Raw genomic sequence first — 57671 nt, forward strand, 5'->3', positions numbered from 1 at the left:
ACGCAGCTTTCAGCGCGATCCGCCGGCGGTGCAGGACAGGCTCGGTGTAGCCGTTGGGCTGATTGCGGCCTTCGAGCACCAGTTCAAGCGCCGCCTGGAACGCGATGGAGGCATCGTAGTCCTTTGCCATCGGCCGGTAGAGCGGATCGCCTGCATTCTGACGATCGACGACTTCAGCCATCCGCCGCATGGTCTCAATGATCTGGCTCTCGCTCACCACCTTGTGGTGCAGCCAGTTGGCCATGTGCTGGGCGGAGATGCGCAGCGTCGCGCGATCTTCCATCAGGCCGACATTGTTGATGTCGGGCACCTTCGAGCAGCCGATGCCCTGGTCGACCCAGCGCACGACATAGCCGAGGATGCCTTGAGCATTGTTGTCGAGCTCGTGCTGGATTTCCTCCGGCGTCCAGTTCGGCCTGACGGCGACCGGAACGGAAAGAATATCGGACAGCTTGGCGCGGGCGCGGTCCTTTAGCCCTTGCTGGACGGTTGCGACATTGACGCGATGGTAATGCGTGGCATGCAGGGTTGCGGCTGTCGGCGATGGCACCCAGGCTGTGTTGGCGCCGGCCTTGGGATGGGCGATCTTCTGCTCCAGCATCGCCGCCATCAGGTCCGGCATGGCCCACATGCCCTTGCCGATCTGCGCATGGCCGGACAGGCCGCAGGCAAGGCCGATATCGACATTCCAGTTCTCGTAAGCGGCGATCCAGGCGGCCTGCTTCATGTCGCCCTTGCGGATCATCGGGCCTACTTCCATCGAGGTGTGGATCTCGTCGCCGGTGCGGTCGAGGAAGCCTGTGTTGATGAACACCACGCGCTCCCGGGCAGCGCGAATACACTCCTTCAGATTGATGGTGGTGCGGCGCTCCTCGTCCATGATGCCCATTTTGATGGTGTTGCGGGGCATGCCGAGCACGTCCTCGACGCGCGAGAAGATCTCGGCTGCGAAGGCCACTTCTTCCGGCCCGTGCATCTTCGGCTTGACGACGTACATGGAATCCTCGCGCGAATTCTGGTGCCGACCGTTGGGGCCGATGTCGTGAAGGGCGATCAGCGCTGTGATGGCGGCATCCATGATGCCCTCCGGCACCTCGAGCCCGTCGCGGTCGAGAATAGCCGGATTGGTCATGAGGTGGCCGACATTGCGGATCAGCATCAGCGAGCGGGCGTGCACGAGGACGCCTGTTCCATCCGGCGCCGTGTAGGAGACATCCGGGTTGAGGTGCCGCGTGAAGGTCTTGCCGCCCTTTTCCACCTCTTCCGTGAGATCGCCCTTCATCAGCCCAAGCCAGTTGCGGTAGACAGCCGTCTTGTCCTCGGCGTCGACTGCGGCGATAGAATCTTCGCAATCCATGATCGTGGTGATCGCCGATTCCAGCCGGACATCGGAGATGTGGCCGGCGTCGCTCTTGCCGATCGCCGTCGTCGCATCGATGACTATCTCGATATGGATGCCGTTGTTCTTCAAAAGCAGATGGGTCGGCGCGGCGCTGTCGCCGAGATAGCCGGCAAACTGCGCAGCGCTGGTCAGCTCAACCGGCTTTCCAATAGCCGCAGTAACGTCGAGCTTTCCGTCGACGACGGCGAACCCCGTAACATCCTTCCAGCTGGCACCGGAGAGCGGCACGGCCGCATCGAGGAAGTCGCGGACCCAGGCGATCACCTTGGCACCGCGCGTTGGATTGTAGCCCTTACCCTTGTCAGCCCCGTCGCTCTCCGGGATGGCATCGGTGCCGTAGAGAGCATCGTAGAGCGAGCCCCAGCGGGCGTTGGCAGCATTCAGCGCATAGCGTGCGTTCATGACCGGCACGACTAGCTGCGGCCCGGCGATGGTGGCGATCTCAGCGTCGACGTGGGCGGTGGAGACGGTGAAATCCGGACCTTCCGGGAGCAAGTAGCCGATCTCGCGCAGGAAAGCCTGGTAGGCCTCCATATCAGTGGGCGCGCCGTTCTTGCGATACCAGTCATCGATCTGAAGCTGCAGTTCGTCGCGGCGGGCAAGCAGTGCCCGGTTCTTCGGGGCAAGGTCATGGACGATAGCGGAAAAGCCGGCAAAGAACGCATCGGCCGCAACGCTTGAGCCGGGCAAGGCCTCGTCGACCAGGAAATCGTGCAGCGCTGCATCGATCTGCAGTCCGTTCTTGTCAATACGCTTCATGTCGCTCGCTCCTGAAATTCGCATGGAGCGTAGTTAGCGGCGACGAACTCACCTAGTCAATTCGGCGATAGTGAATAACATTTATGCCATCTGAGAAATAACGGCCTGGGCTAAAGCTCCCAGTAGGGGACGGGGCCATAGAGGTCGGCGAGAAAGTCGATGAACAGGCGCACCTTGGACGGAAGATGCTGGCGGCTGGGGTAGACGGCTGAAAGCGCCACATTCTGCGATCCCTCGAACTGCTGCAGGACCTGCACGAGGCTGCCCTGCTTCAGCTCGGGACCGACATCCCATGTCGAGCGCAGGGCAATGCCCAGGCCGGCGATCACCGCCTCGCGGATCACCTCGCTGGAGTTTGTATTGAGCATGCCCTCGGGCCTCAGCGTCACATGCCCGCTCGGCCCCTCGAGCCGCCAGGCATCGTTGTTATGGGCGGGAATGCAGGTATGGCGGTCGAGATCGTCGATATTGGATGGCGCGCCGTGTTCGGCGATGTAGGCCGGCGAGGCGCACAGCACTCGCCGCACCGGTGCCAGCCGGCGTGCTACGAGGCTGGAATCGATCAGCTCCGCGATGCGGATGGCAACATCGAAACCGCCACCGACGATATCCGTCATCTCGTCGGTCAGGACGAGGTTGATCGCCAGATTGGGGTGTCGGGCCATGAAGACCTTCAGGTTCGGCGCGACATGCATGCGGCCGAAGGAGGTCGGCGCCGAAATCTTGAGGATGCCCTGTGTTTCCGCAGAACGACCGGCGATGTAGGACTCGGCATCCTCCAGCCCCGCCAGGATTGCGAGCCCCCGGTCGTAGAAGCCCTGGCCTATCTCCGTCAGCGACAGCTGCCGCGTTGTCCGCTGCAGCAGCCGCGTTCCAAGCTGGTCTTCCAGCCGTTTGATGCGTTTCGAAACCACTGCCGGCGAAAGCCCATGCGCGCGCCCGGCATCGGACATGCTGCCGCTCGAGACGACTGCAATGAAGATCTGAAGGTCATGGAAATTGATCATTCGGAGATCCCCGTCCTATCCTGTTCGTGCCCCGACGAGCCGGAATTTCCGGGCGTGCCAGGGCTTCTTCGATAGGACATTTGTTCCGGCTTTGCAAAAGTCCTTTGCACTATTCACCGCTTGGCAAGAATGCCGGATATGCTAGACATGAAGCTTCTGGGTGTCGCTGAGGAGGGCGCCATGACTGATGCGATCGAGTTCCTGACGCTGCGGCCGGATGTACTGGCCCGACGCGCGGAGATCGTTGCCGACCTCGTCGGTCTCCTGCCGCCGGAGTGCCTCATCCACGAGCCGCGCGAACTCATGCCGTTCGAGACGGACGCCTTCGTTTCCTACAGGCGCATGCCGCTGGCGGTGGCTTTGCCGCGCACGACTGACGATGTGGCCGTCGTGCTCGGCTACTGCCACCGAAACGGTATCCCGGTCGTGCCGCGCGGCGCGGGCACCTCGCTCTCCGGCGGGGCCATTCCGCAGGAAGACGCCGTCGTCATCGGCCTGTCGAAGATGAACACCATCCTCGATATCGATTTTGACAACCGCACCGCCACCGTTCAGGCCGGCGTCACCAATCTCAGCATTTCCGAACGCGTCTCCGGCGACGGCTTCTTCTACGCCCCGGACCCGAGCTCGCAACTCGCCTGCACCATCGGCGGCAATATCGCCATGAATTCCGGCGGCGCGCACTGTCTGAAATACGGCGTGACGACCAACAACCTGCTCGGCGTCACCATGGTGCTCGTCGATGGCACCGTCATCACACTCGGCGGCAAGGCGCTCGATGCGTCCGGCTACGATCTCCTCGGCCTCGTCTGCGGCTCTGAAGGCCAGCTCGGCATCGTCACCGAGGCGACGGTGCGGCTGATCGCCAAGCCTGAGGGAGCCCGCCCGGTGCTTTTCGGCTTCGACACGTCGGAGCATGCAGGCGCCTGCGTTTCCGAGGTCATCGCGTCAGGCATCATCCCCGTTGCCATGGAATTCATGGACAAACAGGCGATCGAGATCTGCGAGGCCTTTGCCCATGCCGGCTATCCGCTCGATGTCGGCGCGCTGCTGATCGTCGAGGTCGAGGGATCGGAGGCAGAGATGGACCTGATGCTGAAGAGCATCGTCGAGATCGCCGGCCGGCACCAGGTGAAGACCGTCCGCGAATGCCAGTCGGCCACAGAGGCGGCACTGATCTGGAAGGGCCGTAAATCGGCTTTCGGCGCCACCGGACGCATTGCCGACTATATCTGCATGGACGGCACGGTGCCACTCAGCCAGTTGTCCTACGTGCTGCAGAAGACCGGCGAGATCGTTGCGCGCTACGGCCTGCGGGTCGCCAACGTCTTCCATGCCGGAGATGGCAACATGCATCCGCTGATCCTGTTCAATGCCAACGACCCGAAGGAATCCGCCGACGCCGAGGCGGCCGGCATGGACATCCTGAGGCTCTGCGTCGATGCAGGCGGCTGTCTGACCGGCGAGCACGGGGTCGGCATCGAGAAACGCGACCTTATGCGGCATCAATATGCCGAGGTCGACCTCGCCCAGATGATGGCAGCCCGCAGCGCCTTCGACGAAGGCTGGCTTCTCAACCCCTCCAAGGTCTTCCCCCTCGATGGACGCGCCGCCCGATGACGCTTATCCCGACCACGGAAGAGGAAGCGGCCACTATCATCCGCGATCACGCCTCCAAAGGCCACGCGCTGTCGATCGTTGGCGGCAACAGTCGCGCCGGTTTCGGCAATGCAGTTTCCACCCATTCGGAGCTGACGTCGCGCGGAATGACGGGCATCGTCGCCTATAATCCCGGCGAGATGGTAATGACGGCGCGTGCAGGCACGCCAGTCGAGGAAATCGAGGCGGCGCTGGCGGCCAGCCACCAGATGATGGCCTTCGAGCCCATGAACCATTCTCCCCTGATGGCAACTTCCGGGGTTCCGACCATCGGCGGCATTTTCGCCGCCAATGCGTCCGGCCCGCGTCGCATCCTCGCAGGGGCTGCCCGCGACAGCCTGCTCGGCGTGCGTTTCGTCAACGGTCGCGGCGAGATCGTCAAGGCGGGCGGGCGGGTGATGAAGAATGTCACCGGGCTCGATCTTCCCAAACTGATGGCCGGGTCGCACGGCACGCTTGGCCTGCTCACCGAGGTCACTTTCCGCGTACCGCCGAGCCCCAAGACGGAGCAGACGCTCGTGATCTCCGATCTTACGGATGAAGCTGCGACCAAGGCGATGGCCGCCGCCATGGCGCTGTCGGTAGAGGTATCGGGTGCCGCGCACCTGCCGGTCACGGTCGCCTCGACATTCGCGCCCGCCGCCTGGTCCGCTCATTCCGCCATGGTCTTGCGCATCGAAGGTCTTGCCGCATCGGTTGACGTGCGGATGGAGAAACTCAGTCGCGCCATGGCAGGCATCGGCCCCGTCGGCCAGCTGCCGGATGCCGAAAGCAAAGCCGTGTGGCGCGCGATACGCGATGTCGTGCCCTTTGCCGACGGCACGATGCGGCCGGTCTGGCGTGTCTCCGTCGCCCCCGGCGCCGGCCATCGGCTGGTCGCCGCCCTTAGGCAGGAGGCCGGAGTCGATGCCTTCTACGACTGGCAGGGCGGCCTTGTATGGCTGCGGATGGAAGCCGAGCCGGATGGCGCCGTGCTGCGCCGTCACATCGCCAATGCCGGCGGCGGTCACGCGACATTGCTGCGCGCCACGCCGGACGCCCGCGCGCAAAACGACGCCTTCGAGCCGCAACAGCCAGCGGTGGCGCTTCTCTCGGCGCGTATCAAACAGAAATTCGATCCGGCAGGCATATTCAATCCAGGGAAGATGGGATGAGCGGTGACGTTCCCCATCAGCGAAAGATCCGATGCAGACCAATTTCACCGCCGAACAGCTGACCGATCCGAGCGTTGCTTTTTCGGAGCAGATCCTACGAAAATGCGTCCATTGCGGCTTCTGCACCGCCACCTGTCCGACCTATGTGACGCTCGGCAACGAGCTCGATAGCCCGCGCGGCAGGATCTACCTGATCAAGGACATGCTGGAAAACGGCCGGGCCGCCGACGCCGAAGTGGTGACCCACATCGACCGCTGCCTGTCGTGCCTTGCCTGCGTCACCACCTGTCCGTCCGGTGTCGACTATACCCACCTCATCGACCACGCCCGCGCCCATATCGAGGAAACCTACAAGCGGCCGCTGATGGACCGCATGATCCGCAATCTGCTGGCATCGGTCCTGCCTTACCCCCGCCGCTTCCGGCTGGCGCTCGGTCTCGCCAGGCTGGGGCGGCCGTTTGCCTCGCTGCTTCGGCGCGTGCCGGCGCTGCTGCCTTTTGCAACGATGCTCGACCTCGCACCCCGCGCCATCCCGCCGTCCTCGCCATTCGCAAAACCCGGCACCCATGCCCCGAAGGCTGAAAAGCGCGGCCGCGTGGCGATCCTGACGGGATGTGCGCAACCGGTGCTCGATCCGGCGATCAACGCGGCGACGATCCGGCTGCTGACGCGGCTCGGCGTCGAGGTCGTGGTACCAGCCGGCGAGGTATGCTGCGGCTCGCTTGTCCACCATATGGGCCGCGAGCATCAGGCGCTGGTGCAGGCGCGCGCCAATGTCGACGTCTGGGTCGGCGAAATCGACCGGGGTGGCCTCGATGCCATCATCATCACCGCCTCCGGCTGCGGCACGACGATCAAGGACTACGGCCATATGCTGCGGCTCGACCCGGCCTACGCAGAAAAGGCGGCCCGGGTCTCGGCGCTGACCAAGGACATCACCGAATATCTGTCAGGGCTGGATCTCCCGCGACAGCAGCCAAAGGGCATCGCCGTCGCCTATCATTCCGCCTGCTCGATGCAGCATGGCCAGAAGATCACCACCGCGCCGAAGCTGCTGCTGAAAGCTGCTGGCTTTACCGTGAAGGATCCCGCCGAAGGTCATCTCTGCTGCGGCTCGGCCGGCACCTACAACATCATGCAGCCCGTCATTTCCGGCCAGCTCAAGGCCCGCAAGGTGCGCAATCTCGAAGCCACCCGCGCCGATATCATCGCCACCGGAAACATCGGCTGCATCACCCAGATCGCCACCGGCACCGCAACCCCGATCCTGCACACGATAGAACTGCTGGACTGGGCCTATGGCGGCGATGTCCCGCAAAAGCTGCGAGGGTTGGCTGGACTGGTAGATCAGGTTCAAGGGCCGCTTTCGTCATAGGTTTCTGGCGCAGTCGCGTGAAAGGTCACACGCGAGGACCGACAGCAGGGCCACTTTGGATCACATGGTAGATATTGGGCGCTTCTACGCGCGTCACTCGACCGTCTTAATCTCGGGATAATTCATCGGTTTCCCGTCGGTTGGCTAAAATGAGTAACTGCATGATCGAGATCCAAGGTCACTTTAGGAAGATTTCCGGACGCTTCTTCCGTTCTGTTTTGTTGGATCGTGTTGACCACGTGCTGGAACCTCCCATTGGGACGCATGCAGGTCGTTATCACCGGCACGGAGAGCCAACACTTTATACGAGCGCGACCTTCGAATGGGCCGTTATGGCGATAGCCGGATACATGCGTCAGGACAGTCGGCCACGCGTCGTTGTCCCGCTTCACGTCGGCGAAGCTCTTGTGCTCGATCAACATGACGAGAATGCTTGCAGTCAGCTTGGTATCGATCGAGAATTGTCAAATGAGTCCTGGCAAACTGCGTTGTCGGAGGGTCGGGAGCCACCCTCCTGGCACAACGCAGACATAGCCCGGCGCGCCGGAGCTGATGGAATTATCGACAGATCGCGCCTTATCCCGGGCGGGTGGCACCTGAACCTGTTCCGCTGGAATCAACTCGGCGGCCCCACTGTTGACGTCTGTGGTCCGCCCGTGCCTATTGAGCTCACTGCCGATGGACCCGTTTGGGGTCTTTGATCACAAGCGGATGCCCCGTTGATGTCCTCGACCCGCCGCTAGGGCCTGGGAGCGATCATTCGCCTGTCGGCAAAGATAAACTCAGTTTGCGCAAGGTTCTACGCCGGCTCTTCCGCCCTTGCCGGCAGCAGTACCTTTGCCGGCTTTCCCGTCCTTGCCATTTCGTCCGGAGACACCGCACCTGATACCGATGTGCGCCGACTGATCCCGGGACGCAGCGGCGGACGTGCTCGCGGCACCTTGCTTTGGCGGTCGTGGAATTACTTTGACCTCGTTAGCAGCGGCGATACCCCAACTTACGAGAAATAATGCCGAGACAGCTACGAACGTCATCCGGCGCGAATTGGAAGCAAACATGTCGCAAACTCCTCGCCATCGGTCGTGCACCGCGTGACGGCGGTCTGCGTTAGCAGGTCTTTCAGCTGCTAACGCCAGCAAATTCTCAGACCGGATCTGCGCCGATGGCGGCGAGCGCGGCGCGGGCGACTTCGAAATCCTGGTCGCCGCTGCCGGAACCGATGCCGATGGCGCCTGCAAGCTTGCCGGCGAAACGGATCGGCAGGCCGCCCGGCAGGTGGGTGACGCCGCCCTGGGAGGCGATGCCGGCGGCGGCCCCGAATTCAAAGGCCATGCCGCCCGTCGGCGCGTTGATCGACGCCGCGGTGCGGGCCTTGGCGCGGGCGGTGTGCATGCTGAGATATTTGGCGCCGTCCATGCGCAGGCTGGCGATCGTCTCGCCGCTGGCATCGACGATGTGGATGCACTGGGGCACGCCCATCGCGACGGCCTTGTCGACTGCGGCCGATACGGCCTGCAACGCGCCGGCATGGCTGAGGGTCAGGGTTTCGCGTGTGAATGTCATGTCTCTTACCTCGATTTCGAAGGAATGACCGATCGCATGGCGAGCGGTCCTTGTCAGTTCAACTTGGCGAGAGCCTTCCCGGCCTTGTCGAAGAGATGGCAGTTGTGCGGCTCTATGCCGAGCTTGATCGGGGCATGGAGGGCGGTTTTGTCAGCGCCATCCGTCTGTACCACAAGTGATATGTCAGGCGAGATGTCGACGTGAAAGACCGTCAATCCGCCAAGCCGTTCGGCAAGGATAGCCTTGCCGTCGAACTGACCGGTCTCGCCGATACGGATATGCTCCGGCCGGATCCCGAGCGTGATTTCATCGCCGACCTTGATCTCGCCAGGGGCGACAGCGACGGGTATCTCAACACCGTCCAAAGCAACCACCGTCACGCCAACCGGACCAATGGCATCGACGCGGACCGGGAGCAGGTTCATCTTCGGCGAGCCGATGAAGCCGGCAACAAAGATATTGGCCGGGTGATTGTAGAGATCGAGCGGCGATCCCACCTGCTCGATGCGGCCGGCATTCAGCACGACGATCTTGTCGGCCATGGTCATCGCCTCTATCTGGTCATGGGTGACATAGATCATCGTCGCTTCCAGCGTCTGGTGCAGACGCATCAGTTCGAGACGCATGTTGACGCGCAAGGCGGCGTCGAGATTGGACAGCGGCTCGTCGAACAGGAAGATCTTCGGGTTGCGGACGATGGCCCGGCCGATGGCAACGCGCTGGCGCTGCCCGCCGGACAGATCTTTGGGTCGCCGGTCGAGCAGGTGCGAGAGCTCCAGGACCTTGGCTGCCGCGTTGACCTTGGCGTCGCGCTCACTGACCGGGATGCCGGCGATCCGGAGTGCAAAGCCCATGTTTTCCGCCACCGTCATGTGCGGGTATAGCGCATAGGACTGGAACACCATGGCCAGCCCACGCTCGGAGGGATCGATATCGTTCGCCCGGACACCATCGATGACAAGATCGCCGCCGGTGATATTCTCGAGACCGGCGATCATCCGCAGCAGGGTGGACTTGCCACAGCCCGATGGCCCAACGAACACCACGAATTCGCGGTCGACGACGTCGAGGTCGATGCCCTTGATGACTTCGACCGCACCATAGACCTTGCGGGCATCGCGCAGTTTAAGATTGGCCATGACGAGCCTCCGTTGTGCTGGCGGGACTGTCCCCGCCTGAATTGTTCGGTTGGGCCGCAAACGTGGCGGTATCCCTGTCCTCGCTGTGCAGGACCAGGCTCGCCGCCCCGATCAGCCCGGCGTGACGACCGAGTTGGGCCGCGACAATCGGAACGTCGCGGTAGGCGGACATGGCACGCTCGGCGACCGTGGCCTTGATCTGTGCATGCAGCATATCGAAGCCGTGGGAGATGCCACCGCCGACGACAATGATGTCCGGCGAATAGAGGTGCAGCAGATTGGTGAGACCGATGCCAAGCCAGCGAGCTTCGACCGCCAGCATCTCCAGCGCCTGCCGATCACCCCGGCGTGCCGCATCGACGACATGCCGGCCGGTGACATCGCCATCGGCCGACAGCGCCCGCATCATCGATCCGTCGAAAGGCCGCGTGCCGGTGGTCGCCCTTCGGCCGAGCGCGGTGCCCGAGGCCAAGGCTTCGAAGCAGCCGATCGCGCCGCAAAAGCAGCGCTCTCCCTCGTTGGTGATCGTCATATGGCCGATTTCAGCCGCAAGCCCCCGTCGCCCGTGCAGGATACGGCCATCGGCGATGACGCCGCCACCGATACCGGTCGAAACGGTGGCAAAGACCATGGAGGCCGCACCTCTGCCAGCGCCGTATCGCCACTCGCCCAGAGCGGCGGCGTTGGCGTCGTTCTCGAGCCAGACCGGCAGCTTGAAGTGCTCCAGCAGGATGTCTGCGAGCGGAACGTCATGCCAGCCGGTGAGGGTCGGCGGCGCAATGACGATGCCGGAAACGGGATCGAGCGGCCCAGGAGCACCGACGCCGACGCCGACCGGTTCGATGTTTGGCGTTTGCCCCCTGATCTCGGCGGCTAGCGCCTGCATTTGTCCGATGACTGCACGCGGCCCGTCCGCTGCCAGCGTTGGCACCGACAGGAATGACAGCAGGTCGCCCGCGCGGTTCACCATCGCGGCCCGCAGCTCCGTTCCACCGAGGTCGAATGCGAGGGCGGCGTCTGTCACTGGGCGTGGCTTTCCAGGGCATGCAGCCATTTCATCCGGGCGGCCAGATCCTTGTCGCCAAAGGCCAGCGACCCCAGGACGACTGTCTCGGCGCCAGCAGCACGCAGAAGCGGCACGGTCTGTTCGCGAATACCACCATCTGCGGCAAGGACGATTTCGGCTTCACGGCCGGCAGCGCGGATGAGCGCGCGCGCCTCGATCAGCCGATCACATGCCTTTTCCGACAGGCTCTGACCTTTCACGCCGATGGACGTTCCGAGCAACGTCACGAAGGCAACATGCGGCAGGAACGGCTTGACCGCTTCCACCGGCGTCTCCAGCCGCAGGACAACACCGCCGGCTGCGCCCATTTCCTTGGCGATCGCCAATGCCCGAAGACCGGCCTCGCCGTTTTCCGCATGGACGCTGATGAGGTCGGCACCGGCCTCGATGAACTGACGGGTCTGCTCCTCGACGATCTCGGCTTCGACCATCAAGTGAACGTGGATGGGCTTTGCGGTGGACTTGGCAATGCGGGCCACGAGATCGGGGAAGAACAGGAAGCCCGGGGTAAAGCGCGCATCCGCAACGTCGATATGATGCAGGTCGACGTGATCCTCGATCCGTTTGAGATCGGTTTCCATGTTTATAAGATCGGCCGACCAGAGTGAGAATTCGCCGAGCAGGCGGTCGCGGGGGAGGGCGGCGATGGCGGCGGGGCCAGAGAGGGTCTTCGTGATCATGATGCGAAACGGCTCCGGAGGGTTTCAGAGGAGAGGAATTGCGAGATGGCGCTTTGGGTCTCTGCGAAATGACGGGCCTTGTCGGCAGCCTTGGCGGCGACCTCGACGAAGGCGGCGCCTGGAATTGTGGCCGCAAGCGTTTCGGCTGATGACAGCGGATGGATAGCGTCCTGCCGGTTGCCGATGACAAGCGTCGGAACGTCAAGCGCAGCGGCCGAGGTCTTGGTCACGTCCGGTCCGTCGCTTGCGATATCGACGAGTACCTTTGCGAAGGCGGCAGCGTCAGGTCGATCGAAATAGCCGAGCAGGGATGCGAAATTGTCCGGCGCGTCCCGTTGAAGGTCGGACCCCGTCTCTGAGGCGACAAATAGGTCGCGTGCTTGCTCGAGCGGATGAGTAAGGATGAGTTTGCCGACAGTGCGGATCGGCGCCATGTTTTCGGGCGCGGCATCGAAGGTCCAGGCTGGCCGCACCAACACCAGAGCTGCGATGCGGTCCTTGTGGAAATGGGCCAGATGGAGCGCGATGGCGGCGCCCATGGAAATACCGCCGACGGCGAGGCGCTCGATGCCGCACCGATCGGCAGCCGCGAGAACGTCGTCGGCAAACATGGCGATTGAAAACGGCCGCCGGCTGCCGAGCGACGAGCTGCCATGGCCGCGACATTCCACAGTCAGGCGCCTGAAGCCGCGGCCGTCGGGAAAGGCCTGCGCCACCTGCGCGTCATTGCCTCCCAGCCCGTGCTGGAAGAGCACCGGCGGACCGTTGCCGAAGTCGAAGACGGCAAGCTCGGCATCGTCGCGGGTGAGATAGACTGGCTCGCTCATCCGACCATTCCCTTCAGGAAGGCTGCAACGCCGGAGGCCTCATCGGCCGCGAGCCCATGGGTAACGAGGGCCCCGTCGAAGCCGGAGGCTTTAAGGCGGGCGAGGAAATCGCCGAAATCCACGACGCCCTTGCCGGCAGTGGCAAAGCTACCATCCGCATGGCGGTCCTTGGCGTGCGCCATGGCGACGTGTCCGGCAGCCGTATCGACCGCTCGCGCCACGATGGATCGCGCCTCGTCAGGCGTGGCAGCCTCGAACAGGTTGGCGGGATCGAGGACGATGTGCAGCTTGCGCGATCCCATCTCGGCGATCAGTCGCATGGCATCTTCTGCCGAGGTCACGATGTTCGCCTGCTCAGGCTCGATGCCGAGCATGACGCCATAGCCTTCGGCCAGTGCCAAGGCCTTGGCCATCTCCAGGGCCATGTCGGCCCAGGCGGAAGGATCGGCATTGTCCGGGTGGTGCGCCCACTGATCGACAGGGTTGCGGCTGCCTGTGCAGAGCGTGACCAGCGGAATGGCAAGCGCCGCAGCAGTTCTGATCACGACCTCCAGCTGCCTCAGCCCGGCCTGTCTGACGGCAGGGTCCGGATGGGCCATGTTATAGGTCCCGGACAGCGCCACCAGCGAGACGCCACTCGTCTCGGCAGCCGTCCGGATGGCGGTGATAGTGCTCTCCGGCACGGCGTCCGGCATCGATGGCAGGCCGCAGCAGGCAAGATTGAACTGCGTCGCTGAATAGCCGTTGCCGGCGACCGCCGACAGGACGGCAAGCGGATCTGTCCCCGGAAAGGTCTTGGCGAAGATACCGACCTGCATCAGACCGATCCCGTCACGGATGCGATTTTGACGCGTTCGCCGGTTTCAACCGAACGGGCAATGGCGACCATGGCACGGATCGAGGCAATGCCGTCATCGACATTGGCGCCGCGCATCGGAGCCCCGGTCAGAACCGTATCGGCGAGACCCTCCAGCTGGCGGCGGAAGAAATGCCCATCGGCGCCCAGAGGCCTGCGGGTGGTCGCGTCCTTCTCGTGGAAGATATCGACCTCGCTGGCGCGGAAATACCAGGGATTGAAGGTCTTGGCGAGAACGGACCCGTGCTCGCCATAGAGCTGGAAGCCCTCGTGCCAATCCATCCTGACGGCAACGGTCAGATCGAGATGGCCGAGCGCTCCGTTGGCAAATTCGGTTTCGACGAACCAGCAATAGGCACCGGCTCGCTCCAGCAGGCGTGCCCGGACCGCGACCAGTTCGCCGCAGAAAAAGCGCGCCGTATCGACCAGATGAGAGCCGTGCGCCAGCATGAAATACTGCCGAAGATCGGCCTTCGGATTACCGCCCGGCTTGCGTGCCAGCTTGCTGGTTACCGGCAGCGGCTGGACGGCGTCGGTGTTGGTGTAGCGGTGCGTGGAATCGCAGTACCAGGCCTTGAGCGCGAAGATCTGGCCGATATCGTCGCGCACGAAGTCGCGCGCCGCTTCCAGAGCCGGATCGAAGCGCTTCATGTGGCCGACCTGCAGGATCTTGCCCGAGCGCTTCACCGCATCGGCCAGCTGCTGGCCTTCCTCGACGGAAACGCCGATCGGTTTTTCGCAGAGAACATGCTTGCCTGCGTCGAGAGCCTTGATCGACATCGGCACATGGTAGGCATCGGAGGTGGCGACGATCACGGCTTCGAGCTCGGGATCGGCCAGCATGGCGTCGTAGTCGCCGTACATCTTCTGCGGCTCGTAGGTCGCACCCATGCGCGCCAGGAGATCCGGTGCTGCATCGCAGATTGCGTAGAGATCGGCGTTACGCGCTTTCACACAAGATTCGAGATGGGCAAATTGGGCAATCGGCCCACAGCCGAGAACGCCCACCCGCAATCGACGCTGTTCTTTCTCGATCATTGCACTTCTTCCTTATGCACCATAGCCGCGCATTGTCTGGCGGTTGAGTTTCACGGCAGCAGCGGGATCGCGCCCCGCCGTCTCGGATTCTTCCTCGAGCACCAGCCAGCCGTTGAAGTTCGGCGCCTTGCCGACGATGTCGAGCACGGCCGGCGTGTCGAGCACGCCCTCGCCAAGCATCGCCCACTGGTCGTTGGCATCGACATCCTTGAGGTGAAGGTAGCGGATGCGGGCCTGGTAGGTTTTGAGAGTGTCGAGGATGTCGTCGTGACCGCGCAGGATGTGCCCGGTATCCGGGATCCAGCCGACCAGCGCGGGATCCAGCAGCCCAAAGATCGTGTCGTAATCGGCCCGGTCGAACAGCAGAGTGTTATGATGCGAACTCGGATGCACCGCCACCGTGACGCCCGATGCCTGGCCGAGGGCCGCAGCACGATTGTAGAACTCGGCGGCGACTTTGAATTTCTCCCCGCGTGGGCCGTCCGATACGACCGTGGCAGAGCCGATCGACACCAGTGCGCCCTCGAAATGGGAAGCGAAATCGACCCAGCGCTGCGCGACGACCAGATCGGCGTCAATGTGGTCGGCAACCGTGAACCCCGTCTGCGAGCCGAAGGCGAAGGACACCAGGTGCAGTCCGTGGTTGGCCAGCGCCTTCTTGAAATCGGCAGGCTTGTCAGCATAGCGGCCGATCATCGTATCGGTGATTTCGATGCCCTCGTAACCGCCGGCGGCGATTGCTGCCAACAGGTCATCGGCGGTCCCGCTCCAGCCGGCGCCCAGCATCTCCCATGTAAACGTCTGGCAGCCGACCTTGAAATCCGTGGTCATTGTCTATTCCTTGATTCCGCCTTGCGTCAGGCCTTCGATGATGTGTCGCTGGAAGACCAGCACGAGTATGATGAGCGGCACGGTGACGACAGCCGACGCAGCCGCGATATCTCCCCAGGGCACGTAGTACTGGTTCGTGAAGTTGGCGATGCCGACGGGAATGGTCTGGCTGTCGGGATCGGAGGTGAAGGCCAGCGCGAACAGGAACTCGTTCCAGGCGGTAATGAAGGCCAGCAGCCCTGTCGTCACAAGGCTCGGCAGCGACATCGGCAGGATGATGTGCCAGAGGAGGCCGACGACACCGACGCCATCCATCCGCGCCGCCTCGTCGATTTCGCGCGGCAGGGTTTCGAAATAGCCAAACAGCACCCAGGTCACCAACGGCAGACCCAGCGCAAGATAGGTGATGATCAGAGCGGTATGGGTGTCGAGGAGACCGAGATCCGAGGCCAGCAGATAAAGCGGGCCGACAAGCGCGATCTGCGGGAACATCGACACCGACAGGATCACCATCAGGATCCCGAACCGGCCCTTCACATCGAGCCGCGACAGCGCAAAGGCCGACAGGGAACCGACGATCAGGCAGAGCGCCGTGGTCGACAGCGAGACGATCAGCGAGTTCAGCACATAGTGATGCAGGCCCTTCTCGACGAACGCATTGTAGTAATGCTCCAGCGTGAAGGGATGCGGAATGAGAGACGGCGTGCCTTCGGTCAGCGCCTTGTCGAGCTGCAGCGAGGTCGAGAACTGCCAGAGGAACGGCCCGGCCGACCATATCAGGATAAACAGCGCACCGGCATAGATCACAGTAGTCTGGAGAACGGAGCGGCCCTGGGTCATGTCGTCTTCCTTATCTGCCGGACGAGGAAGAGGCAGAACACCACCGCGATCACGCCTTCAGTCAGGAACATCGCCGTGGAGACTGCCGAGCCGTAGCCGAACTGCAGGGTCGAAAAGAGGATCTTGTAGGACAGCGTCGACAGCGTTTCGGTGGAATCGGCGGGGCCGCCGCCGGTCAGCACGTAGACAAGGTCGAAGATGCGGAACGCGTCCAGCGCACGGAACAGTCCGGCGATCAGCAGCGTTGGCAGCAGCAGCGGCAGGCGGATGTTCCAGAAGATCACCCAGGCCTTGGCGCCGTCCATCCGCGCCGCCTCGATCAGAGACTTCGGAACGGTCTGCAATCCGGTCAGAAGCAGCAGCGCCATGAACGGCGTGGTCTTCCAGACGTCGGCAAGGATGATGGTGAGGAGGGCGGTGTTCGGCGATCCGTACCAGTTGACGTTCTGGTCGATCAGCCCGAGATGCAGGAGAATGAAATTGATGATGCCGTGCTGGCCATCGAACAGCCATCCGAACATCTTGGAAGTGACCACGGTCGGCATTGCCCAAGGCACGAGCATGGCCGCCCGGATAATCCCGCGTCCCCCGAAGGTTTCACAGAGAATGAGGGCCATGCCGAGACCGATCAGCGTTTCCAGCACAGTGGATGCGACGGTAAACCACATCGTATGGCGCCAGGCATTCCAGAACGCCGGATCGTTGAACAGTTGCACGTACTTGGCAAAGCCGACGAAATCATTGTCCTGGGTGATCAGCGAGCGGTTTGTCAGCGACAGATAGAGGCCGTTGACGATCGGATAGAAGGACACAGATGCAAGCGACAGGAAAGCCGGCAACAGCAGGAGCCATGGCCAGAGGGCGCGTGGCAGCGCCCTCCTTGCTTTGCGTGACTGCCCCGTTGCCGGGACTGTGGCTGAAACCGCCATGTCAGGCGACGATCTTGTTGATTTGCGCAGCGGCAGCTGCGAGCTCGGTCTTCACGTCGCCGCTGACCAGGGCTTTGGAGATACTCGACTGCAGCGCCAGCGTGACCTTGGCATATTGTGGCGTGATCGGCCGTGGTGTGGCGCCGGTGAAGACGCTTTGCAGGCTCGCCATGAAGGGCTGCTCGGCCTTGAGCTTGGCATCCTCGAAGATCGCCGGACGCGAAGGCGCCAGACCGAAATTCAGTGCCAGCCGGGTCTGGGTTGCCGGCGACGACATCCAGGTCAAGAACTCGATCGCGGCTTCGCGCTTCTTGGAGTTGGCGTTGACACCCAGCTGGTAGCCGCCGAGGCAGGCCGCGCTCTTGCCGCCGGCAAAATGCGGCAAGGGCGCAACCGCCACCTTGTCGACAACCTGCGAGGCCTTAGGATCCTGGGCAATCGGATAGACGTAGGACCAGTTGCGCATGAACATCGCTTCGCCGGACGTGAATGGCTGGCGCGAAGGCTCTTCGTCCCAGGAAAGAACGTTTTGCGGGCTGATCTTGGTCTTGTTGATCGTGTCGTGGAGGAACTGGATGGCCTCGACCGCGGCCTTGTCTCCGACCACGGAGGATTTCCCGTCCGGCGCCAGTATGGAGCCCCCGTTCGAGGTGATGATCTCGACTGCATCGCAGATCAGCACTTCGGCCTGCTTGCCCTGCCAGAGGTAGCCGAACTTGGCATCGCCGGCCTTCTGGGCGGCCGCCGCCATCGTTGCCATCTCGTCCCAGGTTTCAGGGACCTTGCCGCCGTGCTTTTCGACGAGGTCCTTGCGATAATAGAACATGCCGGAATCGACGAACCAAGGCAGCGCCGTCAGCTTCTCATTATAAGTGCAGGCAGCCACCGTGCCGGGGAAATAGTCGGTGCGCTTTTCCTTGGGGAAATACTCGTCGAGGGGCAGCGCCCAGCCTGCGGCGGCAAAACCTGCAATCCAGACGACGTCCTGCGTGAAGACGTCGGGCGTCCCGTTGCGGCGGGCCAGTTGCTGGATCAGCCCTTGATAGACTTCGGTCGACGAACTCGGTGGTGGCAGTTCGATGAACTTCACCATGATGCGGTCCTGCGACTCGTTGAACGCCTTGACGAGATCGCCGAGGCCTTCCTTGCCGAAGAAGCTGGCGCTGGCAAAGCTGATCTCTGTCCGGTCGGCGGCTCGGGCCGAGCGCACGCCCAGGCTCGAGGTGACGCCAAGGGCAGCGGCACCGACCGCAGCCCCGGCCGCCCCGATAAGAAGCCGGCGGCGATCAATCATGTGCGAATTTAAAGTCGAATTCGAGCGCGAAGGCTCGTCCTTAACATCAGACATGTTTTCCCTCCCAGGAAGACTGGCAACCTCCAAAACTCCGCGCCAGCATTTCCGCATGATTTATAAAAATTTGTCGCGCGTCAAGAAATAAAATGGTTTAATCCGGCAATCAGTCGCTGGTGAGGAGGCCGTATCGAGGTGCGGCAACCAGCGAAAGCAATGGGAGGAGTGGGCTTTATGACCAGAAAGAACAACGCAAAAATCGGCCTCGGCGTAATTGGTTGCGGCAATATTTCGATGACCTATTTGCGCAACGCAGCCCTGTTTGCCGGTGTCGAGTTGAGAGCCTGCGCCGATATCTCGCCCGATATGGCAGCCTTGCGGGCCGGCCAATACAATATCCGCGCGCTCACCGTCGACCAGCTGCTGGCCGACCCGGAAATCGATCTTGTCCTCAATCTCACGATCCCGGCAGTGCATTTCGATGTGACGATGTCAGCGCTTTCGGCCGGCAAACACGTCTTCACCGAAAAGCCGCTGGCCACATCGGCGGCGGACGGACGCACTCTGGTGGCAGAGGCACGGCAGCGTGGACTTCTGCTCGGATCTGCACCCGACACTTTTCTCGGTGCGGCCGGCCGGCGGGCGCGGCGCCTGATGGAGGAAGGAGCCATAGGCCGTCCCGTCAGCGGCACCGCCTTCATGATGGGCCGCGGCATGGAGCACTGGCATCCCAATCCGCAATTCTACTACCAGCCGGGCGGCGGCCCCGTTTTCGACATGGGACCCTATTACCTGACGATGATGGTCAACCTGCTGGGCCCTGTGGTCCGCGTCATGGCGATGGCCACCAAGGGGCAGGAGGAGCGACTGATCACCGCTGAAGGCCCGTTCCAGAACACCACCTTCACCGTTGGCACGCCGACCAATGTCCTCTCGCTTCTGGAATTCAAATCCGGCGCGACGGTGAATTTCGGCGCCTCCTGGGATGTCTTCCGCCACTCCAATCATCCGATCGAGTTGCACGGCACGGAAGGTTCGCTGCGTCTGCCGGATCCCGACACATTCGGCGGCACTGTGTCCCTGTCCGAGCACGGCGCCGAGTGGCGGGACTTCGATAGCGACGGCGAACTCTATGGCGCCAGAAACTGGCCATATGCCGCACCGGACAGGGCAAATTACCGGATGCTTGGCGTCGCCGACCTCGTCCGGGCGCTCGAGGAAGGCAGGGCGCCGCGCGCCTCCGGCGATCTTGCGTTGCATGTTCTCGACATCATGGAAGCCATCCTTGCATCCGGAGAGAGCCAGCAATCGATCACAATCGACGGGACTTTCCAGCAGCCACCATTGCTCGGCGAGGATGAAGCGCGCAGCTTGCTCGCATGACAGGAGAGGGGAGGATGACTGGCAGAATCGATGCCGGAGCCCAGCGGGTGCTCGATCTCGGCAGGGCCGCAAGATCGAGGCCTTTCGAGGACGGCACGCCGGAACAGGCCCGTAAAGATTACAACGCGGGAGCGCCCGCATTAAAAGGCGATCTGCAGCCTGTCGCCTCTATTGAAAACCGCACGATCACGGGACCGAATGGCCCTATCGACATCCGGATCTATCGCGGCCTCGGTGCACCGGAGAGCGGCGGGCGCGGGCTGCTGTATCTTCACGGCGGCGGATGGGTGATCGGCAACCTCGAGTCCCATGATGACATCTGCAGGTGGTTTGCCGACAGCGCGGCCTGCACGGTCGTCTGCCCCAACTATCGCCTGGCGCCTGAACACAAATTCCCCGCCGGGCTTGAAGATTGCCTCGCGGCGCTGGCATTTATGACCGGAGAGGCTAATACGCTCGGCATCGACCGAGAAAAAATCGCCGTGGCCGGAGACAGCGCAGGCGGCAACCTCGCTGCGGTGGTGGCACTGATGTCCCGGGTATCCGATCAGCCGCCATTGACAGCGCAACTGCTGCTCTATCCGAATACCGACGCTGCCCAGACCGCAGACAGCTACCGGCGCTATGCAAAGGGCTTCGGCTTGTCGGCCTCGACCATGCACTGGTTTCGCGATCATTATATTCGCACGCCGGACGATATCGACGATTGGCGCGTCTCGCCGCTTAAGGCAGAGAGCCTCTCAGGTGCCGCCCCGGCATTTATAGCCATCGCCGGCCACGACATCCTCGCTGACGAAGGTGTCGCCTATGCCGATCGCCTCAAGGAAGACGCCGTTCCCGTGGTCCTGCGCCATTGGCCGACGCAGATCCACGGCTTCGCTTCCATGGGCAAGTACATCCCGGAAGCACGCGCGGCCATCGATGAGGCGGTGATTGCGTGGAACAGCTTCGAGACATCAACTCCATAGTAAGTGGACGGTGGATCAGGCGGACTGGCGCATCACAAGGGTGCCGTCCGAGCGCATGGCATGGACGATAGCGCCTGTCGTCGTCTCTCCTTCGCCGAGAAGGGCGAGCAATGTGTCGACGCTGTTGGCCGTCATTGCCGCGAAATCCTGCGCCATTGTCGTCAGCGGCGGCGATGCATATCGGCTGAGGGGATGGTCGTCATGGGCGGCGATCCTGAGATGAGCGCCCTTTCGGCGTCCGACCTTCTGGTTGTTGGCAAAGGCTGCCGCCATCACACCGAAGGCCAGGCGATCGTTAGCACAGAGGATCGTCTTGCTTGGCAGGGACTTCCTGCGCAGCATATCGTCCATCTGTTCATAGCCGATCCGCTCGAAATCCCAGGTATAGTCCGCGCTCGTCTTGATCACCCGCGGCTCGAACCCGGCCGCCTCGACGGTGGCGACATAACTTGCCAGCCTTTCCGGCGAATTGTGATTGATATGCGGAATGTCGAGATAGGCCGGCGCGTCGCCGGACCGGCAGAGATAGTCGACGATCGTCGCGACGCTCTGGCTGTTGTTGTTGCCGACAAATGGCGTGCTGCCTTCGATGAAGGTGTCGAAATAGACCATCGCCAGGTTCTGGCCGAGTTTCTCGAAGACGCGCGGATCGGACTTGAAGCCGAGGGGTGCCACCAACGCCCCGGCCACCTTCAGCGACAGCATCGTTTTGACGGCCTCGGCCTCCAGTTCCGGCAAACCATGCGATGAAATCACGATCGGCCAGTAGCCGCTGGTGCGCAGGCGGAGTTCCAGCCGGTTGACCATTTCAGCATAGAAGGGGTCGCCGAGAGCAGGCACGAGAATGCCGATGTTGCGGGTGCGCTTGCGGTTGAGATTGCGCGCATAGAGATTGGGCTGGTAGTCCGAAGACCGCAACGCCGCCTCGATCAGAGCACGGGTGGCTGGCTTTACGCTGGTCGGATCGTCGAAGAACTTGGACAGGGTCGGACGCGATATCCCGCTGGATTTCGCAAAATCCTCCATCGTCCGGTGCGTCAGCTTTTTCATCGATATGCGACGTTCCTGTCTGCCAGAATGTGCAGAGGTGGAATTATGCGTTGTTAATCAACGAAGTGCAACCGCTGACCGGAAATTCGCACAACCGTCCCGGCCCGCCAAAAAGATTGCCGGTGACAACTTTTAAAATGACGTACGACTATAGAGCTTCCGGCTGAAGATCGTGCTCGCAACGTCGAACGAATCCGACCGAGCACGGCGCAAGTAAAACGGGAATAAGGCCGCAGGTTTCCAGTATGCTTAACGGCAATTTTATAAACTCGTGGCACCTTGAGCGACAATGAGACGGGGACGGTCGGGAAAATGAAAAATATGATGGACAAAATGATGTCGCGGGTGCGGATCCAGACAAAAGTTCTGGTGCTCGTGACACCGTTCATTCTGTGTATCGGCGCGGTCGGCCTGACGGGCTATTATGCCTCTCGGTTGCTCGAAGGCAGGATGGAGGTCTCGAACAGCGTCCTGCAGTCGCTCAGCGGCTTCAAGCATGTGTTCGCCAGCATGAGCACATTCCTGATGCAGCCTTCGCAGGAAACGCACGACGGTGCTGCGGCCCAGGCCCGCGACCAGCTCGGCCTCCTGAAGCAGACCACCGAAGGTTTGCGCGCCGGAACGGATGTCTCCCTGCTGGACCAGTCTCTTTCGGAATCCGCAGCAATTCCCGACAAGATCGAGGCAATCTGGCAGCTCCAGCTCAACCAGCAGAAGATCTGGGATGACATCGTTGCGAACTCGGCAGCGCTGCTCGATCTGCAGGGACAGATCGGCAAGCGCTCCTTCATGCTGATGGCGGCGGCGAAGAAAAAGGACAACACCAACAAGGCCGGCTTGAAGACTTCGGTGACATTGGGAACGGCAGCCTCGATGATTGCCGACCTCGAAAAGGCCTATGCCGAGGCAGCGCTTCCCGATGCCAAGATTGCGGCGCTGAAGAAGCTCGTGCCGGACCTGGTCACCGCGGTCTCGCTGCTTGCCGACGCGCTGCCGGATGACCAGAAGAGTGTTGCAAGCGACATCCAGGCATCTGTCGCTGTTCTCGATCAACAGAGCAAGGCGACAAGCCCGGACGCCGCAGTCGCGCTTGCCGACCAGGCACTCCTCGCCCTCCAGGCGCCGACCGCGAAACTGAAGGCGACCGGTGACGCATTGATGCGCCGTTCGGTGCTCGATCTCGCCACCTCCGACAAGGAAATCTCCATGGCAGAAGCCGTCGGCAACAAGCTGCGCGGCATCGTCAACATCAACAATGAAATCCGCGTCGTCTTCGCCGAGCTCGTTTCCAAGCCCGACGAAGAGAGCGTCAAGAAGGTCCAGCAGTCGCTCTATATGTACGCCAACGAGGTTGCAGCCCTTGCTGCGCTGATGAGCGACGACCCGGTCCTCTCGGTGCTTCCGGCCAAGGTCAAGCCGGTGCTCGACACGCTTGCCTCCAAGGCTGCCGACATCGCTGCCAACTCCCTGGAAAAGCAGGCGCAATTTTCCGCCGCCGCCAAGTTGATCGACAGCACCTGGAACCTGCTTACGCAGTTTGCGGAAAGCCAGAAGGCAAATGCCGGTGTCGAACGCCAGCAGGCGAACACGATCTCCATCGGCGCCATGACCATAGGCGTCCTCGTCGCGATGTTGGCTGGCGCAGCCCTCGTGATGACGCTGAAGGGACCGATCGCCCAGATCACCATAGCGATGCGCAAGCTCGCCGAAGGCAAGCTCGACACCGCCATTGCCGGCGAGGGTCGTCCTGACGAGATCGGCGACATGGCGCGCGCGCTGATGGTCTTCAAGGACAACGCCACATCCCGCTTGGTCATGGAAAAGGAGGCCCAGAGCGCGAGAGAGCTCTCCGAGGCCGAGCGCGTCAGAAATGACCGCGAGCGCCGTGAGGCACGCGTCCAGGTCGACGGAGCGATCGAGGCTCTTGGACTGGCGTTGAAAAGGCTCTCCAAGGGCGAACTCGATTTTGCGATCGACGTGCCGTTTGCACCCCATCTCGATGGGCTGCGCGACGATTTCAACCAGTCCATCGAAGGCCTCAGGGCGACGCTGGTCGACATCCGCGGCACAGCCGAGATGATCTATGACAATGGCCGGCAAATGGGGGAAGCCGTCAACGATCTGGCAATGCGCACCGAAAAGCAGGCCGCATCGCTGGAGGAGGCCGCTGCCGCCGTCGAACAGATCGCCGCCACTGTGGATACCTCTTCGGATCGCTCCGGCCTTGCGCTAAAACTGGTGCAGAACACCAAGCAGCGCGCGGAAAACTCGGCCAGGGTCGTGCAGAACGCCGTCTCGGCTATGGCAAGGATCAAGGAATCCTCCGACAGGATCTCGAACATCGTCACCGTCATCGACGGCATCGCGTTCCAGACGAACCTGCTGGCGCTCAATGCCAGCGTCGAGGCTGCAAGGGCAGGCGAGGCCGGCAAGGGATTTGCCGTCGTCGCCCAGGAAGTCCGTGAACTCGCGCAACGCTCGGCAAAGGCCGCCAAGGAGATCGCCCAGCTTATCAATACCTCGGTCAACGAAGTCGCCATCGGATCGCAATATGTCGAGGAAACCGGCGGCGCCCTTATCGGAATCTCGGGAGAAATCGTCGATATCTTCGGTCACGTCGAGCGGATCGCCTCTTCCGCCCAGGAGCAGGCGCAGTCCCTGCGGTCAGTCACCTCGTCGGTCAACGAAATCGACCGCATGACCCAGCAGAATGCCGCCATGGTCGAGGAAACCAGCGCCGCGACACGCCAGCTCTCGGACGAAACCCACGCCTTGACCGAACTCATCGGCCGCTTCAGCCTGGAAAAGAACCCCAGCTTCACCAAACCCGCCAGCCGCGCCGCCTGACCAGGCGTTGCGCCTGGATGGGTGAGATGAACCTCGGCTGACGTTTTGCAGCCGAGGGGACACGCGAAGCATTTTGAATTTACGCTATTGTTATTTTCTCTTTTCCCGGACGGCGTCGCCTGAAAGTGCCGTGCAACCCCTATCTGCCCTAATCCATCCCGTCCGCCATCGCATTGTATCGATAGGGGCGATATCCTGGCGTCGGTGTGAACTGACGGTGGTGCGCCTCGAGATGCGGCATGAGGGCGTTTATCGCCTCCCAGGCTTGGCTCTCGCTTGGCGTTTCCGGACGCTGCAGCCGCTCGCCGATCTCGGCGAGAACCGCGTCGCGATCGATGGTTGTGACCTTTCCCTCGTCGACCACCAGACGACCGCCGACGAAGACCTGGCTGATCGCGTGGCGTCCACCCCGGTGCAGGACGCTTTCGACGACCGGAGTGCGCGCGCTCACATGCGGCCGGCCGATCTTTCGCCTGTCCATCAGGACGATATCGGCCTGTAGCCCGGGTTCGAGCCTGCCGGTAAAGCCACCGAAACCGACAGTTTTCGCGCCATGTTCGGTGGCCATCTGCAGCACCGCGCCGGCATCCGGCCGTTCGTTCCAAAACCCGGTTTCGCGATGCAGCGCCCAGACCAGCTTCATTTCGAGCGTCATGTCGCGGTCGTCGGCAATGTTGGACTGGTCGATGCCAAGCGCCACCGGAATGCCGCGACGGCGCATTTCGTTGACTGGGGCGATGCCACTCCCGAGCCTGAGGCCCGAGGAGGCGTTATGGCACAGGCTGCAGCCGCATTCTGCTACGATGTCCATATCCTCGCGGCTCATCCAGTTGCCGTGCCCGAGCGTCACATTTGGCCCGAGGCATTCGAGCGCTTTCAGATGCTGGACGGCGCTGTGGCCGAATTTGTCGTGCGCGAAATGCGACTGCCGTTCGGTTTCGAGAAGATGCATGTGAACCTGGGCGTCGGCTTGCCGCGCCGTCTCGAAGATCGCCTGCAGGCATGCGTCCGAGCACCAGTGCAGGTTGGCCGGGGCAAGATTGATGCGCACATGATCCGGGCGGTCCGCAAGCCAGGCTTGCCGCAGCTCGCGGTAGAAGCCGAGAAGCTCCGGGACCGGTATGTTCGATGCCGCAAGTCTCGGCGCGATCCAGCTGCGAACGGTATCCGGAAGGGCGGCCAGCACCTTGGCGTCGTCATCGTAAGTCAGAATATTGCGGTCACGGATCATGAAGGAAAAGCCGGCCCGCATGCCGATCTCGCCATAGGCGTTGAGCGTCGCATTCGCAGCAGCCATCCAGGCGTCCGGCGCGCCGGCCATTCCGCTGTTGATATGCTGCACCGTCGTGGTGCCACTCTCCAGCATCTCGATGGCGGAATAGAGCGTATCCAGCCGCGTATCGACCTGGCGCATCGCCCGAAACTGCGGCAGCCATAATTCCAGCGGCGCGAAGGGCACGCCCTGCATCAGCGGCGTGACGCCGAAATGATGATGGCTATTGACGAGCCCCGGCATGGCAATCATCTCGGCAGATCCGAAACGGGGCAGATGGTCGTTGCCGTATGTGACGGCTTCCATCGCCCCGATCTGCGCGATCATCCCGCGATCCACCCGGATGCCGACGTCATGGCGCATCGACATGCTGCCATCCGGCATAAGCCCCGACAACACTGTCCCGGCCTCAATGATGCAATCGCCTGTGATGGATGCGTCCGGGCTCATTTGGTATAGTCTCCGATAAGCCCGAGTCGACGGGCGACAACAACGCGATAGAGCGGATCCCCGTAGACCTTCATTTCTTCGCTGGCCGAAAAAGCAAGACTGATATCGTGTTCGTCGTAACTGCGCGCGGCGATCGCATGCAGTTCGGGCCAATCCGGCACTTCGATATGACGCCAGCGATCAAGCTGGCTCGCCTCCGGAATTTCCGGAAAACCAAGCTCACCCATGAGCGCGGCGATCCCTTGCCAGAACACCCGCAACATCCGGTGGAACGCGGCCTCGTCGCAATGAGGCTCGAGGAGACGGATCCAGTGCAACCCGGTGATGATGTGAAGTGCCGCAAAATGCTGGGTTGCCGCAAAGACGGAAAGCGCCGTGGCCGCCATTTTTTGCAGTGTGCCAGGCCCGATATCAAGCCAGTCCACCACGGGTGCAAACTCGGGAACGCTGCTGGCATCGCGCATATTTTGCCACAGCAGGTCGTGAAGCTGCATCCCGTGTAATGGCGTGAGACTTGCTGTCAGAACGAGAACTTCGGCTGGATCGGTCGTGATTGGGTGCGCTCCCCTGGCCGCCGGAAGTGGCAGATAGGTTGCCGCCCAGTAGGCAAGCGCAATTGCGATATCGGTGTTGTCGTCCCGAAGCACGCCGTAAGCCGTTCGCATCAATGCGTGAAAGGCGCTGGCTGCGATGCCGTCGGCAAGATCCGGTAGATAGAGCTGCAAAGCCTCATGAATGCCCAGGCGCGCCAGTTCGCCGGTAAAGAAAATTCGCAGATCCGGTTCCCGTTCGCGTATCCCGATCGCAGTCTTCCAGCTGTCGCGGTTGAGTGGCTTCAGAGGCAACGCGAATGGCAGCAGTTGCTTTGTATCTCTGTAGTGGTTGAAGAAGCGCCGAAGCTGAGACGGCGTGCCGCCTATCCGGTCCAGTGCGACGAGTACCATGGGAGCATGATTGGCGAAGGTGCGTGAGAACTCCGAGCCCCATGCCGGCATGTCGCCCATGACAGCCTCCAGTCCTTCGGATAGGTTTTCTGTTGCAGTCATTGATCAAACTTCTCTTTTACGATGCTGTACCGCCGGCAGTGGCCTGCGACAGCATCGGTAAGCGCAAGACGGAGGGATAGCCGTCGCCGGAGCGGAGCATGAGGGTCGTGACAAGCCGATCCGTGACGCTCGCGTCCTGGGGGCGTGCGCCGGTGCCCGGATTGACGGGGAAGGCGGGGAAAGAGGCTGACTGGATCGACAGGCGCAGGCAATAGCCCGCCGGGATCGTCAGATGCGTGGGCCGTAACCTCAGCATAACGGCCAGTCCGTCTTTATTCGCCATTATTGTCTTATGTGTCGACGTCAAGCAAATTACGGCTCCATCCGGGGCCACTGTGCTCAACGTGCAATCGAGGTCGAAACTCGGCCTGTCGGCAGTGACGAAAAGATCGACTTCCGCCACTCCACTCAGCAGAACCGGGAGGGCGAAAGGTTTCGAGGTATAGACGAGCACATCGGCCCTATCGTCGACGTCCGACCTGTCGGCAAAATCGGCAGGCGTTCCGAGATGAAGGCCCACGCTCGGTGCTGGCCGCCATGGATCGTGCACGAGGTGGTCAATTCTCGAAGGCCCTGGCGTTTCAACAAGCGATCCATCCGTGCTCGTTGCCGCTGCACGACCGTCAGATGCGAGATGAAGCACAAGTGTCTGCGCGTCCGGAAGCCGCTCGAAGCCGGCCCAGGCCTTGTCGAAGACGTCATAAAGCTTGATCTTCGGTTCGATATTCTCGCGGCCTTTGAGCACTTCGTCGAAGAAGCCGACGATCTGGCGGTCTATGCCGTCTGCAGCCTCCGCCCCGGCATCGAGGGCGCCGACCCGTCGGCCCCAGGGAATGTGCGACCAGGGTCCAACACACAGTCGCTGCAGACTGCCGCCAACGGAAAACTCCTCGAAGGCTGCGAATGTGCCTTCGAGCATAATGTCGTTCCATCCACCGACATGCAGCACAGGCACATCCAGCGTCATACCTTCAAGAAGCGATTTTGGCGACCTTGAACCCCAATAGGAGGGATCGTCGGTCAGCCAGTCCTGGTAATGCGTGTAGCGTGCTGCCTGCTGCAAAGCCTCAGGCTTTCCCGAGAGAACACCGGAATGCAGGGACGGCTTTGCGGCATGTAACATGTGAGCGGTGGCAAGATCGCCGGCCCGCCTGGCGTTTTCGACGGCCATCTGGCACGCCCACATCTGGTTGGACTGAAGCCGAAACCCATCGCCTTCGAATGCCCAGTGATTGCGGACATCGAAAGCCGCCATGGCGATGGCCATGGCATCGGGCAATTTTCCGCCGGTCTTCTTGGCGCCGGCAAGGGCTAGGAACTGGTTCATGCCGTGGTAGCTGAAGCCGTAGCTCGCCACCATGCCGTTGCAACCGTCGAGATCGGCCGCCAGCGACAGCGTCTGCGCGCCGTCGGCAACATCGTCTTCGAGTACCCTGAATACACCCTCGGAATCACCCCGGCCACGAACATCCTGCACCAGCACGATGTAGCCTTGCGCCGCATACCATGCGGGATGGGCAAGGACGACAGTCGAGGCAACTTTACGCCCATAGGGAAGGCGCATGACCAGAACAGGATAGCGTTCGGGGCCCACAGGACGATAAACGTCGGCCGCCAGGTAAAGACCGTCCGCCATAGGCATCCGAAGATTTTCGATGTCGCGAAGTGCCAGCATGGTTATCTCCCGGCCGAAAAGCGGGTTTCGGAGGTAAGCCTCTCCATGTCAAAATCGCCCGTTGCCGCAATCAGGCGCACCAACCCCGCGGCCGCCCGGTCAAGCACGAGAGCGCCCTTGGTGGCGTCGGCATTGGCGGCATTCCCGCTGACACCTGCCGGGTGAAGGTCCTGCGCCTGCCAGCCAAAGCCGACCGCGCCTTCAGCAGTCAACGGGCTGCCGGACTTTTCGATTTCCACGGTCAAGGGTACGAAATCCTCTGCCTTGTCCATGGCCACCAGCTCTGGCGCGATGGCTAGCATCATACTGGTCTCGATATCGCCGCCGTGAATGCCGTGCGTGATTTCCGCGGCCGAAAACAGGTCATCGACCTCTGCGATCCTGAACCAGGAGCAAGCGACCGCAAGCATATCGAGCTCTACACGGATATCCCGGCAGGTCATTTCCATGAGGGAAATCTGGCCGCCATGCGAATTGAACAGGATGATTTTGCGCACACCGGCGCGTTTTACGCTTCTGGCCATATCGAGCCAGACGAGGCGAAGGGTCTGTGCCGATAGGGTAAGCGTACCCGGATATGCCAAATGCTCGTCGGACTTGCCGATGCCGATTGACGGCAGGATCAGGACGTCGGCGTTCGCGTCGAGCAACTGCACCATGCGGTCGAGGATGGCAGCGTTTATGGCAGCATCCACCTGCACGGGAAGGTGCGGCCCATGTTGCTCGACAGCTGCGATCGGCAGGATAGCGACAGTCTCGCTCAAATCGCGGGCTGCAAAGTCGGCGGTCGAATGATCAGCCCAGTAAAAGGATTGGGTCACGTGCCACTCCGCAAATCGGATCTGCCGGTTTCAAGCAAGCTAGCCGCTTGCCGATTGGCCTCGGCTACCACTGTTTCGAAGTCATCCGGTACAGGGAGGTCCGCCGAGACGTAGGAGACCAGCTCCGGCAATATCTCCTTTTCGCGATCGAGAAGCAGCCGGCGCAGAACGCCGCGCACCAGCCTTGGCACCGCATGCTTGTGCCCACTGATGGAGGTGGAGTGAGGGCCGTGACTGACAAAGCTGCTGCTGTTGAACGCGAACACCCGGCTGACCCACGTCTCGTCGGGATCCTTGGGTATAAATCCGTAGAAGCCATCGAGGTAGGGGAAACGCGCAAGTCGGGCATCGGCGCTTCCGTCTTGCGGGGTATATCGATCGCCCCAGAGAGCAACCCGGTCGTGAAGGGTTTTAAGTTCAGGCCTTGCGGCGAGATCGACATCCATGCCTGTGGCAAGAAGCAGGTGATCGAACTCCAGGATACCGTCGGGCGTCGTCACATGGATTGCATCTGCCCGCTGGGAGACGTCCAGCCACGGCGTGGCGGGACGCAGCCGGAAATTGTCAAGGCTCATCGCCGTCTCGAAACTGCGTACCGGCGGTGGCTGATCGGCACTGCGGAAGAACCTGGCGATATCCCAGCGCGTGGTTTCGGAGAGATCGGGGTAATGGGTCATCATGCCGGGCGTCTCAACCGCGCGGTGGGGATTGGTGCGCGGCAGTCGCGCACGCCGGAAGCAGAGATCGACGGAGGCAGCACCTGCTTCCAGTGCCTTGATCGCATTATCGAATGCAGAGGCCCCATGCCCAAGCACGCCGACGCGCCGGCCCTTCAACGCTCCGAAATCGACCGGACCGTTGGTGTGATCGAACCTGTCTGGCGCAAGCGAGCCAGAGACCATTGCCGGCACCCGCCATGCACCGGCGCCATCGTATCCGGTGGCCAGCACGACGGTTCTCGCCAGGCATTTTTCAACCCTGCCGCTAATGCTGGTGGTTACCGCGATGAGGTCGCCGTTCGGCGCAACATCCAGAACCGTGCAATGATTGGTGATGGCGATTTCGAACACGTCGGCATACCAGTCGAGATAGGCCTTCCAGTCCGTGCGCGGAATGCGCGGCAGTTCCGCCCAAGCTTTCTGCCCGTAGCGTGTTTCGAACCAGCGGCGTACGGACAGGTTGACGACGTTGAACTCGTTGCCGACCTGAGTTTTCGGCGTGCGCAACTCTTCCATGCGCGCAAACGTCAGCCACGGACCCTCTGCGCCCGGTGCACTGCTATCCAGCACGCGGATACGCCTGAGCCCGTCCCATTTCAGGGCGGCCGCTATCGTGACGCCGGACTGGCCACCACCGACAACGATCACATCGGCAATCTCTGCGGCGTCGGGCCTTGGTAGATCGCTGAGCCACGGCGCGCTCGGATAGCCAAGCGCGGCAAGATCGGCAAGCGCGGCCTGCTTCAAGTCGTCAAGGGCCGTCCCTGGGATATCGACGGGAGAAATCATCATAGCTGGTCTCGCAAATGAGCCATACGGCCACGCAAGCGGCGGCGGCGATTGAGTTCGGTCAGCGCCACGATCAGAGCCGTCAGCACGAGTACCGCAACTTGCATGGCATTGAGGTCGGGCTTGAGTTCGCGCCGGAACTCCGATGCGACGATCAGCGACAGGGGCTGCGTTCGTCCGGCAAGGAACATGGAGATGGTAAGATCGGCCAGAGAGAGGATGACGCCGATGGAATAGGCCGCACTCAGCGCGACACTCAGCTGCGGCAGCAGGACACGCCGGAAACTTTGCCACGGCGTTGCGCCAAGATCTCGCGCTGCTTCCTCAAGACGCGGGTCGAGACGAACCATCACAGCGGCAAGTATGGTGGTGGTGAAGGGAACGACGACCAGAGTCTCAGCCAGGATCAGCGCAGTCGCACCGCGACCCAGCCCCACCCAGCTCATGAGCATGGCCTGCGCGATCGAAAGGACCGTCTTCGGCACCAGAAAGGGCACGAGAACCAGGATAGCAAATGCTGCCCGAAACTTCATGCGTGGCGATGTCAGGGCCAGTGCGGCCATGAGGCCAATGAGAGCACCCAGCAAGCCCACAGGCTGAGCGATCAAGAAGCTGGTGGCAAAGCCGCCCCGAAAGGCGTCATTCCCCAAAAGACTGCCGTACCAGGAGAGGGTGAAGCCGCTCAGGGGGAACGCCATGGTGCTTGCGGCGTTGAAAGAGAATATTCCTAGAACGACGATCGGAAGATAGAAGAAGCATCCGGCGAGCGCGAGCGTGAGAATGACCATACGGTTCATCTTGCACCCCATCGAAACACTGCCTTGGCGCCACTAACCCGCAGAAGGATTGTTAAGAAACCGCTGGCAAGCAAGAAAAGAACGATGAGAAGGCTGAGGGATAGCGCCGATGCCAGCGGCCAGTCGAAGGCGGTTCCGAACAAATTGTCGATCATGGCCATCGGAGTAGCGCCAGACGTTCCCCCGAGAAGGCTTGGCGTCATCATGTCGCCTGCGGCAAGTGCAAAGACTGTGAACACGCCGACTGCGAGGCCGGGCGTCGTCAGGGGAAGGATAACCTTGAAGAACGCATCCAGAGGGCGGGCGCCCAGATCCCGTGCCGCTTCTATCAGGCGATGGTCGATCAGTTCAGCCGAAATCCAGATTGCCAGCACCATGAAGGGCAGGTTGTTGTAGAGCAGCACAAGATGCGTGGTGAACGGTGTAAACAACAGGAACTTCAACGGTTCACGGATAATGCCGAACCATTGCAGGGCTGCATTGATCAGGCCTTCCGAGCCAAGAACAACCCGCCAGGCATAAATGCGGACAATTTCACCGGTATAAAGCGGCGTCAGAAGAACGATGCTACCGATCCCTTTCCAGAGAACCGGGAGGCGCGTCATCGAAATAGCGATCGGGTAGCCGACAATGGCGGCCAGCACGGCGGTGCCTGCGCCTGAGACAACAGCCTTGCCGATCAGAAACGCAAAGACCGGGTTGCTAAACATCTGCGCCCAGCTTTTCCCGGAAAAGGCCGGAACGAGCGTGAAAGCATCGAGATCCACCTCGAAGACGCTGAACACCGCCAGCAAGGCGAGCGGCAAGATGCATCCAACGATCAAGAGACAGGCGACCGGCACGGCAAGCTGCGCCCGATGAAATACCGGATCCATCAGTCGATCCTCGTGATGAAGGCGCGCTCCCGATCGATGACCAGGGCGACATCGGCTCCCGGCATCATCGGGTGATCGGCTACGTATCGCACCACAACCCCGTTCACGATGGCTTCGACGAGGTATCGGTCACCCTTGAAGACCACGTGCTGGATGGTCGCGCTCAACCCGTCTGCGCCGACAAGGACGTGCTCCGGCCTGATCGCCAGAATTGCCGTGTCGCCCTGCGACAGGCCATCGATTGCCGGACATTCGAAAACACCGATCGCCGTGCTGATCGCCGCCGATCCGGGAACTGAACCGTTCCCGACGATCTCGCCGGGAACAAGTGTCGCCGCGCCGATGAAGTCAGCAACGAATGCGTTGGCTGGGCGGGTGTAGATCGTCAACGGTGGTGCCTTCTGAACGATGCGGCCCTTGTTCATCACGACGACGATATCGGAGAGCGCAAACGCCTCCTCCTGATCGTGGGTGACATAGACAAAGGCGATGCCGAGACGCCGCTGCAGGTCTTTCAGCTCGATCTGGAGATGTCCGCGCATCTTCTTGTCAAGCGCCGACAGGGGTTCGTCGAGGAGAAGCAGGTGAGGTTCGGCAATGATGGCCCGCGCCACCGCGACCCGCTGCTGCTGGCCACCCGAAAGCTGGTGCGGATACCGGTCCGCAAATTCTGCCATGTGGACGGCGTCAAGAGCGCGTTTCACGCGGGCTGCCACATCGATATTGCTTCGACGCAGCGTCAGCGAGAAGGCGACGTTTCCGAATACCGTGAGATGCGGAAACAAGGCGTAACTCTGGAAGACCGTGTTGACCGGGCGCCGCTCCGGCGGCACGCCGGAAAGCGACCTGCCATCCAGCACGATGGAACCTGCATCCGGCTTCTCGAAACCTGCAATCATCCGCAGGATTGTCGTCTTGCCGCAGCCGGAAGGGCCAAGGAAGGTGGTGAACGCCCTTTCAGGGATGTCGAGATCGATGCCATCGACCACCCGCTGCCTGCCGTAAGTCTTGGTCAGGCCGCGGGCCGAGAGCAACAACCCCGCTCCCGGCAGATCAGGCGCCCTGTCAGGCGTATTCACCATGATCAGCTTGCCTTGACTTCATTCCAGACCTTCAGCCACTCTGAGTAATTCTCAGGGGCAACCGGCCACATGAAGGACTTCATCACGTCCATGTCGTCTACGAAGATCGCTTCCTGCTGTTCCTTGGACAAGGTGTCACGGATGACGGAGGAGGTCGTGGCGTAATTGCCGATCTTGGCGATCTGCGTTGCGAATTCCGGACCGAGCAAATAATCGATGAACTTGTAGCCGATCTCCGTCTTTTCGGGAGACAGGGTCGCCGGCATGGCAAAGCAGTCGCACCATCCCATGATGCCAGCCTTGGGCTTTGCCATGCCCAACGGCAACTTGTCCTTCAGGGTATCGTAGGGAACACGCCATGAAAATGCGCAGGAAACCTCGCCCGTGGCGAACAGGTTGGTGAGATCTCCGATCGTCTGCCAGTAAGTCCGTAGTAGCGGCTTTTGGGCAATCAGCAGCTTCTTGGCTTCCGCAAGCTCCTTGGTCTCCATGAAAAACACCTTGTCGCGCGGGATGCCGGCAACCAGGCCCGCGATACCGATCGATTCCAGCGCATAGTCGCGCATGGCGAGCTGGCCCTTGTACTTTTCGTTGAAAAGCGTCGTGTAGTCTGGCTCGCTTTCGAATTTGTCCTTGCGGTAGACGATCGGGTTTAGACCCCAGAGGTAGGGAACTGCAAACTGCTTGCCGGAGGCATCGAGGACCTTGGGTGTGGTCTTGAAGACATCGTACATCTTGGCGGAGTTGGGGATCTTGGCCATGTCGATTTGTTCGAGCAGCCCCGCTTTGATATAGCGCCAGCTTCCGTTCAGCGATGGGTTGATCATATCCCAATCCGAGGCAGTGCCGGTTTTCAGCGCCGCAAACTGCGCGTCTTCGCTGGAGAGATAGGACAACTTTACCTTGACACCGGTCTGCGCTTCGAAGGCTGCGATGTATTCAGGATGGCCGTTGGAATCCCAGGTTGCCCAGACCATCTCCGACACGGCAGCCCGCGCGCTGCTCAACGAGCCGAAAGTTCCTGCCGCCGCGCCAGCGGCGATACCTGCAAGTATTTCACGTCGGGTAATTCCTGAACCTGCCATCGTGCTCTCATCTCGTTGCGAGGAAACTGAGAGGAGTGTGGTCTGTTTGGTCAGGAAAGCCTATAACCGATACACAATAGACTATATTGCGCTTTGCCAGTTTTGTGCGGCCGGACATTCTGAACGGAAGCGGTCCTTTCAATTGTAGAGCGATGCGTGAGGAAGAAGGGCTTTGGGTGACAAGGGGCCCGTCGGATCGCAGGCGCGAATGTCGGCTGCAACCGACTTGATCATCTGTCTCAGCCAGAGGTGATCGGGCGACTGATGCTTGCACTCGTGCCACAGCATATAGAACTGCATCTGCCCGAGGTCCCTTGGAGCCTCCCTGACGACCAACGGAAACGACTGGGCGATCTGCTCGGCAAAAATACGACCCGTGGTAAAGACAAGGTCGGATTGGGTCAGCACGTAAGGTGTGATCGCATATTCGGGAACCGAGACGGCTATATTGCGCTTCAGGCCGAGTTCTATCAGCCGGCCGTCGATCGGGCTGAGATGCGCACGTTTGTCCGATGTCGGCGACAGATGCTTCTCTTTCAGAAACTCGTCCATGGTGATCGGCTTGTGCTGGCTGGCAAGCCGGTGGCTTGGGCGGAAGACGCAGACGATGTCGGTCGTCAGCAACGGGGACATCCGCAGGTATTCTGGCGGGTGTGGCCAGTTGCCAATGACCGCGTCGATGGAGCCGTCTGCCAACTGGCTTATCAGATCCTCGTAGCTCGGCATATGAGATGCATCGACACCCACATTGGGCGCCTTTTGCGCAATTCTGCCGACGAGTTGAGGCAGAAACACTGCTCCAAGGCAATTATCGGCAATGATGCGGAAGTTCCGCGCTGCGGTTTTCGGGTCGAAGGTTGCATCTGGAGAAAGATGAGCGTCGATCTGGCCGAGAATGTCGCGCAACGTCTGCTTCAGCGCAAGGCCCCGTTCCGTCGGCACAAGTGTGCTGCCAGACCTCACCAGCAGCGGGTCGTCCAGCATTTCCCGCAGCCTTTTCAGCGTTAAACTTACCGTTGGCTGAGCCTGGCCCAGAATATCGGCCGTTCGAGAGACACTGCATTCCGTCAACAAGGTCAACAGCGTCCTCATCAGGCGCACATCCATCATACCGTTTGCCTGTCGCGTCATGACTAGCCTTCTTCCCATTTGGAATGTGACAGGCTGGTGAGAAGCATGTTTTATGCCAAGCCGTGTGCCGCAACCTGGCGAGACGTTCGCCGCATCGTCTTCGATATTGATGCTGCAGACCATTATCCGACGTAACGCCGATCCCACTGACCGGGTGAGACGATACGGTTCACTTCAGTTTTTAGAGTTAGAAATGCGGTCCGCTCATCCGATTGTCCCAGCCGTAGTATCATCAACAAGGGTGCTTCGGCATTCGCCCGCACGGAAACTCCCGATATTCGGCATCATTCTTGCATAACCCCAAGCCTTCGCGAAAATCGGAAAGGGCCCGCCATCATGCAGACTGAAACTATGCCACTGGAAGCTGGCGGAGATGTTGCTCTGTCCGTCCGGCAACTGACCGTCAGTCTTCCGAAGAACATGGAGCGCCCGCATGCGGTGAGTGACATTTCCTTCGATCTGAGATCGGGGGAAATTCTCTGCATCATCGGCGAGTCCGGGTCAGGAAAGTCGGTGACGGCCAATGCAATCATGGGGCTGTTGTCACCGGCCATCACCGTCACGCATGGCAGCATCTGGTTCAAGGGGCGGGACCTGATCCAGGCGGATGAAAAGACTTTGCGGGCGTTGCGCGGCCGCGCCGTCTCGATCATTTTTCAAGATCCGCTTTCGGCCCTCAATCCGCTGATGACGATCGGCGATCAGATCGCCGAGGTGATGGAAGCGCACAAGGTGGGGACGCCGGAAAGCCGTGCTGCCAAGGTTCTCGGTCTTCTCGACGAGGTTGGTCTTCCCGACCCAGGCCTGCTTCAGCATCAGTATCCGTTCCGTCTCTCCGGCGGACAGCGTCAGCGTGTGATGATCGCCATGGCGCTCGCGCTTGATCCCGATGTCTTGATCGCCGACGAGCCGACAACGGCGCTGGATGTCACGACCCAGGCGCAAATTCTCGAATTGATCCGCAAGATCCAGCGTCGGAAGAACATGAGCGTGATGTTCATCACCCATGATTTCGGCGTCGTCGCGGAGATTGCCGATCGGGTGATCGTCATGGAGAAAGGACATCTTGTGGAGCAGGGGCCTGCCGATATCGTCTTGAACGCGCCCGAGCATCCCTACACGAAACGCCTCATTGCCGCCGTTCCGCGCATGACCGCGCAGGATCGGCAGGGAGCAGCGGATACGCCCGTCGTGCTTGAGGTATCTCATCTCAGTAAGACCTACCACACGTCCGGCGGGTTCTTTACCAAGGGTCGAACTGTGCGCGCCGTCAACGATGTCAGTTTTTCGATCCGCAAGGCGCGAACCCTCGGCATCGTCGGCGAATCCGGTTCCGGAAAGTCGTCGCTCGGCCGGGTTCTGGTGAAGCTTATGAATTCGGATAGCGGCCAGATCCTGTTCGACGGTCGCGATATCGCACCGATGTCGAACGACGCATTCCGATCGATCCGACCCCATATCCAGATGATCTTCCAGGATCCGTTTGCCTCCCTCAATCCGCGTCATACCATCGGCAGGGTCCTGACCGTCGGGCCCGTGGCGCATGGGATGTCCATCTCGGAGGCGAAGGCCAAGGCGCTTCGAACGTTGAAGCTGGTCGGGTTGGACGAGGGTGCCTATGACAGGTTTCCGCATGAATTTTCCGGCGGCCAGCGGCAGCGGATCGGCATCGCCAGGGCGCTGATGTTCGACCCTGTGCTGTTGGTGGCCGATGAAGCGGTGTCGGCCCTCGACGTGTCGATCCAGGCGCAGATTCTCGAGTTGCTGACGCGAATCCAGAAAGAGACAAAGGTGGCAATGATTTTCATCACCCATGATCTGAGGGTCGCGAGCCTGATCTGCGACGAGGTCGCCGTCATGTACCGGGGGGAAATCGTCGAGTATGGGCCACCCTCGCAGATTTTCCGCGCGCCGGGCCACGATTATACCCGCAAGCTTGTCGCGGCGATCCCCGGTGCCGAGTGGGAGCCGGCCGCCTGAGGCGCCCATAAACTGATCCCGTATAGCGTGGCCGCCCTGAACCCGTGTCAGGGCGGCTTTTTGTCGTTTTGCCTCATATGAATATGCGTATCCGCCCAATAAACGGGCAATTCAGAACGGTGAATAAAATATCGGCGAACTCATCAGAAAATAGTTGCAATTATCCACTATCTGGCAAATCATGACCTTGGAAGACTACTCCTATGTCTCTCGTTCCGAGATCGTAATAGCTAACCTTATCAGAAAGGATAGCTTGGTATCGCTTTGCTTTTTTGAGGCTTTCGACTGTGCCAGAACGAAGAAAGACGCCACCCGTTTCGCTTGAGGACATCGATCTTGATGTGCTGGAAGATACGCTGAGCTTCTACATCCGCACGGTCAATATCGCAGTCTCGCGCGATCTGGATGAGCGCCTTGAGGGATACGATGTCGCCAAGGGGACCGGAAAGATCACTACCTTGCTCATGGTCGACAGTCATCCGGGAATTCGCCCGTCTGTGATCGCCCAACTCATTCTTAAGGATCGTTCCGCCATGGGCCGCCTTGTCGAGCAGATGGAAAGCCAGGGGCTTCTGACCCGCGAGACGTCGGTAGACGACAACCGCGCACAGGAACTTTACATCACCGAGAGAGGCGCAGAGCTGGCTGTCGAGGTGCGCGCCATCGTTACCCGGCAATCCAGGGACTTCTTCGACTTCGTGCCGGAGGGCGACCGGCAGCTGTTGATGGACATTCTGCGCAGAACCTACCGGCGGATCGCCGGCCTGTCCTGATCGTTGTTTTCGAAGGATCATGCCATGATGGCAGAGCGTGTAGCGTTGATATCGGGTGCCAATCGTGGCATCGGCGCGGCAGTCGCGGTTTTTCTGCATGAGCAGGGATGGCGCCTGTCGCTTGGCATGCGCACGCCGGCGCTGCCTGCCTGGGCCGATCCACGGCGCGTTCATGTTCACACCTACGATGCATTTGAAGAAACTGCCGAGCAGACCTGGGTCGATGCGGCAGTCGACCGTTTCGGCCGCATCGATGCTATCGTCGCCAATGCCGGGATCATGGTTCCGAAATCGGTCATAGAGGCCGATGAGGTGGACATCGACGCGATGCTTGCTGTCAATGTCAAGGCGCCGCGCCGGCTTGCCCGGGCTGCATGGCCGGCTCTCAGCAAAAGTGGCCGGGGCAGGGTTATCATTCTCGGTTCGTTGTCCGGCAAGCGCGTGAAGTCGGCCGGCGCCGGTTCGTATTCGATCTCCAAGTTTGCAGCTGTTGCCCTTGCCCACGGCATCCGCCATGCGGGCTTTGATCTTGGTATACGCGCTACCGCCGTCTGCCCGGGTTTCGTTGCGACAGACATGGCGCTCGGTATCACCGACCGCGCCGCCGAAACGATGACCGACCCGCGCGATCTTGCCCGGATCATATCCATGCTGCTGGACTTGCCAAACGAAGCCAGCGTCGCCGAATTCAACATCAATTGCCAGCTCGAGGAATCCTACTGAAATGCCCGGACCCTATGTCGTTCCCGTTCACGGCGATGCCGACCTGCCTGCCGAAGTCGATATCGTCGTCATCGGTGGCGGCATCATCGGCACATCAACAGCGCTCGAACTTGCCGAGCGCGGCCTGCGCGTTGCCCTTTGTGAAAAAGGTGGGATCGGTCACGAGCAGTCGAGCCGCAACTGGGGCTGGGTGCGTATTTCCAGGCGAGATCCGCGCGAAGTGCCGCTAATGGCGGAAGCCCTGCGGCTGTGGAGCAATCTCGACCAGAGGATCGGTCGTGCGACCGGCTACAAACGCGCCGGCATCCTGTTCACCTGCGCCAGCGATCAGGAGTTTGCCGATCACGAGCGCTGGAACCGTAACCTCGAAGGCTACCAGCTGGATTCCAGGATGCTGAGTGCCGGCGAGTTCCGTGCGATGTTCCCAAATGCGGATATGGACATCAAGGGTGCGCTCTACACCTCCGCGGACGGACGTGCCGAACCGCAGGTCGCAGCCCCCGCAGTTGCCGAAGCCGCCCGCGACAAGGGAGCGACGATCCTGACGGAATGCGCAGTGCGCGGCATCGAAACGTCCGGCGGCCGGATCTCGGGCGTTGTGACCGAGCGTGGCCCGATCGCCTGTTCGGCAGTGGTGCTCGCCGGCGGGGCCTGGTCCAGCCTGTTTTCCGGAAATTTCGGCATCGACCTGCCGCAGTTGAAGGTGATGAACTCGGTCCTGCGGACAAAACCGCTGGAAGGTGGGCCGGAGCAGGCAATCTGGTCGCAGGGTTTCGCCGTGCGCAAGCGCCAGGATGGCGGCTATACGATTGCCTCCGGACATGAGAACGTCGTCGATATCGTGCCGAAATCCTTCCGCTATGCCCGCGACTTCATGCCTGCTTTTGGAAAGGAATGGCGCTCGCTGAAATTCCGGCTGGGCGGGCGCTTCCTCGACGAGGCGCGTATCCCCAATCGCTGGTCCATGGATGAGGCAAGCCCGTTCGAATACAATCGCGTACTCGACCCGAAGCCCGCCAACAAACTGTCCGACCTGGCGCTTGCCAACCTCAAAAAGGCATTTCCGGTATTCGAAAAGGCAGAGATTGCCCAGCGTTGGGCGGGTTATATCGATGTGACGCCGGACGCCGTGCCGGTGATTTCAGCTGTCGATCAAATCCCCGGCTTCCATATCGCGACCGGTTTTTCCGGCCATGGCTTCGGCATCGGTCCTGCCGCAGGCAAGTTGATGGCCGACATCGTTACCAGCAGAACGCCAGTGGTCGACCCCACGGCTTTCCGCCTTTCCCGCTTTTCCGACGGCTCGAAAATCGAGCTGATCAGCGGTTTCTAATTCTGCCCGGGCAAAGAAGGCAGATGACATGACGTGCCGAAAAACAAAGTGGAACAGTGACTGAGCAACATCAAAGGGGAAAAGCCGATGTCTGACGAAACCAAGCATGCAGTCTTCAATCCGACGCGCCGCCAGGCGCTCACCATGATGGCTTTGGCCGGTGCATCCGGCTTGATCATGCCCGGCCTTCTCGGCCGCGACCAGGCCCTTGCAGCGACGCCGCCGGCAAAGCCGACAGGCCAGATGATCGTCGGCTTCTCACAGGAGCCGACCGTCTTCAATCCGCATATGCTGCATATCGAAGTCGACGAAGGTATCCATTTCAGCCTGTTCGACCCGCTTTTTGCCATCGACCCCCAAGGCAAGTTCACTCCGGCGCTGGCCGTCGAGGTTCCCAGCGTTGAAAATGGCGGCATCTCTGCCGATGGTCTTTCCTGGAAGGTCAAGCTGCGCGACGACGTCAAGTGGCATGACGGGTCGCCTTTCACTGCCGAAGACGTCAAGTTCACATTGGAACTGATGGTCGATCCAACCTTCCTCAGCTGGCGCAAGACCGGCCATGAACTGGTTCGGGACCTGACTGTCGTGTCGCCGACCGAAATTACCTGGAAGATGGAAAAACCGTTCGCCCCCTATCCCTCGATCCTCGCCTCGACCTTCATAGTGCCCAAGCACATCCTCGGCGCAGAGAAGGACAAAAACAACGCTCCGATCAACCATGCGCCCATCGGCACCGGTCCGTTCAAGTGGGTGGAGCGGGTCCCAGGCGATCACATCACCCTTGAAGCCAATACCGGTTATTTCGGAGACGGCCCCTACCTCGAGCGCATCATCTACAAATACATTCCTGACCTGACGGTTCTCTACACCCAGTTCAAGACCGGCGATATCGATGTCGCGGGCCTGCAGTGGATCACGCCGGACCACTATGAAGAAGCCAAGGCGCTGGATGGCAAGACTGTGCTCGTCGTGCCGGGCTCGACAGTCGAATCCGTGACCTTCAACATGGAGAGGCCGCAGTTCAAGGATCTTGCGGTTCGACAGGCGCTCTATCATGCGCTGGACAAGACGACGATCATCGACACGCTCTATTATGGCCTGCCGACACCCACGGAAAGCTATATGCCGCAGCAATCCTTCTATGCCAATCCGGATCTGCCCAAGCATGAATACGATCCCGAAAAGGCCAAGAAGCTCCTGGACGATGCAGGCTGGGTGCCCGGCAGCGACGGCATCCGCGCTAAGGGTGGCGTCAAGCTTTCCTTCTCGAATTCGACCACAGCCGGCAATCATATCCGCGAACAGGTGCAGCAGTTCATGCAGCAGTCCTTCAAGGATCTCGGCATCGAAATGACCATCTCGAACCTGCCGCCCGCCGTGATGTGGGGCGAATACTGGTCGAATTCGAAGTTCGACAGCGTCGTCGTCGGCCTCGACTTCCTAACAGGCGCCGATCCCGATACGTCTGACTATTTCAAGTCGACATCCATTGTTGCCAAGGGCGGCTCTGGCCAGAACACCTGGCAGTATGCCAATCCCGAGGTGGACAAGCTGCTGACCGAGGGCGGCCAGACCTTTGTGCCGGAAGAGCGCAAGAAGATCTACCTTAAGATCCAGGACATCATACGCGCCGATCTGCCGTTACTGCCCATCTTCCAGTACGCCACAGTGCGCGGCTACAAGAAGGGTGCCGAAGGCATCGCCTACAATGTCAACGTCCGCATCGACAGCTGGAACCCCGGGAGCTGGTACTGGGCATCCTAACGCCGATCCCTTACCCGCCCTTTCCTTTTGCGGGAGGGGCGGGAGAGGCATTCGACGTCCGGGACTATGCGTCCCGCAATCATCGGAGAGACCGCGATGCTGCACTATCTTATGGGCCGTTTATGGCAGAGCCTGATCCTTCTGGTTCTGGTGTCGATGATCGGCTTCGCCGTCCTCAATCTTGCGCCTGGAGGGCCGTTGTCGCAATACGCGCTCACCCCCGGGATGACCAAGGAAACGCTCGACCGCATCTCCGAGCAGATGGGCCTGAACCGGCCGCTGCCGATCCAGTATCTCGATTGGCTCTGGCATCTTCTGCAGGGTGACTGGGGTCACTCCTATCGCGACAGCCAGCCGGTGCTCGGCATCATCACCGGGCATCTCTTTGCCACGCTGCTGCTGATGGGCTCATCGACCGTGTTGTCGATTGCCGTCGGGACCTGGGTCGGCATCAAGGGCGCGACCAAGCGCTATTCGATCTTCGATTATTCCGCCACCGTGGGTGCCATGGTCGCCCTGTCGATCCCGACGTTCTGGTTCGGACTTGTCGCGATCTATCTGTTTGCCCTTAAATTGCGGTGGCTGCCAGCGGGCAACATGTACACGATCGGCAACGGCTCGGTCAGTGACTATGCCATCCACCTGATCATGCCGACGGTGGTTCTGGCGCTCGTCAACGTCGCCGTCTGGAGCCGCTACATGCGCACCGCGACGCTTGACGTCATCCACCAGGACTTTGTTCGCACCGCAAAGGCCAAGGGGCTGTCGGAACGGCGGGTCCTGATGAAACACGTCATCGGCAATGCACTCCTGCCGATGATCACCCTGGCGGGGCTGCAGCTTCCGACCATTCTCGGCGGAGCGCTGGTGACCGAGACCGTCTTCACATGGCCTGGCATGGGGCGGCTGTTTCTGGATAGTCTCGGGTACAACGACTATCCGGTTGTCATGGGTCTCCTGATGTTTTCGGCGATACTCGTGCTGTTCGGTAGTCTGATCGCCGATCTCCTCGTTGCCTTCGTCGATCCGCGCATCCGGCTGAGTTAGGAAAAAGATCATGTCAGCAATCGCTTCCATACCCCGCTCCAGCAAATCCCATTGGTGGCAGAGCCGCACCTTCCGTCGGTTCGCGCGCCACAGGCTTGCCATGATCGGCCTGATCATGATCACGCTGCTGACGCTTGCCTGCGTCATCGGTCCCTATCTGCTGCCGTTCAACGAACTCTACATCGACCTTCGCGCCCGCTTTGCCCCACCGCTGACCGGCTACCATATCTTCGGAACCGATCCGCTTGGCCGCGATCTCGCTGCCCGCCTGTTCATGGCCGGACGCATTTCGCTGCTCGTCGGTTTTTTCGCCATGGTGCTCAGCACGATCTTCGGCACCGTCATCGGTGTCTGTGCCGGCTATTACGGCGGACGTATCGGTGCGGCGCTGATGCGGTTCGTCGATGCCTTCCTGTCGTTTCCCAGTATCTTCCTGCTTCTGGCGCTGGCGGCCTTCATCAAGCCCAGCCCGTTCATGATCACCGTTATCATTGCAGTCACAAGCTGGATGGAGATCGCCCGTATCGTCGAAGCCGAGGTGCGCTCGCTGCGCGAGCGAGATTTCGTGCTGGCTGCCCGGATGCTCGGCCTTTCCAACCGCTGGATCATGTTTCGCGAACTCCTGCCGAACGCCATCGGCCCGATCATCGTCGCCGCCACACTGACCGTCGCGCGCGCCATCCTGCTCGAAGCCTATGTCAGTTTCCTCGGTTACGGCATCCAGCCGCCGCTGCCGAGCTGGGGCAATATGCTGAACGGTGCGCAGCAATATCTCGACCGCGCCCCGTGGCTCGCGATCGTACCGGGCGTGGCGATCACACTGGCGGTAACAAGCTTCAACTTCATCGGAGACGGCCTGCGCGACGCACTTGACGCGCGCAGCGATGCAAACTGAAGGGCGCGATATGACCCGGTTTTCTCCGTTCAAGACGACCTTGTGGTACGAAACCGCAGCGCCTGCTGTCGAAACGAAAGAGCTGGAGGGCACGCTCAAAGCCGATGTCTGCATCGTTGGCGGGGGCTACACCGGGCTGACCACGGCGCTCGACCTTGTCAGCGACGGCATCAGCGTAGTGCTTCTGGAGAGGGAAGAGATCGGCTTTGGCGGTTCTGGGCGCAACGCCGGCCATTGCACGCCGACGTTCACTCATTACAGCCTGCCGGAGTTGCGCCGGATGCTCGGCGAGCCTTGGGCAGAACGGCTGATCGCCAGGCAGACTCGCGCCAACGACCGCGTATCCGCCATGATCGAGCGCTACCAGATCCAGTGCGAATGGCAGCAGCACGGCTATGTCATGGGTGCCGCCTATCCCGGCATGATGAAGACAATCGAAGAGAAGGTGCGCACTTACAACGCCGTCGGCGCGAAAACCCGGGCCCTGGACAGGGACGAGGTGGCGACGATTACCGGTAGCCCGCGCTTTCACGGCGGCTGGCTGCATGAGGAGGCTGGGCACCTCAACCCTCTCGGTTATTCCCGCGGCCTTGCCCGAGCGGTCATCCAGGAGGGCGGAATTATTCATACGCAATCGCCGGTGACCGGTTGCGAGCGCGACGGAACCGCCTGGGCGATCCGCACGCCCAAGGGAAAAGTCGTTGCAGACAAGGTGATCTTCGCCACCGGGGCCTATACGGTTGGCGGATGGCCGAAGCTCGACCGGACCTTCAGGATCCAGAAGGTCTTTGTCGCGGCAACGCAGCCGCTATCGGAAGACGAGCGCCGCTCGATCCTGCCACGTAATACCACCGTCCACGATGGTCGCGGCGATATCTATGTCTACAAGTACAATGCCGAGGGGCGGATCGTCGCGTCGATGTTTCCGATGGGGCGGCGCGGCCGAGACATGGAGTATACCCGCAGGGTGATGAGCGACAGGTTGAAATGGCTGCATCCGCAAATCAGGCAGGAGATCCGATGGGAGTATTTCTGGTTCGGCGAGCTCGACATGCAGTACCGCACCGTGCCGCGTCTTTACGATCTGGCACCGGGCGTCGTTGCGCTGACCGGCCTTTCGGGTCGTGGCGTGCCGACCGGCAGCATGCTGGGCGGCATCCTGTCTGACTGGGCAAAAGGCGTTCCGCAGTCAGATCTTTCGCTCAAGCTAGAACCTCTGACAGCGGCACCTCTTTACATGAAATACGGACCGCCGCTTACCCTGCGATATTACCGTGTTGCCGACTGGATCAAGACGAAACTCGCAGGCGCCGCCTTACCGCCGCATGCCTGATCTGGCTCAACATCGCGTGGTCAAACGCACGGCGTCACGTCAAGCGTGCGCTTTCCTGCTGGCGAAGCTTACGGCAAGAACGGCGAAGATGAGCGTTCCTGTTCCGACCTGCTGCCAGTAGAAATTCAGGTCGCTGAGCAGCAGGCCGTTGGCAACGATGGCGAGCAGGAGGACGCCGAGAACTGTGCCGGGGATGTTCGGGCGGCCGCGTGGACTGAAGGTAGTGCCGATGAAGGTTGCGCCGATGGCGTTGAGCAGGAACGCATTTCCGGACGAGGGGATGTAGACGCTGACGGTCGCGGTCAGGATCAGCCCGGCTGCAGCAGCAATTGTCCCGACCAGGATGAAGACGAGGGCGACATGGGCGCGGATCGACAGGCCGGAATAGCGCACTACGCTGGGCTGGATGCCGGATGCCAGCAGCACGCGTCCGAACCGGCTGCGGGAAAGTATAATAGCTGCAGCCACGATGATGAGGAATGCGACGAACAGCGGGGTCGGCACGCCGGCGATCGTGCCATGGCCGATAAAGCGGAAGGAAGCGGGCACGCCGTTCGGGGGAAGATAGACCGGGTTACCGCCATTCGTGAGCATCTGCTGGATGCTGCGGCCGATGAACAGCGTTCCCAGCGTCGCCAGAAACGGCGATATGCCGATGCCGGAAATGAGCAGCGCGTTGAATGCGCCGACCAGCCCGCCGGCGACAAGCCCAGCAAGTGCGGCAATCGCCACTGGCTGGCCCGCCAGCACCACCGAGACGAAGGCAAAACTTGCCATGTCGACCGCCGTGCCGACGGATAGATCGATGCCGCCTGAGGCGACTGCGAAGGTCATGGCCACGGAGACGATAGCGAGCAGCGTGAAATTGTTGACGAGTACGCTCTGCAGGTTGGCGAAGGTCAGAAAGGTCGACGTCGTTAGGCTGAAAATGGCAAAGACGACGATCAGAGCCAGCACCAGTCCGTAGCGACCAAGGTTATGCAGGGTGCGGTGGGCTGATGCAGCGTCTGTAACTGGCAAGGGTGCGGTTAGGGACATCGATCAATTCTCCTGTCGACGCAGCAATGTGGTCGCGGACACGACGATCAGGATCAGCGCACCCTGGACGCCGCTGACAAGCGTGCTCGATATATTGAGCAGTTGAAAGCCGTTGACCAGGAACCCGACCAGCAGCGCCGAGAGCAGCGTTCCCGGGATGGTCGGCACGAGGCGACGGGAAAAGACGGATCCGAGCAGCGCAGTCACTACGACCGGAAGCAGCATCTCGCCAGCGCCCGTCGTGCTCCCGCTCAGATAGGAGACTGAAAGAATTCCAGCCAGGCCGCCGCAGACGCCGCTGGCGACAAATGCTCCCGCCACCAGCCGCTTGAGGGGTAAGCCTGCAGCGCGCGCCGCCTCGGCAAATTCACCGACGGCGTAAAGGCGTAATCCGAGGGGTGTAAATTGCACGATGCCGGTCACCAACAGTGTGAAGCCGAGCAGGACATAGGCGAGAACAGGGATGCTGAACGGGTCGGTGGCCGAGAGGAGAGAAAGAAACGGCGTCGATGCCGGCAGCACGGTGTTCTGCGTCAGTACCAGTTCCAGGCCCCCGACAACATTCATCACCGCCAGCGTTGCCAAAAGCGGCACGATACCCGCAAGGACGACCGCCGCTGCATTGACAGCACCGATCAACGCCCCGGTCGCGATGGCGGCCGCGATGGCCGTTGCATCGCCGAAACCGAACTGGATCAGGCTGGCATAGACTGCGGCGCTGAGACCCATATTGGCTGCCAGCGACAGGTCGATGCCACCCGTCACCACATTCGATCCGCCGGCAATGAGAACGAGGGTAAGCCCGATCGCCAGAACGCCCGATATGGCCGATTGGCCAAGCACATTGCCGATATTGCCGACGCTCAGAAAATAGGGAGCGGTCAGCGAAAAGATCACTAGGATTGCGGCAAAGGCCAGGAGCGAGCCGCCACGAAGGGCCGCAGTCGTGAAATTGCGACCGAGCCTCGGGCGAATGTCTTGCGCCGGTTCGAAATCGATACCCGCGTAGTGAGCGTCAGCCGACATGGCGCAGTTCCTCCTTCGAGCCGGTCGATTGGGCAAGCACCGCATCGGGCGTGGTCTCGCGCGACGCGAATTCGCGCACGATGCGGCCTCGGAAGAAGACGAGGATGCGGTCGGTTATCCCGACCAGTTCGGGCAAGTCCGAGGACAGCACGATAATGCCGGCGCCCCTTTCGGCGAGGTCGCCGATCAGCGTGTAGATCTCGACCTTGGAGCCGATATCGACGCCGACGGTCGGCTCGTCTAGGAGGTAGATTTCGGAATGCCGGCTCAGCCATTTGGCGATGGCGACCTTCTGCTGATTGCCGCCGGAAAGCGTCCGAACCAGCGCCTCCCGTCCTGCGGTCTTGATCTCGAGCCGGTGGATCAGCCGCTCCGTTTCGGATGCCTCCCGGCTCCGGTCGATCAGTCCAAACCGGGTGAAACGCGGCAAGGAGGCCAGACTGATGTTCTCGCCGACATCCAGATCGAGCGCCACTCCATTGATGCGGCGGTCCTCTGGCACCAAGGCTATTGCGCGGTCGGTGGCCTCAGACGGATCGGCAGGCTGTATCGTCTTGCCGAGGACCGCGATGGTGCCGGCGGTGGCGGTCTCAAGGCCGAACAGTGTGCGGACCAGCTCCTTCGCGCCAGAACCGAGCAGCCCCGTCAACCCGAGAACTTCTCCACGCCGGAGTGTGAAAGACACATCGGCATATTTGCCGGGTGATGTCAGATTTTCCAGCTGCAGCAGGTCCTCTCCGACAGTCACCGCTCGCTTTGGAAACATGTCTTCGATGTCACGCTCGATCATCAGCCGCGCAATCGCGTTGGCGGAGGTGCTCGCCATCGGTAGCGCGGCAACGGTACGGCCATTGCGCAAGACAGTGACATCGTCGCAGATAGCCTCGATTTCGTTGAGGTAGTGCGAGATATAGATGATTGTCACGCCTTCATCGCGGAGGCGGCGGATCAGCTGGAAAAGGATTTCCGCTTCCCGGTGCACGAGCGCGGCAGTGGGCTCGTCGAAAACGAGGATCTTAGGCTGGTTGAGCAATGCCCGGGTGATCTGGACGATCTGCTTTTCCGCAGTCGACAGTTCGCTGACCAAGGCGCCGGTGGGCAAGTTGATGCCAAAATAATCCTCGAGTATTGCGGCCGCGCGACGCTGCATGGCACGGCGATCCAGAAACGGCGTTCCAGCAATACGCGGCTCCCGCCCGAGGAAAAGCGCCTCGCCGACGGTAAAGGTCGGAACCAGCAGGCGGTCCTGGTGAATGAAGTGGATACCGAGCTCTTCCACCAGATGTGGCGTCAGCTTTTCGAATCTCTGGCCGTCGATGACGATGCTCCCGGCGTCCGGCTGGTGCAGTCCCGCCAGCAGCTTGATGAGCGTCGACTTGCCGGCCCCATTCTGGCCCACCAGGCCGTGAACGGTACCACGGCGAACCGCGAGCGACGCACCGGACAGCGCCTGTGCCCCACCGAAGTGCTTGTCGATACCTTCGAGGCGGATGATATCGCGATCCCCGGGCGGAGGTGTGGATGTAATCGTCATGGAACCCTCGCGCGGCGCGCAGCATCGGGAGCGATCTGCGGCCGGGCCGCAGACATTGATGACCCCGAGATCAGCCGATGCCGAGCTTCTTGGTGACTTCGTTGACATTGGCCTTACTGGCGAGCAGAGCCGGGACGTAGGTTTCGCGCGGCAGGGTCTGGCCGGCGAGCAGCTTTGCAACATTGTGGATGGCTGTGCGTCCTATCTCCGCCGGTTGCTGCGCGACATCGGCGCCGGCCGGCGAGTTCGGATCTGCGACGAGCTGCAGCACTTCCGGGCTGCCATCGACCCCGTAGGTCCTGATTTCCGTGCGGCCTGCAGCCGCCAAAGCCTGGGTGGCACCGAGTTGCGGGATATCCCATGCCGACCAGATTGCCTTGATCGATCCCTTTTCCGGAAACTTGTTGAGCAGCGCGGTGATCTGGGTGAAAGCATCCTGCACGGTATTGGGGATGACGTCGCGCAGTTCCGGCTGGAGGATTTTCACCTTCGGGAAATATTTAACGACATTGACCAGCTGGTCGTAGCGGATGGCGCAGGGCGTGACACCGTAAAAGCCGTTAAAGGCGACGATGTTTCCTTCACCGCCAATATCGGAAATCAGCTGCAGTGCCAGATCCTTGCCGATCCCCCAGTTGTCCGACGTCGTGTTGTTGAGCGAGTTGGTGGAGCCCACATCGATCGTCAGCACCGGTATGCCGGCATCGCGAGCCTTCTTCAGCCATGGATCGATGACGCTGAGCGTGCCGAGAATCTGGACGATCGCATCCGGCTTCTGGGCAATCAGGGTTTGCAGCTGCGACACAAGCTTGCCGTCGTTGCGACCGGCATCGACGGCGATCGGCTCGCCGCCAAGGCGCTTCACTTCGGCAATCTGGGCGTTATAGGCCTGAAGGTCGAAGAAGTGATCCGTGCCCGTAGCACTGATCGCGATGCGTTTGCCCTTCAGAGACAGTTCACCATCGGCGGCAGATGCGGGCGCCCGCCCGGCCAATGTTGCTCCCGCCACCGCAGCGCCAGCTATCGCCGACAGCTTCAACAGATCACGCCGGCCAATTCCACCCTTAGAACGCTCGTATTCCATGTCCCTCTCCTTTAATAAATAATGTCGATAGAATAAGTATTCTAACGATATAGACGAGGAACAGCTTTTCAAATTTCTGCGGAACCGGGCAATGTCCGCATCGAATTTCGCCCCGGTTTCAGCGTATTACGCTCATACCCGGGCACGGTCCCAGCCGCTCGCCCGCAGTTGTTCGAAGTCGCGAACGAGATTGCGATATCCGGCCGCCGGATGGGGTGCTGTCAGTCGCGGTCCCCGGGCGCCGAGTTTCTCGCGCAACGTCCCGGCCTTGTATTCGGTTTTGTAGACCCCGCGCTTCTGTAACTCAGGCACCAGGAGGTCGACGGCATCCTCGAAGCTCTCCGGTGTGACGGCGTAGGCAAGGTTGAAGCCGTCGACATCGGTGTCCTCGACCCACTCCTGCAGGAGGTCGGCGACTGTCTGTGGCGAGCCGACAAACACCGGACCGAAGCCGCCGATGCCAACCCAATCGGCCATCTCGCGCACCGTCCAGACTTTGTCGGGATCGATGGTGGTAAAGGTTTCGACGGCCGATTGAACGGCATTGGTATAGCGATGCCGCAGCGGCTCGTCGGGGCCGAACTGGCTGAAGTCGATGCCGGTCCAGCCGGAGATCAGCGTTAGCGCACCCTCGTAGGAGACGTATTTGCGGTATTCGTCGAACTTCTTCTTCGCCTCGGCGTCGGTTTCGCCGAGGATGACAGTCTGCAGGTTGAAGGCGAGGATCTCGCGAGGATTGCGGCCGTTGCGCTCGGCCGCCTCCCGGACATTGGCGACGTAGCGCTTGAGCACCGGCTTCGATGGCGCAGCCACGAAGATGCATTCGGCGTGTGCCCCGGCAAAATCCTTGCCTCGGCTGGAGGCGCCTGCCTGGTAGAGTACTGGTGTGCGCTGTGGCGATGGCTCGCTGAGATGGATGCCGGGCACGGTGAAGTGCTTGCCGGCATGGCCGATCGGGTGGACCTTCTCGGGGTGGGTGAAAATCCCCGTCGTGCGGTCGCGGACGACGGCGTCGTCCTCCCAACTGCCCTCCCAGAGCTTGTAGCAGACTTCCAGATATTCCTCCGCCAGGTCGTATCGGTCGTCGTGCTTGGACTGGGCCTGCTGGCCGATGTTGAGTGCGCCGCTGTTCAGATAGGAGGTGACGATGTTCCAGCCGACGCGGCCCTTTGTCAGATGGTCGAGCGTCGAGATGCGGCGGGCGAAGGTGTACGGGTGCTCGAAGGACAGCGACGCCGTCAGGCCGAAGCCGAGATGCTCGGTGGCATGGGCCATGGTCGGAATCAGTTGCAGCGGATCGTTCACCGGCACCTGTGCGGAGTGGCGCAGCGCCGCATCGACATTGCCGTTCAGCACGTCGTAGACGCCGAGCACGTCGGCGATGAACAGTCCGTCGAACTTGCCGCGCTCCAGCGTCTTTGCCAGATGAACCCAGTAGTCGAGATCCTTGTATTTCCAAGACTGGTCGCGCGGATGGGTCCAAAGACCTGGCGACTGGTGGCCGACGCAGTTCATGTCGAAAGCATTCAGCCTGATTTCACGGCTCATGATATTGGTCCTTTCGCAGTAAAACGATGCTACCGCAGCATCTGATGGCCTCAAGCATTGCCGCGGTTGAGGCCGTAGGTAAGGGCGAGGGCACCGACCAGCACGGCGCCCTTGACGAAATCCTGCGTGTAATAGGGAGCATTCAGCATGGTCAGCCCATTGAGCAGCACACCGACGAAGACGGCACCGGCGATGGTGCCGAGCACGTTCGGGCGGCGCAGGGCCAGCACTGCATAGCCTATCAGCGAGGCCGCAACGGCGTCCATCAGCAACGATCCGCCCGAAGACACGTCACCGCGGCCAACCCGGGCCGCAATGATGATGCCACCGAGCGCGGCGAGTGTGCCGGAAATCACGTATGCCAGCGTTTTCAGCCTAAGGGTGGAGGCACCGGCCAGCCGTGTCGCCACCTCGTTGCCACCGGTAGCAAACAACAGCCGTCCGATGCGGGTCCTCTCCGTCAGCACGTAGAGAGCAAAGGCCACCAGCGCCATCAGGACGACGGAGACCGGTACGATGCCGAACAGGCTGTGGCGGCCGATCAGCAGGAAGGCGGGATCGTAGGCACCCGATGCCTTCGATCCATCCGGTAGGACCAGCCCTGCCGAGATCGATCGACCGGCCGTCGGAATAAGCTGCAGGCCGGACAACAGGAACATCATGGCCAGCGTCGCCAGCAGATCCGGCACCCTCAGCCTGACGATCAGCAGCGCGTTCAGCAGGCCGACAACAGCGCCGAGCGCCAGGACCAGAGGGACGGTCTCGTAGACGTTGAGCCCCCAGACGATCATCGCATAGCTGGCGGCCATGACGCTCGAGGCGGCAACGGCGCCGATCGAAAGGTCGAAGCCGCCGACCGCAAGTGTCACCGTGACGCCGGCGCCGAGGATGGCAACGACGGAAACGGCCTGCAGGATGCTCATCAGGTTGCCGAGGTTAATGAAGGCCGGCTGGGCACCGGTGAAGATGATGACAAGCGCTGCCAGAAGGATGAATACGGCGCCAGCGCGCACGAATGAATGGAGGCTGGCGATCCACCCACGACCGCCGATGCGAGATGGCGGGAGACCTTTTTCCGTTTCGAAAGATCTGCTGTCGGTGGCGCTCATGCCGGTATTCCTTCTCGGGTATCTTCGTGGCGGTCTGGCTTCAGCGACTGCAGCCCGTGGCGATCCATGACGAGGATGCGGTCGGCCATTTCAATCGCTTCTTCAGGATCGGAGGTGGCAATCAGCGTGGCGCGATCTTTGCGGCTGCGGATCGCCTGGATGATGTCCTGGCGTGCACCGACATCGACCCCCTGGAAGGGTTCGTCGAGAAGCAGCAGGCGGCTCGGTTCGGCCTCCCAGCGAGCCAGCACCACCTTCTGCTGGTTGCCGCCCGACAATGTCCAGACGGATGATGAGGGTCCGGTCGCCTTGATCCGCAACCTGTCGATGGCCTTTTCACCCTCGCGACGCTCGCGGGCGCTATCGAGGAACCCATGCCGGGACCACCTGGCCAGATGCGGCAGGCCGATGGTTGCGGCGATGCTATTGCCGGGCCAGGAGGGCGGCATCAACGACGAGCGATGCCGGTCCTCGGCTGCCATGGCGACGCCGGCGGCAATAGCGTCGGCAGGACGTTTCGGGCGGTAGGGCAATCCGCCGAGCGTCATCTCGCCAGACGTCAGCGGCAGTAGGCCGAAGATCGCCGACAAGAGGCGGCTCTTGCCGGAACCAAGGACGCCGGTTATGGCGACAACTTCTCCGGGCGACAGTTGAAGATCGAAAATTGGGCTTCCGGGTAAAAGGCACGCGCCCCGCATCGTGAACACAGCTTCGCCTTGCGCCACCCCCACGCCCGGACGCATCGAGCGAAGCGGGCGGCCGATCATCGCCTCTACAGCACGGTCAAAATCGATCGGTTGACCGAAGGCGCCGACGATGACACCGCCGCGCATGACCAGCGCCCGGTCGGCAATAGCCTGCAGATCCGCCGTGCGATGGGAAATGTAGAGGATTGCGAGCCCCGTCCGCCGGGTTCGCCGCAGGATATCGAACAGCCGGTTACTCTCGCTCGCCGACAGGCTGGCCGTAGGTTCGTCCAGGATCAGCAAATCTGCCCTGTTTGCCACGGCTCTCGCAATCGCCACGAGTTGGCGTTCTGCGGCCGACAGCTCACCAAAATCTCGGTCAAGCGGCAGATCGAAGCCGGCAATGTCCAGGATTGCCTGCGCCTGTCTGCGAATGCTGGCTCGCGAGACGAAAAAGGGCATGCTGCCATCGGCGAAGCGGTTGAGCAGAAGCGCATCAGCCACCGTTTGCCCTGGTGCGCCGACAAGATCGGTCGATTGGTGCACCGTCACTATACCGGCCATTGCCGCCTCGGCCGGGCTGCCGGGCGCAAACTTCTGCCCCTTGAGCCGCATCTCGCCGCCATCGGCCGGCAGCACGCCGGACAGTATTTTCACCAAAGTTGATTTTCCGGCACCGTTCACTCCCATCAAAGCGACGATCTCGCCGGGCTCGATGGACAACGAGGCGCCGCCGAGCGCCTTCGTCTCGGCAAAGCTGCGGCGGAGGTTGAGGACATCCAGTAGAGGCACGGTCGAACTTTCGTTGTTTCGACAATTCTGCCAGCTGCGATGCCGATGAGACAGGCAAAGCCTTGCTGCCGAGAGGCTGTCCAGGAAACAAACAATCTCCTTCAACCGGAAACAACGCATCAAACAGTCTACAAATTCAATAGGGAATTATATCTACTGAAATCGCGTCGCCAGGGCGGTCAAACGGTCTGTCGCACGACGCCCCGATGGACCCGACAGACATGCAAAAGGAATGCGAACATGAGATCTTATCTACGGCTCGCCGCCGGCGCCGCCATCCTTCCGCTGCTGATGAGCCAGGCCGCTGCGGCCGGTGGCATTACGGGCGCTCCGGCGCCCTTCGACAAGGGTGGCGTCAAGCTGGCCCTTATCAGTTACATCTCGGCCGGTGATTTTTTCCAGGCCTACCAGGCCGGGGCAGTCGCCCAGGCCAAGGCGCTCGGCATCGACCTTCGTGTCTTCCCGGGACGACAGGATGCGTCGGAACAGCGCGAGCAGATCCTGCAGGCGATCAATCTTGGCGTCCAGGCCATCGTCGTCGACCACGGCCTGCCCGAATCGCTCACCGACGTTGTGCAGCAAGCACTCGACAAGGGCGTCAAGGTGGTTGCCTTTGACGTGAACCTCAACAATCCCAAGATCCCGCAGGTAGAGCAAAGCGATCATGCTCTCGCCAAGCAGGCACTTGAACAGGCCGCAAAAGAAAATGGCACCGCGTTCAATGCGGCCTACGTCTATGTTGCCGGTTTTGCGCCTCTCGACCGCCGTAACGAGGTCTGGGAAAAATTCAAGGCCGACAATGCCGGCGTCGTCGAGAAGGCGCGTTTTGGCAATGTCAGCGATACGACGGCGACGACGACCGCTGACCAGGCAAAGGCGGCCCTGACGGCAAACCCGGACATCAAGGTGGTCTTTGCGCCCTACGATGAATTTGCCCGTGGCGTGAAGCTGGCGGCCGGCGATCTCGGCATCAAGGACAAGATCCGAATTTATTCCGCCGACGTTTCGACGGCCGACATTCAGGAAATCACCGAAGAGGGTAGCCCATGGGTTGCCACCGTCGCGACCAACCCGGCAGTCGTCGGAGCGGTTTCGGTCCGCGCGGCGGCCCTGGAGATCGCCGGTCAGCCCGTCCCCCACCAGATCACGGTCGAGCCTACCCTCCTGACCCAGGCGGCTCTTCGCGCCGCCGGCGTTAAGACAATCGAGGACCTCGCCGCCAAGCTGCCCGCCTTCAATACAAGCGGCGCGGCCACCGCCAGCTGGATCCCGCAGGCATTATTCTGATCATCTGCGGTGAGGGCAGGGCGTTTCGTACGCCTTGCCCTCCGCACTTTTCAATTGGAGGATTTGAGATGAGCCAGTCGAATGTCGTCTTTGCAGCAGCCCACGGCATCGGGCGCGAAGCGCTATTTTCAAGGGCATTAGAGCTGTCCGCAGATTTCGCGCGTCGCGGTGCGGAACTTGATCGTGATGGCCTGCCGCCTATCCCTGAGATTGTCCGGTTAAAGAACGCCGGTCTTCTCAATGCGCTGCACGCGGCCGAGATCGGCGGGGGCGGGCTCGACTGGATCGATGCCCTGAAGCTTGTGCGGATCGTTGCTCGTGGCGAAAGCTCGCTCGGCCAGCTGCTTGGTTACCACTATGTCAACAGCCAGTCGATCTACTGGTCCTTCGCCGACCAGTCGCGCGCCAAGGCGCTCGGCGCCGAGACGGTTGCGCGCAGCCTCTACTGGGGCGCTGCCGTCAATCCGCGCGATCCGGGGCTGGTGCTCACGCAACGCGGCAACGGCTATGTGCTAAACGGCCGGAAAACGTTTTCGACCGCTGCCCGCGTTTCCGACTACATCAACGCCAACGCGCTTCTCGACGGACAGATCGTCAACTTCGCCGTTCCGACCGACCGGCCCGGCTATATCGCCAATGACGACTGGGACAATATGGGCCAGCGATTGTCGGACAGTGGCAGCGTGGAGTTCCGCGATTTCCCGGTCTATGAGGGCGATTTCGTCGCGCCGCCTGCGGATGCCGATGCGCCGCCGCCCGTGCTCGCTACCTTCAATACGCCGCTCATTCAGCTGGTGTTCGTGAATTTCTACCTCGGTACCGCGGAAGGAGCATTGGCTGCGGCGCTGGATTATGTTCGCACGACCACGCGTCCCTGGATCACCTCCGGCGTTGCTCGTGCCGCCGACGATCCCTATATCCTGGAGCGGGTCGGCGAGTTCACAGCATCCCTGAAAGCCTCGGCGGCTTTAGCCGATCTCGCCGCAACCGCTGTCCAGGCAGCCCTGTCGCGCGGCCACGATGCAACCGCCCGTGAACGCGGTGAAGCGGCGGCTGAGGCCTATGCTGCCAAGGTTCACGCAACGCATGTTTCGCTCGACATCACGTCGAAAGTCTTCGAGATCATCGGCGCGCGCGCAACGGCCTCGAAATATCGTTTCGACCGCTACTGGCGCAATGTGCGGACCCACACCCTTCACGACCCAGTATTCTACAAGGCCAGGGAAGTCGGTGAATTTGTACTCAACGGGACCATCCCGGAGGTCAGCCTCTACAGCTGATCGATAGTCTAGGAACAGCCGGAAGGCCTCGT

48 protein-coding genes are annotated in these 57671 nt (G+C 61.3%); 17 read left to right on the forward strand and 31 right to left on the reverse strand.

All coding sequences use genetic code 11. The annotated features are described in order from the left end of the window. Positions 1-2161: malate synthase G (locus tag EQW76_RS25295; RefSeq protein WP_143123343.1), on the reverse strand; the 2161-nt coding region annotated here is incomplete at its 3' end. Between the two features lie 110 nt (positions 2162-2271). After that, positions 2272-3168 (reverse strand): LysR family transcriptional regulator, encoded by an 897-nt coding sequence (locus tag EQW76_RS25300; protein ID WP_142832238.1) that lies wholly within the window; start codon positions 3166-3168, stop codon positions 2272-2274. A gap of 180 nt (positions 3169-3348) precedes the next feature. Between EQW76_RS25300 and EQW76_RS25305 the strand changes: the two genes are divergently transcribed. The 4 genes from EQW76_RS25305 (at position 3349) to EQW76_RS25320 (ending at position 8057) form a co-directional block, all read left to right on the forward strand. Then, on the forward strand, positions 3349-4788 hold the full coding sequence (locus EQW76_RS25305; RefSeq protein ID WP_142832237.1) for an FAD-linked oxidase C-terminal domain-containing protein: 1440 nt from the start codon (positions 3349-3351) through the stop codon (positions 4786-4788). Then, positions 4785-5981, forward strand: coding sequence for an FAD-binding protein (locus tag EQW76_RS25310; protein ID WP_143123344.1), 1197 nt, complete (start codon positions 4785-4787; stop codon positions 5979-5981). Before EQW76_RS25305 ends, EQW76_RS25310 begins: the two co-directional genes overlap by 4 nt. Positions 5982-6012: 31 nt before the next feature. Then, positions 6013-7356 carry a glycolate oxidase subunit GlcF gene (glcF, locus tag EQW76_RS25315; protein WP_142832235.1) on the forward strand — a complete coding sequence of 448 codons (1344 nt, stop codon included), beginning with the start codon at positions 6013-6015 and terminating at the stop codon, positions 7354-7356. A gap of 161 nt (positions 7357-7517) precedes the next feature. After that, positions 7518-8057 carry an RES family NAD+ phosphorylase gene (locus tag EQW76_RS25320; RefSeq protein ID WP_142832234.1) on the forward strand — a complete coding sequence of 180 codons (540 nt, stop codon included), beginning with the start codon at positions 7518-7520 and terminating at the stop codon, positions 8055-8057. Positions 8058-8499: 442 nt separating this feature from the next. On the opposite strand, the gene EQW76_RS25325 is transcribed toward EQW76_RS25320, so the two are convergent. From EQW76_RS25325 to EQW76_RS25375, 11 genes are read right to left on the reverse strand one after another with little or no spacing between them, the layout of a single operon-like run. After that, positions 8500-8919: a heme-binding protein gene (locus tag EQW76_RS25325; protein WP_142832233.1), complete on the reverse strand. Its 420-nt coding sequence runs from the start codon at positions 8917-8919 to the stop codon at positions 8500-8502. A 53-nt stretch (positions 8920-8972) separates the two neighbouring features. Beyond that, complete coding sequence (ugpC, locus tag EQW76_RS25330) at positions 8973-10058, reverse strand: sn-glycerol-3-phosphate ABC transporter ATP-binding protein UgpC (protein WP_142832232.1); 1086 nt, start codon at positions 10056-10058, stop codon at positions 8973-8975. Further along, the gene (locus EQW76_RS25335; protein ID WP_142832231.1) at positions 10045-11082 is read right to left on the reverse strand and encodes an ROK family protein; all 1038 of its coding nucleotides are present in this window, start codon (positions 11080-11082) and stop codon (positions 10045-10047) included. The genes ugpC and EQW76_RS25335 overlap by 14 nt, the downstream gene beginning before the upstream one ends. Next, positions 11079-11804, reverse strand: a complete 726-nt coding sequence (locus EQW76_RS25340) for a ribulose-phosphate 3-epimerase (protein WP_142832230.1) — start codon at positions 11802-11804, stop codon at positions 11079-11081. The genes EQW76_RS25335 and EQW76_RS25340 overlap by 4 nt, the downstream gene beginning before the upstream one ends. Further along, positions 11801-12631: an alpha/beta fold hydrolase gene (locus EQW76_RS25345; protein ID WP_143123345.1), complete on the reverse strand. Its 831-nt coding sequence runs from the start codon at positions 12629-12631 to the stop codon at positions 11801-11803. Before EQW76_RS25345 ends, EQW76_RS25340 begins: the two co-directional genes overlap by 4 nt. Beyond that, positions 12628-13449, reverse strand: a complete 822-nt coding sequence (locus EQW76_RS25350) for a sugar phosphate isomerase/epimerase (RefSeq protein ID WP_142832228.1) — start codon at positions 13447-13449, stop codon at positions 12628-12630. Before EQW76_RS25350 ends, EQW76_RS25345 begins: the two co-directional genes overlap by 4 nt. Further along, on the reverse strand, positions 13449-14525 hold the full coding sequence (locus tag EQW76_RS25355) for a Gfo/Idh/MocA family oxidoreductase (protein WP_142832227.1): 1077 nt from the start codon (positions 14523-14525) through the stop codon (positions 13449-13451). The genes EQW76_RS25350 and EQW76_RS25355 overlap by 1 nt, the downstream gene beginning before the upstream one ends. A 12-nt stretch (positions 14526-14537) precedes the next feature. Next, positions 14538-15356 (reverse strand): sugar phosphate isomerase/epimerase, encoded by an 819-nt coding sequence (locus EQW76_RS25360; protein ID WP_143123346.1) that lies wholly within the window; start codon positions 15354-15356, stop codon positions 14538-14540. A 3-nt stretch (positions 15357-15359) separates the two neighbouring features. Next, complete coding sequence (locus EQW76_RS25365; RefSeq protein WP_143123347.1) at positions 15360-16196, reverse strand: carbohydrate ABC transporter permease; 837 nt, start codon at positions 16194-16196, stop codon at positions 15360-15362. After that, positions 16193-17125 carry a sugar ABC transporter permease gene (locus EQW76_RS25370; RefSeq protein ID WP_143123348.1) on the reverse strand — a complete coding sequence of 311 codons (933 nt, stop codon included), beginning with the start codon at positions 17123-17125 and terminating at the stop codon, positions 16193-16195. Before EQW76_RS25370 ends, EQW76_RS25365 begins: the two co-directional genes overlap by 4 nt. Position 17126: 1 nt before the next feature. Beyond that, the gene (locus tag EQW76_RS25375) at positions 17127-18473 is read right to left on the reverse strand and encodes an ABC transporter substrate-binding protein (RefSeq protein ID WP_142832223.1); all 1347 of its coding nucleotides are present in this window, start codon (positions 18471-18473) and stop codon (positions 17127-17129) included. Between the two features lie 177 nt (positions 18474-18650). On the opposite strand from EQW76_RS25375, the gene EQW76_RS25380 reads away from it, so the two are divergent. Both EQW76_RS25380 and EQW76_RS25385 read left to right on the forward strand, forming a co-directional pair. Then, positions 18651-19799 (forward strand): Gfo/Idh/MocA family oxidoreductase, encoded by a 1149-nt coding sequence (locus EQW76_RS25380; RefSeq protein ID WP_142832222.1) that lies wholly within the window; start codon positions 18651-18653, stop codon positions 19797-19799. Positions 19800-19813: 14 nt separating this feature from the next. Next, on the forward strand, positions 19814-20767 hold the full coding sequence (locus tag EQW76_RS25385) for an alpha/beta hydrolase (protein WP_142832221.1): 954 nt from the start codon (positions 19814-19816) through the stop codon (positions 20765-20767). Positions 20768-20782: 15 nt separating this feature from the next. Here the strand turns inward: EQW76_RS25385 and EQW76_RS25390 are convergent, their stop codons facing one another. Continuing rightward, complete coding sequence (locus tag EQW76_RS25390; RefSeq protein ID WP_142832220.1) at positions 20783-21817, reverse strand: LacI family DNA-binding transcriptional regulator; 1035 nt, start codon at positions 21815-21817, stop codon at positions 20783-20785. Between the two features lie 321 nt (positions 21818-22138). Here EQW76_RS25390 and EQW76_RS25395 point away from each other — a divergent pair, with 321 nt between their 5' ends. After that, entirely contained in the window at positions 22139-24664 is a 2526-nt protein-coding gene (locus EQW76_RS25395) for a HAMP domain-containing methyl-accepting chemotaxis protein (RefSeq protein ID WP_143123349.1), read from the forward strand. A 148-nt stretch (positions 24665-24812) separates the two neighbouring features. Here EQW76_RS25395 and EQW76_RS25400 read toward each other — a convergent pair whose 3' ends face one another. The 10 genes from EQW76_RS25400 to EQW76_RS25445 form a co-directional block, all read right to left on the reverse strand. Beyond that, a complete protein-coding gene (locus EQW76_RS25400) occupies positions 24813-26387 on the reverse strand; it encodes an amidohydrolase family protein (protein WP_142832218.1) in 1575 nt (524 codons plus the stop codon). Beyond that, complete coding sequence (locus EQW76_RS25405; protein WP_142832217.1) at positions 26384-27433, reverse strand: questin oxidase family protein; 1050 nt, start codon at positions 27431-27433, stop codon at positions 26384-26386. Before EQW76_RS25405 ends, EQW76_RS25400 begins: the two co-directional genes overlap by 4 nt. 16 nt (positions 27434-27449) lie before the next feature. Further along, a complete protein-coding gene (locus tag EQW76_RS25410; RefSeq protein ID WP_143123350.1) occupies positions 27450-29108 on the reverse strand; it encodes a CocE/NonD family hydrolase in 1659 nt (552 codons plus the stop codon). Positions 29109-29110: 2 nt separating this feature from the next. Continuing rightward, positions 29111-29929, reverse strand: a complete 819-nt coding sequence (locus EQW76_RS25415) for a creatininase family protein (RefSeq protein ID WP_143123351.1) — start codon at positions 29927-29929, stop codon at positions 29111-29113. Further along, positions 29926-31440, reverse strand: a complete 1515-nt coding sequence (locus EQW76_RS25420; RefSeq protein ID WP_143123352.1) for an NAD(P)/FAD-dependent oxidoreductase — start codon at positions 31438-31440, stop codon at positions 29926-29928. The genes EQW76_RS25415 and EQW76_RS25420 overlap by 4 nt, the downstream gene beginning before the upstream one ends. Further along, positions 31437-32234, reverse strand: a complete 798-nt coding sequence (locus EQW76_RS25425; RefSeq protein WP_143123353.1) for an ABC transporter permease subunit — start codon at positions 32232-32234, stop codon at positions 31437-31439. The genes EQW76_RS25420 and EQW76_RS25425 overlap by 4 nt, the downstream gene beginning before the upstream one ends. Further along, the gene (locus tag EQW76_RS25430) at positions 32231-33109 is read right to left on the reverse strand and encodes an ABC transporter permease (protein WP_143123354.1); all 879 of its coding nucleotides are present in this window, start codon (positions 33107-33109) and stop codon (positions 32231-32233) included. The genes EQW76_RS25425 and EQW76_RS25430 overlap by 4 nt, the downstream gene beginning before the upstream one ends. Continuing rightward, positions 33109-34191 (reverse strand): ABC transporter ATP-binding protein, encoded by a 1083-nt coding sequence (locus tag EQW76_RS25435; protein ID WP_143123355.1) that lies wholly within the window; start codon positions 34189-34191, stop codon positions 33109-33111. The genes EQW76_RS25430 and EQW76_RS25435 overlap by 1 nt, the downstream gene beginning before the upstream one ends. Before the next feature lie 2 nt (positions 34192-34193). Continuing rightward, positions 34194-35276, reverse strand: a complete 1083-nt coding sequence (locus EQW76_RS25440; RefSeq protein ID WP_224129452.1) for an extracellular solute-binding protein — start codon at positions 35274-35276, stop codon at positions 34194-34196. Positions 35277-35414: 138 nt separating this feature from the next. Next, positions 35415-36407, reverse strand: coding sequence for a LysR family transcriptional regulator (locus EQW76_RS25445; protein WP_224129450.1), 993 nt, complete (start codon positions 36405-36407; stop codon positions 35415-35417). 336 nt (positions 36408-36743) lie between these two features. Here EQW76_RS25445 and EQW76_RS25450 point away from each other — a divergent pair, with 336 nt between their 5' ends. From EQW76_RS25450 to EQW76_RS25485, 8 genes are all read left to right on the forward strand, one after another. Continuing rightward, the gene (locus EQW76_RS25450; RefSeq protein ID WP_244617020.1) at positions 36744-38387 is read left to right on the forward strand and encodes an ABC transporter ATP-binding protein; all 1644 of its coding nucleotides are present in this window, start codon (positions 36744-36746) and stop codon (positions 38385-38387) included. A 287-nt stretch (positions 38388-38674) separates the two neighbouring features. Beyond that, on the forward strand, positions 38675-39160 hold the full coding sequence (locus tag EQW76_RS25455; protein ID WP_142832293.1) for a MarR family winged helix-turn-helix transcriptional regulator: 486 nt from the start codon (positions 38675-38677) through the stop codon (positions 39158-39160). 24 nt (positions 39161-39184) lie between these two features. Then, on the forward strand, positions 39185-39883 hold the full coding sequence (locus EQW76_RS25460) for an SDR family NAD(P)-dependent oxidoreductase (RefSeq protein ID WP_143123356.1): 699 nt from the start codon (positions 39185-39187) through the stop codon (positions 39881-39883). A gap of 1 nt (position 39884) precedes the next feature. After that, a complete protein-coding gene (locus EQW76_RS25465) occupies positions 39885-41216 on the forward strand; it encodes an FAD-binding oxidoreductase (RefSeq protein WP_142832295.1) in 1332 nt (443 codons plus the stop codon). 87 nt (positions 41217-41303) lie between these two features. Then, positions 41304-42980 (forward strand): peptide ABC transporter substrate-binding protein, encoded by a 1677-nt coding sequence (locus EQW76_RS25470; RefSeq protein ID WP_143123357.1) that lies wholly within the window; start codon positions 41304-41306, stop codon positions 42978-42980. 96 nt (positions 42981-43076) lie between these two features. Continuing rightward, positions 43077-44027: an ABC transporter permease gene (locus EQW76_RS25475; protein ID WP_142832297.1), complete on the forward strand. Its 951-nt coding sequence runs from the start codon at positions 43077-43079 to the stop codon at positions 44025-44027. Between the two features lie 10 nt (positions 44028-44037). After that, on the forward strand, positions 44038-44922 hold the full coding sequence (locus EQW76_RS25480) for an ABC transporter permease (RefSeq protein ID WP_142832298.1): 885 nt from the start codon (positions 44038-44040) through the stop codon (positions 44920-44922). A gap of 10 nt (positions 44923-44932) precedes the next feature. Continuing rightward, positions 44933-46255, forward strand: a complete 1323-nt coding sequence (locus EQW76_RS25485; RefSeq protein ID WP_143123358.1) for an FAD-binding oxidoreductase — start codon at positions 44933-44935, stop codon at positions 46253-46255. 39 nt (positions 46256-46294) lie between these two features. Here the strand turns inward: EQW76_RS25485 and EQW76_RS25490 are convergent, their stop codons facing one another. From EQW76_RS25490 to EQW76_RS25520, 7 genes are all read right to left on the reverse strand, one after another. Next, complete coding sequence (locus tag EQW76_RS25490) at positions 46295-47293, reverse strand: ABC transporter permease (protein WP_142832300.1); 999 nt, start codon at positions 47291-47293, stop codon at positions 46295-46297. 3 nt (positions 47294-47296) lie between these two features. Then, a complete protein-coding gene (locus EQW76_RS25495) occupies positions 47297-48319 on the reverse strand; it encodes an ABC transporter permease (protein WP_142832301.1) in 1023 nt (340 codons plus the stop codon). Then, positions 48309-49853: a sugar ABC transporter ATP-binding protein gene (locus EQW76_RS25500; protein WP_143123359.1), complete on the reverse strand. Its 1545-nt coding sequence runs from the start codon at positions 49851-49853 to the stop codon at positions 48309-48311. The genes EQW76_RS25495 and EQW76_RS25500 overlap by 11 nt, the downstream gene beginning before the upstream one ends. 70 nt (positions 49854-49923) lie before the next feature. Continuing rightward, positions 49924-50937: a sugar ABC transporter substrate-binding protein gene (locus EQW76_RS25505; RefSeq protein ID WP_143123360.1), complete on the reverse strand. Its 1014-nt coding sequence runs from the start codon at positions 50935-50937 to the stop codon at positions 49924-49926. Positions 50938-51069: 132 nt separating this feature from the next. Next, positions 51070-52485 carry an LLM class flavin-dependent oxidoreductase gene (locus EQW76_RS25510; RefSeq protein ID WP_143123361.1) on the reverse strand — a complete coding sequence of 472 codons (1416 nt, stop codon included), beginning with the start codon at positions 52483-52485 and terminating at the stop codon, positions 51070-51072. 50 nt (positions 52486-52535) lie between these two features. Continuing rightward, positions 52536-53594 carry an ABC transporter permease gene (locus EQW76_RS25515; RefSeq protein WP_142832305.1) on the reverse strand — a complete coding sequence of 353 codons (1059 nt, stop codon included), beginning with the start codon at positions 53592-53594 and terminating at the stop codon, positions 52536-52538. Then, positions 53591-55072 carry a sugar ABC transporter ATP-binding protein gene (locus EQW76_RS25520; protein WP_143123362.1) on the reverse strand — a complete coding sequence of 494 codons (1482 nt, stop codon included), beginning with the start codon at positions 55070-55072 and terminating at the stop codon, positions 53591-53593. The genes EQW76_RS25515 and EQW76_RS25520 overlap by 4 nt, the downstream gene beginning before the upstream one ends. A 240-nt stretch (positions 55073-55312) precedes the next feature. On the opposite strand from EQW76_RS25520, the gene EQW76_RS25525 reads away from it, so the two are divergent. Together EQW76_RS25525 and EQW76_RS25530 are read left to right on the forward strand one after the other, a co-directional pair. Continuing rightward, positions 55313-56359, forward strand: coding sequence for a substrate-binding domain-containing protein (locus EQW76_RS25525; RefSeq protein ID WP_143123363.1), 1047 nt, complete (start codon positions 55313-55315; stop codon positions 56357-56359). Between the two features lie 68 nt (positions 56360-56427). After that, the gene (locus tag EQW76_RS25530; protein ID WP_142832308.1) at positions 56428-57639 is read left to right on the forward strand and encodes an acyl-CoA dehydrogenase family protein; all 1212 of its coding nucleotides are present in this window, start codon (positions 56428-56430) and stop codon (positions 57637-57639) included. Positions 57640-57671 lie beyond the last annotated feature (32 nt).

Origin of the sequence: Rhizobium sp. rho-13.1, assembly GCF_007000305.1 — a bacterium.
GTDB classification, from domain to species: Bacteria; Pseudomonadota; Alphaproteobacteria; order Rhizobiales; family Rhizobiaceae; genus Rhizobium; species Rhizobium rhododendri.

What these genes read in the sequence shown, in the direction of transcription:
- EQW76_RS25300 (WP_142832238.1), bottom strand. Translation starts at nt 3,168, where the DNA reads ATGATCAATTTCCATGACCTTCAGATCTTCATTGCAGTCGTCTCGAGC.
- EQW76_RS25305 (WP_142832237.1), top strand. Translation starts at nt 3,349, where the DNA reads ATGACTGATGCGATCGAGTTCCTGACGCTGCGGCCGGATGTACTGGCC.
- EQW76_RS25310 (WP_143123344.1), top strand. Translation starts at nt 4,785, where the DNA reads ATGACGCTTATCCCGACCACGGAAGAGGAAGCGGCCACTATCATCCGC.
- glcF (WP_142832235.1), top strand. Translation starts at nt 6,013, where the DNA reads ATGCAGACCAATTTCACCGCCGAACAGCTGACCGATCCGAGCGTTGCT.
- EQW76_RS25320 (WP_142832234.1), top strand. Translation starts at nt 7,518, where the DNA reads ATGATCGAGATCCAAGGTCACTTTAGGAAGATTTCCGGACGCTTCTTC.
- EQW76_RS25325 (WP_142832233.1), bottom strand. Translation starts at nt 8,919, where the DNA reads ATGACATTCACACGCGAAACCCTGACCCTCAGCCATGCCGGCGCGTTG.
- ugpC (WP_142832232.1), bottom strand. Translation starts at nt 10,058, where the DNA reads ATGGCCAATCTTAAACTGCGCGATGCCCGCAAGGTCTATGGTGCGGTC.
- EQW76_RS25340 (WP_142832230.1), bottom strand. Translation starts at nt 11,804, where the DNA reads ATGATCACGAAGACCCTCTCTGGCCCCGCCGCCATCGCCGCCCTCCCC.
- EQW76_RS25345 (WP_143123345.1), bottom strand. Translation starts at nt 12,631, where the DNA reads ATGAGCGAGCCAGTCTATCTCACCCGCGACGATGCCGAGCTTGCCGTC.
- EQW76_RS25350 (WP_142832228.1), bottom strand. Translation starts at nt 13,449, where the DNA reads ATGCAGGTCGGTATCTTCGCCAAGACCTTTCCGGGGACAGATCCGCTT.
- EQW76_RS25355 (WP_142832227.1), bottom strand. Translation starts at nt 14,525, where the DNA reads ATGATCGAGAAAGAACAGCGTCGATTGCGGGTGGGCGTTCTCGGCTGT.
- EQW76_RS25360 (WP_143123346.1), bottom strand. Translation starts at nt 15,356, where the DNA reads ATGACCACGGATTTCAAGGTCGGCTGCCAGACGTTTACATGGGAGATG.
- EQW76_RS25365 (WP_143123347.1), bottom strand. Translation starts at nt 16,196, where the DNA reads ATGACCCAGGGCCGCTCCGTTCTCCAGACTACTGTGATCTATGCCGGT.
- EQW76_RS25370 (WP_143123348.1), bottom strand. Translation starts at nt 17,125, where the DNA reads ATGGCGGTTTCAGCCACAGTCCCGGCAACGGGGCAGTCACGCAAAGCA.
- EQW76_RS25375 (WP_142832223.1), bottom strand. Translation starts at nt 18,473, where the DNA reads ATGTCTGATGTTAAGGACGAGCCTTCGCGCTCGAATTCGACTTTAAAT.
- EQW76_RS25380 (WP_142832222.1), top strand. Translation starts at nt 18,651, where the DNA reads ATGACCAGAAAGAACAACGCAAAAATCGGCCTCGGCGTAATTGGTTGC.
- EQW76_RS25385 (WP_142832221.1), top strand. Translation starts at nt 19,814, where the DNA reads ATGACTGGCAGAATCGATGCCGGAGCCCAGCGGGTGCTCGATCTCGGC.
- EQW76_RS25390 (WP_142832220.1), bottom strand. Translation starts at nt 21,817, where the DNA reads ATGAAAAAGCTGACGCACCGGACGATGGAGGATTTTGCGAAATCCAGC.
- EQW76_RS25395 (WP_143123349.1), top strand. Translation starts at nt 22,139, where the DNA reads ATGATGGACAAAATGATGTCGCGGGTGCGGATCCAGACAAAAGTTCTG.
- EQW76_RS25400 (WP_142832218.1), bottom strand. Translation starts at nt 26,387, where the DNA reads ATGAGCCCGGACGCATCCATCACAGGCGATTGCATCATTGAGGCCGGG.
- EQW76_RS25405 (WP_142832217.1), bottom strand. Translation starts at nt 27,433, where the DNA reads ATGACTGCAACAGAAAACCTATCCGAAGGACTGGAGGCTGTCATGGGC.
- EQW76_RS25410 (WP_143123350.1), bottom strand. Translation starts at nt 29,108, where the DNA reads ATGCTGGCACTTCGCGACATCGAAAATCTTCGGATGCCTATGGCGGAC.
- EQW76_RS25420 (WP_143123352.1), bottom strand. Translation starts at nt 31,440, where the DNA reads ATGATGATTTCTCCCGTCGATATCCCAGGGACGGCCCTTGACGACTTG.
- EQW76_RS25425 (WP_143123353.1), bottom strand. Translation starts at nt 32,234, where the DNA reads ATGAACCGTATGGTCATTCTCACGCTCGCGCTCGCCGGATGCTTCTTC.
- EQW76_RS25430 (WP_143123354.1), bottom strand. Translation starts at nt 33,109, where the DNA reads ATGGATCCGGTATTTCATCGGGCGCAGCTTGCCGTGCCGGTCGCCTGT.
- EQW76_RS25435 (WP_143123355.1), bottom strand. Translation starts at nt 34,191, where the DNA reads ATGGTGAATACGCCTGACAGGGCGCCTGATCTGCCGGGAGCGGGGTTG.
- EQW76_RS25440 (WP_224129452.1), bottom strand. Translation starts at nt 35,276, where the DNA reads ATGGCAGGTTCAGGAATTACCCGACGTGAAATACTTGCAGGTATCGCC.
- EQW76_RS25445 (WP_224129450.1), bottom strand. Translation starts at nt 36,407, where the DNA reads ATGACGCGACAGGCAAACGGTATGATGGATGTGCGCCTGATGAGGACG.
- EQW76_RS25450 (WP_244617020.1), top strand. Translation starts at nt 36,744, where the DNA reads ATGCAGACTGAAACTATGCCACTGGAAGCTGGCGGAGATGTTGCTCTG.
- EQW76_RS25460 (WP_143123356.1), top strand. Translation starts at nt 39,185, where the DNA reads ATGATGGCAGAGCGTGTAGCGTTGATATCGGGTGCCAATCGTGGCATC.
- EQW76_RS25465 (WP_142832295.1), top strand. Translation starts at nt 39,885, where the DNA reads ATGCCCGGACCCTATGTCGTTCCCGTTCACGGCGATGCCGACCTGCCT.
- EQW76_RS25470 (WP_143123357.1), top strand. Translation starts at nt 41,304, where the DNA reads ATGTCTGACGAAACCAAGCATGCAGTCTTCAATCCGACGCGCCGCCAG.
- EQW76_RS25475 (WP_142832297.1), top strand. Translation starts at nt 43,077, where the DNA reads ATGCTGCACTATCTTATGGGCCGTTTATGGCAGAGCCTGATCCTTCTG.
- EQW76_RS25480 (WP_142832298.1), top strand. Translation starts at nt 44,038, where the DNA reads ATGTCAGCAATCGCTTCCATACCCCGCTCCAGCAAATCCCATTGGTGG.
- EQW76_RS25485 (WP_143123358.1), top strand. Translation starts at nt 44,933, where the DNA reads ATGACCCGGTTTTCTCCGTTCAAGACGACCTTGTGGTACGAAACCGCA.
- EQW76_RS25490 (WP_142832300.1), bottom strand. Translation starts at nt 47,293, where the DNA reads ATGTCCCTAACCGCACCCTTGCCAGTTACAGACGCTGCATCAGCCCAC.
- EQW76_RS25495 (WP_142832301.1), bottom strand. Translation starts at nt 48,319, where the DNA reads ATGTCGGCTGACGCTCACTACGCGGGTATCGATTTCGAACCGGCGCAA.
- EQW76_RS25500 (WP_143123359.1), bottom strand. Translation starts at nt 49,853, where the DNA reads ATGACGATTACATCCACACCTCCGCCCGGGGATCGCGATATCATCCGC.
- EQW76_RS25505 (WP_143123360.1), bottom strand. Translation starts at nt 50,937, where the DNA reads ATGGAATACGAGCGTTCTAAGGGTGGAATTGGCCGGCGTGATCTGTTG.
- EQW76_RS25510 (WP_143123361.1), bottom strand. Translation starts at nt 52,485, where the DNA reads ATGAGCCGTGAAATCAGGCTGAATGCTTTCGACATGAACTGCGTCGGC.
- EQW76_RS25515 (WP_142832305.1), bottom strand. Translation starts at nt 53,594, where the DNA reads ATGAGCGCCACCGACAGCAGATCTTTCGAAACGGAAAAAGGTCTCCCG.
- EQW76_RS25525 (WP_143123363.1), top strand. Translation starts at nt 55,313, where the DNA reads ATGAGATCTTATCTACGGCTCGCCGCCGGCGCCGCCATCCTTCCGCTG.
- EQW76_RS25530 (WP_142832308.1), top strand. Translation starts at nt 56,428, where the DNA reads ATGAGCCAGTCGAATGTCGTCTTTGCAGCAGCCCACGGCATCGGGCGC.